The sequence below is a fragment of the Roseovarius sp. B-10 genome (assembly GCF_056859295.1).
Genome location: NZ_JBSXOE010000042.1, coordinates 168,522 through 225,290, shown reverse-complemented (window position 1 = coordinate 225,290; position 56,769 = coordinate 168,522). Strand labels below are relative to the sequence as shown.

Below are 56,769 nucleotides of genomic sequence, written 5' to 3'. Positions count from 1 at the left end.
ATCAGTCCCGGCTCGGCCAGCGGGTTGCGCAGGTAGCCCTGAAGCGCGGCACCCGAGAGCCCGAGACTCGCCCCGATCATCACGCCGAGAAGCGCGCGGGGCAGGCGTATTTCGCGCATCACCAGCGGTTCGGGACCGTCGCCGCCAAGGATCAGCGCCGACAGACCATCAAGCGCGCCGATGTGCGCGGGCCCCACGCTGAGCGAGGCGAGGAAGAGGGCGGTCGCGAGCGCCGAGAGGCCGAGCGCGAGCGGTTTCATTGCAGCCCCTCCCGCGCGGTGACGAGCGTTTCCACCGCGTCCAGCACGTGTGGCGTGCCGCAGATCCAGTCAGGCGAAGTGATGCGCAAGCCGGCGGTGTCGGCGGTGAGGGCGGCTAGGGCCGGGTGGGTCATCACCGCCTCGGATCGCGAGGCGCCGGGCAGTGGAGTGCCGCGAATGAGCAGGTCGGGCGCGGCCATGACCAGCCGCTCCAGCGGCACCGTGCCGCCGCCCCGCAGGCCGAGAGCGCGCGCGACATTGCTGAATCCGGCGGCGCGCAGGATGTCGTCGGCCAGCGTCCCGCTGCCCAGACTGTAGCCGTTGGGGTGGTAGAGCGCGGCGCTATGGGTCGTGGTCTCCGCGCGCAGCGTCTTTAGCCGCGCGTCAAATTCGGCAATGAGCGCCGCGCCGGCCTCTTCGTGGCCCAGCACGCGCGCCATTTTTGCGATCAGTGCGCGGGTGTCGTCGAGAGATTTCACGGTGTCGAACTGCACCACGCGCAACCCCACCTGACGCAGCATTCCCACTGTTGCGGGATCGGTATAGATCCCGGCCAGCACGAGGTCGGGATCGAGCAGGTAGACCTCCTCGGCGCGGCCGTGGTTGGCCTTGTAGGCGCGGGCCTCGCGGGCCATCGCTGAGCTGTGCGGATCGGCGGCCAGCTCGGAGACCGAGACGAGCTGTCCGGGGGCGGCCAGCATCATCGCCAACTGATCGGTGCACAGGTTGATCGACACGACACGGGCAGGAGCCGGGCCGGCGCTGACCGAGGCCCCCGCGAGCGCGAGGGCCAGGCCAAGGGCTATGAGCCTAGAAAGACGCACGCAGCCCCGCATAGGCCGCGCGGCCAGGCGTATTGAACCCGCCCGCCGTCTCGTAATCCTCGTCGAAGAGGTTTTCCACGCGGAGCAGGGCATCGACGCTGTCGGTGACCCGGTATGTGGCGTTGACGTGGAAGAGCGTGTAGTCGCCCACCTTGTTCGCCGCCGGGGCAAAGGGCGACGGCGTTACGCCGCCGATATGCTGAACCGTGAACTGCGCGTCGAGCCGGGGCGAGATCGCGGCGCCGAGGCCGATGGCCACGTCGTGTTCGGGCACGCGCGCGGCGGCGGCGCTGTTCTGCTCTGCATCGGTATAGGTGTAGGCACCGGTCAGGGTCAGGAAGGCGTTGATCGCCACCTGTCCCGAAAGCTCGATTCCCTTGCCCTTGAAATCGCCGGTCTCGAAACAGCCGAATCCGCTGGGACAGCGGGTCGAGGTGCCATCGAAGAATATCTGGTTGTCGATATCGGTGCGAAACAGCGTGGCGCGGACGAAATCGTCGCCCTCGAACCGCTTCTCGATCCCGAGATCGTAGCTTTCGCTGGTCTCGGGCTGGAAATTCGGGTTGCCGAAGAACGGGTCGAGCTGCACCAGAGTGGGCGCGCGGAACCCGTCAGAGGCCGAGGCGCGCAGGATCAAGTCCTCCTGGATCCGCCACGCAAGCGCGGCGCGCGAGGACCATTCGCCGGAAAACTCCGAATGGTCGTCGTGGCGCACGGAGAGGGCGATATCCACCGCGTCGGTGGGGGCGAGCAGCACCTCGCCCTGCACGCCGGTGATGTCGATGGCGAGGTTGAGGTCTTCTTCCTCGGTGTAGTCCGCCCCGAAATTGACCGACCAGATGCCGCCAGAATCATAGCTGCCGCGGTAGTCGATGCGCTGGCGCTCGCCTTCGAATGGCGTGGCGAAACCGTTGGAGAAGGAGGTGCGGTCGCTCTCGAAATAGCTCAGTGCCAATTCGTGGTCGAAGGCCCCGGTGGCGAGCTCGGCAAAGGCACGCGCGCCGTGAGCCTCGCTGGTGTTGAACTCGTCAAACGGTGCGGTTCCGTCGCCTCCGAACTCGTCAAACTCGGCGTCGCTGTCGATGTGGAGCGCGCTAAGCCCGGCGGCGAACGTGTCCGTGAACTGGTGGCGCAGGTAGAGATTGGCCCGGCGCGCCTCGGAGCCGTCCGGCTCGGAGCCCGCAGCGGAGGCGGAAAAGCCGTCGGTCTCTGTTCGGCTGAAGCTGAAGGCAAGATCGGTGCGGTCGGTGCGCGCGGTGAGGCCGAGAACGCCCCGGCGGAAATCGTAGCTTCCGGCCTCGACTTCGGCAAAGCCGTGGACGCCGTCCTCGGTGGGGCGTAGGCTCTGGATATTGATGACGCCGCCCACGGCGTTGAGCCCGAAGCGCGCAGATTGCGAGCCCTTGAGCACCTCGATCCGGCCGAGCCCCGCATTGGTCAGCCCGCCGAAATCGAAGCCGCCGCCGCTCGAGGCGGGGTCGGTCACGTCGATACCGTCGATGAGCACCGGCACGTAGGCCCCGCCGAGGCCGCGAATGCGCACGGTCGAGGTGGTGCCGAGTGGGCCGTTGGCCGAGGCGGAGATGCCCGGCTGGAAGGTCAGGAAATCGCCCAATCTGGCCGTGGGCGCGTCACGCACCTCCTCGGCGGGCAACACCTCGACGGTGGAGCCGCTGCGCTCGAGCGCGGTCTGGGTCTGGTTGGCGATCACGGTGATCGTGTCGAGATCGAAGCCCTCCTGTGCGAGGGCCGGGGCTGTGGCGAGAGCGCAGAGCGCGCAGGTTACGAGATATCTCATGTCATGTCCCCCAATACCGGTTGTCGGCATAGTGTTGTCCATCGGGTCGGTCGTTGGAAAAGGACATGCCTCTCCGCAGACGGTGAAAGTGCCACCACTACGGAAAAGGTCCGTTATCCACGGCGCGCCCCGCGCCCGGATAGGGTGATCACTTCGGCAGGTCTCCTGACTTGCGGGTCATCGCTTGGCCGAACCTTCCCACACCCCGCTCGGGTGCAGTGGCATTTTTCCGGCCTCGCTCACCGCTTACAGTTGCGGGGGCAGTCACGGATTTGATCCGATGATCGGATCGCACCGTATTCCCTATTACCGGGGTATTTTCCCGGACCGAAGCAGCCCCGCGTTACGCCTGAAGTCAGATTCGCGCAAGTGTAAATCGCGCTTGCCGCGCGTCGCACGCGCGCGGTATCCCTGCGCCGCCAAGTGGATTTCGAAAGGGTGCGGGTCATGGGCTGGGCCGAGTATGTGGTGGCGCTGGCGGTGTTTTTCCTCAGCCATACGCTGCCGCTGCGGCCGCGCGTGAAATCGGCCCTGGTGGCGCGATTCGGTCAGCGGGGGTTTGCGTTGGGCTACTCGGCGCTGTCGCTGGGGGTGCTTTACTGGGTGTTGATGGCGGCGGGGCGCGCGCCCCATGTGCCGCTCTGGGGTTGGGCGGCGTGGCAGAAGCATGTGACGTTGCTCGCGATGCTCGCAGCCTGCGTGCTGGCGGCGCTGGCCATCCGGCGGCCCAACCCGTTTTCCTTTGGCGGTCGTGCGGGAGCCGGGTTCGATGCCGCGCGCCCCGGCATCCTGCGCTACGCGCGCCATCCGCTGCTGGTGGCGCTGGCGCTGTGGGCGGGCGGGCATATGGTGCCCAATGGCGATCTGGCACATGTGGCGCTCTTCGGTCTTTTCGCGGGGTTCGCGATGCTGGGGCAGCGCATCGTGGACCGCCGCCGCAAGCAGGCACTCGGGCCCGAGTGGGAGCGGCTAGACGCGGCGCGGCGCGCCGTGCCGGTGTGGCCGCCGCGCCCGGCCTCGGTCCGTGGCGGTGTTGCCCGGCTGGGGCTGGGTCTTGCGGCGTTTGTCGGGCTGCTCGCGCTTCACCCGTTGGTCATCGGCGTTTCGCCCCTGCCGTGAGCCCCTGCGACCATTCGGGGCACTTGACCCCGCGCGCCGCACTCGCCAAGAACCGGTGCGAACGAGAGGGAGTAGTCGGGAATGGTGCGCAAGGCCGAGAACGGCGCCGATCTGCTGGATCGCGAGAAATCAAAGCGCGTACGCGCGCTGGCCGAGCTGTGGCCGTTCCTGCGTCCCTACCGCAAGCTGCTGGCCGCTGCCGTCTCGGCGTTGGTGCTAACCGCCGCAGTGGCGCTGATGCTGCCGATGGCGGTGCGCCGGGTGGTGGACAATTTCGGCGGCGAGGATGGCGCGCTGCTTGATCAATATTTCGGCGCGGCGCTCGTTATTGCGGCGTTGCTGGCGCTGGGCACCGGGCTGCGCTACCTGCTGGTGTCGCGGCTGGGCGAGCGGGTGGTGGCCGATATCCGCAAGGCGGTGTTCAACCGGGTGATCGGAATGAGCCCGGCCTTTTACGAGCGGGTGATGACCGGCGAGGTTCTGAGCCGGATCACCACCGACACCACACTCATCCTGTCTGTCATCGGCTCGTCCGTGTCCATCGCGTTACGCAATCTGCTGCTGTTCTCGGGCGGCATGGTACTGATGCTGCTGACCTCGGCCAAGCTGACGGGTCTCGTGCTGTTGATCGTGCCGCTGGTGGTCGTGCCGATCCTGTTTCTGGGTCGGAAGATGCGCGTACTCAGCCGCGAGAACCAGGACTGGATCGCCAACAGTTCCGGCAACGCCTCCGAGGCTCTTTTGTCGGTGCAGACGGTGCAGGCATTCACCCATGAGCGCGAGAGCCGGGCGCGGTTCGGCGATGTGACCGAACGTAGTTTCGAGGTCGCGCGCCGCCGCGTGAATACCCGCGCGCTGATGACCGTGATCGTGATCTTCCTCGTCTTCACCGGCATTGTCGGCGTGTTGTGGATCGGTGCGCGGGACGTGCGGGCCGGTGAGATGAGCGCCGGTAGCCTCGTGCAGTTCGTGATCTACGCGGTGATGGTGGCGGGCGCGGTGGCGGCGCTGTCGGAAATCTGGGGCGAGTTGCAGCGCGCGGCCGGGGCGACCGAGCGGCTGGTAGATCTGCTGCACGCAGACGACCCGGTCCGGGACCCTGCGGCACCGGTGCCCGTGCCGCAGCCGGTGCGCGGCGCGATCGCGTTCGAGGGCGTGCGCTTTGCCTATCCGGCGCGGCCCGAGACCCCGGCGCTCGACGATTTCAGCCTGTCGATCAAGCCCGGCGAGACGGTGGCGCTGGTCGGCCCGTCGGGAGCGGGCAAAACCAGCGTGATCCAGTTGATCCTGCGGTTCTACGACCCGGAGGAGGGGCGCATCACGCTCGATGGCGTGGCGCTCGCAGAGATGGCGAGGCACGAGTACCGCCAGGCGCTGGCGCTTGTGCCGCAGGAGCCAGCGATCTTTGCCGCCTCGGCGCGCGAGAACATCCGTTTCGGCCGGCCCGAGGCCAGCAATGCCGAGATCGAGGCGGCCGCCCGCGCCGCCCACGCAGATGATTTCATCGCGCGTCTGCCGCAGGGCTACGACACCTATCTGGGCGAGCGTGGCGTGATGCTGTCGGGTGGGCAGAAACAGCGCATCGCCATCGCCCGCGCGATCCTGCGCGACGCGCCCGTTCTGTTGCTGGATGAGGCTACGAGCGCGCTCGACGCCGAGAGCGAGCGCGCGGTGCAGACCGCCGTCGAGGCGATGGCGCAGACGCGCACCACGATCATCGTGGCGCACCGCCTTGCGACGGTGAAGAAGGCGGACCGCATCGTGGTGATGGACCAGGGCCGGATCGTGGCGCAGGGAACGCATGACAGTCTCGTCGCGGAAAACGGGCTTTATGCACGGCTGGCGCGGCTGCAATTCACCGATGGCGCCGCGGCCTGAGCGCGGCGAACGGTCCCTTGCCCAAGGCCCCGCAATCTGGGATAACATCTAAGACATCAGATCGGAGACGCCCATGCGCGCACGCATCTACAAACCCGCCCGGACCGCCACGCAATCGGGCGTGGCCAACACGCAGAAATGGATGCTGGAATTCGTGTCCGAGTCTGCGCGGGAGATTGACCCGCTGATGGGGTGGACCTCGAATGCCGACACGCAGGCGCAGGTGCGGCTGCGTTTTGACACGAAAGAGGCGGCGCTTCAGTACGCCCGGGAACACGGCATCGACGCGGTGGTGCAGGATCCGCACAAGCGCAAGCCCAACATCCGCCCCGGCGGCTATGCAGAGAACTTCTCGACCAAGCGGCGGCAGGTCTGGACGCACTAAGCGTCATCCGCCAGTTCCGGGCGCCTTCCGGATTACGCGGAAAGTACCGTTACTTCACGACCTGGTCACTTAACCCGCCATCAGCGCCTCGGCGGCGGCGCGGGCCTCTTGGGTGACATGCTCGCCCGAGAGCATACGAGCGATTTCGTCCACGCGGTTGGCCCCGTCGAGGGTGCGCACGGTCGAGAGTGTCATCTCGTCCTCCACCCGTTTCTCTACCCGCCAGTGATGCGCCCCGCGTGCCGCAACCTGCGGCGAATGGGTGACAACCAGTACCTGCCCGTCTGTCGCCAACCGTTCCAGACGCCGCCCGACCGCGTCCGCCGTGGCGCCGCCCACGCCGCGGTCGATTTCGTCGAAGATCATGGTCAGCCCCGCATCAGGGGCGGACAGGCAAAGCTTGAGCGCAAGCAGAAAACGGCTCAACTCGCCCCCCGAGGCGATCCGGCTTAGTGGTCCGGAAGGCGCGCCGGGATTGGTCGCCACGGTAAAGCTCACGGCGTCGTGGCCCGAGGGACCGGGATCGGCAGGGGCGATTTCGGTCGTGAAAATGGCGCGTTCCATCCTGAGCGGTGCAAGCTCGGCCATCACGGCGGCGTCAAGTCGAGCGGCCGCCTCGCGGCGGGCGTGGCTCAGTGCCGTTGCCTCGTGGTCATAGCGCTGTGCGGCGGCGTCCCGGTCTGCGCGGCGGGCCGCCAGATCGCTGTCGCCCGCGTCGAGCGCAGCCAGTTGCGTGCGCAGGGTGTCGGCGAAAGCAGCGAGGTCATCGGGCAGAACGTCGTGCTTGCGCGCCAGCCCGCGAATGGCAAAGAGGCGTTCTTCGCTGCGTTCGAGGTCGAGCGGGTCGAAGTCGAGTGCCTCGAGCGCGGCCTGTGTCTCGCGCCCGGCCTCGTCGAGTTCGACCAATGCGCGCGAGAGCGCGGCGAGTGCACCATCGAGCCGCCCCTCGGCCTTGTCGGAGACGCCTTCGAGCCAGCGCAGCGCATCGCCCGCTGCCCCCTCGGCCCCATCGAGGCCAATCACCTGCGCGGCGCGGGCGATATCCTCGCGGATGCGCTCGGCCCCTTGCATCAGGCGGCGGCGTGTATCGAGCGTCGCCTCTTCGCCGGGCTGCGGGTCGAGCGCATCAAGTTCGGCCACCGAATGGCGCAGGAAATCCTCTTCGGCGCGCATGGAGGCGAGAGCCGCCTCGGCCTCGTCAAGCGCCTTTTGCGCAGTGGCGCGGTTGCGCCACGCCGCCCGGACGGAGTTGCGCTGCGCGTCCAGCCCGCCGAAGGCGTCGAGCATGTCGCGATGGCCGCGCGGGTCAAGCAGGCCGCGATCATCGTGCTGGCCATGCAGTTCCACGAGCGTCGCCGAGAGCCGCCGCAGCACCTCGCCCGAGACGCGGCGATCGTTGACCCAGGCGGTCTTGCGCCCGTCCTGTGCGTTGACGCGGCGCAGGATAAGGTCGTCCTCTTCGGGCAGCCCGGCCTCGGCCAAAACAACGCGGGCCGGGTGATCGGCGCCGAGCTCGAACACCGCCACGACCTCGCCGCGTTCGGCCCCTCTCCGCACCAGATCGGCGCGCCCGCGCCAGCCCAGCACGAATCCGAGGCAGTCGAGCAGGATGGACTTGCCGGCCCCGGTCTCGCCGGTGAGCACGTTTAGCCCCGGCCGGAACCCGAGCTCCAGCCGGTCGATGATGAGCATGTCGCGGATTTCGAGCGTCGCCAGCATCCGGTCATTCCATGGGGCAGGGGCGCACCCCGCCGCCCCCTAGAGCCACCGACCGAGCACGGTCTGGCGGTAGATTTCCTGCAACCAGCCGTCACCTGCGGCCTCGAGCGTGTGACCCTGACCGGTCAGGAGCGCGTAACTCTGCTCGTACCACTCGGTGCCGCGGAAATTGTGGCCAAGGATCGCGCCGGCGGTGCGCGCCTCGTCCACGAGCCCGAGCGAGAGGTAGGCCTCGACCAGGCGGTGCAGTGCCTCGGCGGTGTGGGTCGTGGTCTGGAAATCCTCGACCACCACGCGAAAGCGGTTGGCCGCGGCGGCGAAGTTGTCGCGCTTGAGATAGTAGCGCCCGACTTCCATTTCCTTGGAGGCGAGATGATCGTAGGCGAGATCGAACTTGAGCCGCGCAGACGTAGCATACTCGCTTTCGGGGTAGCGCTCGATCACCTCGCGCAATGCCTGAAGGGCCTCGAAGGTGAGCTGCTGGTCGCGGCCAACCTCGTCGATCTGATCATAATAGCTCAGTGCCAGCAGATACTGGGCATAGGCGGCGTCCTCGTCGGCGGGATAGAAATCGAGATAACGCTGCGCGGCCGCGCGGCTTTCCTCGTAATTGCGGTCTCGGTGATGGGAAAAGGCCTGCATGATGACCGCGCGCTTGGCGAACCCGGAATAGGGATAGAGCCGCTCGACCTCGGCGAAGCTCTGGGCGGCGAGCTTGGGCTTGTTTCGTGAAAGATCGTACTCGCCGCGTTCGAATATCTGTTGCGCGGTGTAATTCTCGTAGTTGAGATTGCCGCGCTCCACGCTCTCACCGCCATCGCAGCCTGCGAGAAACAGAACCACGAGAGCCGCCCCCGCGATCTGCGCCGGACCCTTGCCGATTGTCATGCACATTCTTCCCGTCGTGTTTCGCAAAGGCGTTCCCACCGCCACGCTCTCGCTCTAGCACATAAATCTGCGGTGCAAAACGGGTTTGGCGCGGGGAACGTGATCGCGGGTCAGGCGACGCGGGGAATCTCGCCGACATGCACGCCGGCACCGGGCAGGCGCGCTGCCGTGGCCGCGTCACAGGTGACGATCCGATAGTTGGCCTGATCGGAAAACAGCGCGTGCAGCAGGTCGTTGGTGAGCGCATGGCCCGCACGCATCCCCTGGTAGAAGCCGAGGATCGGAAGCCCCGCGAGCCCCAGATCGCCGACCGCGTCAAGCATCTTGTGACGCACCGCTTCGTCGGCGTGGCGCAGCCCGCCGGGGCTGAGTACCTCGTCGCCGTCTACGACGACGGCGTTTTCCATCGTGCCACCGAGCGCGAGGCCGTTGGCGCGCATGGTCTCGACATCGGCCTTGCGACAGAAGGTGCGCGAATTCGAAAGCTCGCGCACGAAGCTGCCATTGGACATGTTGAGGCTCTTGGTCTGTACGCCGATGGCCGCGTCCTCGAACTCGATGGTGAACTCGATGCGCAGCGTATCGTCGGGCGAGAGCCGCGCGCGTGCTGCGCCATTTGTAACCTCGACGGGGCGCAGGACGCGGATGGCGCGCACCGGAGCGGCCTGCGGTGTGAGGCCCGCGGCGAGTATCTTGGTGACGAACGGCACGGCGCTTCCATCGAGGATCGGAACTTCCGGACCGTCGATCTCCAGCGTGGCGTTGTGGACGCCGCACCCGACCAGCGCTGCCATCACATGCTCGACGGTCGAGACAGACGCATCGCCCGCGCCCACCAGCCGCGTGCAGAGCGGCGATTGCACCACCCGGTCCCACAGTGCGGGAATTGGTGGGGTGGTTTCGTCCAGATCCGTGCGGTGAAAGACGATGCCGGCCCCAGCGGGCGCCGGTCGCAGCACGAGACGCGCGGGCTTGCCCGAATGCAGGCCAACACCGTCGAAACTAACCGCCTGTCTGATCGTTCTTTGCACGCTCTGTTCCGATCATTCGACCAGATGGCTCGCTGCAGCGTGGCGTGCCGCTGTGGGCCGCCCATGACGCGAGCATATGGTCATGAAATTTTAACTGAGACGTGTCTAAAGGCTGCAAGGAACAGCCTCAACTCAATCTTTGCAACCGATTGAAACATCGTGGCGCGTGGCGTGGGCGGGATTCTGCCTATGCCGCCCAGGTGTTGCTATTGAAACGAAAAAGCCACCCCGAAGGGTGGCCAGATCGGGCGGTGATGCGCCTGTTTTCAGTTAGCCTGACGCCGCAGGAAGGCCGGGATCTCGATCTGATCCTCCTCTTCCTGCTCGCGGGGCGCGGGCTGCGCGGAGCGCGCGGCCTGCATTGGGGGCTGCTGGCGCGCAGGGCGCGGGGCCTCTTGTCCGCCATGCCCGGTCATCCGGTTGATGAGCGAATTGATCCCGAACCGCGGCTTATCGTCCGGTGCGGCCCCGTCCCCGGACGAGGCGGGGGCCTGCTCGGACGCGGCTGGCTGTTGCTGGCGCGCTGCTGCCTGCGAGGGGACCTTGCTCACCGCCACCTGGAGCCGCTGCATCGCCTCAGGGGAGGGGGTGCCGGGCGCGGGCGCGCGTGGCGCGAGGAAGGCGTCGAGCTCTTCCTCGATCTCCATGTCGGTCTGGCCTGATGCCACGGCTTCTTCGGCACGGGGCTGGTAAGCGGGTGGAGGGAGATCGTCATCGGCGCCCTGCGCAACGAAAGTATCGGGTTGGGCAGGCTCGGCCCGTGGTTCCTCGGTGCGGTCGAAAAGCGAGGGTTCTTCAGCCACCGCGGGAGTGGCCCCGCCATGCTCGGCGTGAAGGTCGGCCTCGATGGCCTCGGGCTGCCGGAGAGGCTCGGCCAGAGAGCGGCGCGGTACGGGCACGTCGGCAGAGTTTTCACTGGCGTCGATGCCGGTGGCAACGACGCTCACGCGCATCCGGCCTTCCATCTCGATGTCGAGCGTCGAGCCGACGATGATATTGGCGTCGGGGTCCACCTCCTCGCGGATGCGGTTGGCGGCCTCGTCAAGCTCGAACAGCGTCAGGTCGTGGCCGCCGGTGATGTTGATAAGCACGCCGCGCGCGCCCCTGAGGCTGATTTCGTCGAGAAGCGGGTTGGCGATTGCCTTCTCGGCGGCCTGCACGGCGCGGGTTTCGCCGTCGGCTTCGCCGGTACCCATCATCGCCTTGCCCATCTCGTCCATCACCGCGCGCACATCGGCGAAATCGAGGTTGATGAGACCAGGGCGCACCATCAGGTCGGTGACGCCCTTGACACCCTGGTAGAGGACGTCGTCGGCCATGCTGAAGGCCTCGGTGAAGGTGGTCTTGTCGTTGGCAAGACGAAACAGGTTCTGGTTGGGGATGATGATGAGCGTATCCACCATCTTCTGCAGTGCCTCGACACCGGCCTCGGCCTGCTTCATGCGCTTGCCGCCCTCGAACTGGAACGGTTTCGTGACGACGCCCACGGTCAGCACGCCAAGCTCGCGCGCGGCCTGCGCGATGATCGGCGCGGCGCCGGTGCCCGTTCCGCCGCCCATTCCCGCGGTGATGAAGCACATGTGCGAGCCCGCGAGGTGATCGACGATCTGCTCGATCGATTCCTCTGCGGCGGCGGCGCCGATCGACGCCTTGGCCCCCGCGCCGAGGCCCTCTGTCACCTTCACGCCCAGTTGGATGCGGCTCTCGGCCTGGCTCTGGCTGAGGGCCTGGGCGTCGGTATTGGCGACGACGAAGTCAACGCCGTCGAGGGCCTTTTCGATCATGTTGTTGACCGCGTTACCGCCAGCGCCTCCGACACCGAACACGGTGATCCGCGGCTTGAGGTCGTCCTGACCGGGGAGTGATAGGTTGAGTGTCATTGCTCTGTCCGCCTGTCTCTGGGCCTGTCTGCGCAGGCCGTTTTCCGCCTGATTGTCCCCATTCTTACCGATGGTTGCGTCAATCGTCACCAAAAAAACACCGTGAAACTACCAAATATGCCCTGATTTCTGGGCGTTTTCGCGGGATTTCGCTCATTTCGCCACATATTGCGGTCACCAGTTGTCCCTGAACCATTTGACCGCCCGCCGCAGCGAGCGTGCCGGGTAGCGGTCCACGGGGATGTCGAAATCCCACCATTCGTCCTGTGGGTTGGCCGCGAACAGGCACATGCCGACGGCGCTGGCAAAGGCCGGGCCGGTGGCCGCCTGCGGCAGACCGTGCACGCGCAAGGGGCGCCCGAGGCGCACGCGCTGTCCGAGGATGCGGCTCGCGAGCCCGTCGAGGCCGGGGATCTGGCTGCCGCCGCCGGTGAGCACGATTTGCTGGCTAGGCAGGTGGTCGAAGCCGGCCGCATCGAGCCGCGCGCGCACCTCTTCGAGGATTTCCTCCACGCGGGGGCGCATGATGCCGATCAGTTCGGCGCGGCTGACCTTGCGGCGGTCGTGCTCGTAATCGCCGGTCTCGCCGCCGGTCTCGATCATCTCGCGGTCGTCCATGCCGGTGGCTACGACCCCGCCATAGAAGGTCTTGATCCGCTCGGCGGTGGCTTGCGGCACCTGGAGACCCATCGAGATGTCGCTGGTGACGTGGTCGCCGCCGATGCGGACGCAGTCCGCGTATATCATGTGCTTCTTGATGAAGATCGAAAGCCCCGCGCTACCGCCGCCCAGGTCGATGCAGGCGGCACCCAGCTCCTGCTCGTCCTCGACCAGCGCGGCGATCCCCGAGACATAGGCCGAGCTGCCGACGCCCGCGAGCTCCATGTCGCAACGCTTTACGCAATGCGCGAGGTTCTGGACGGCCACCCCGTCCACGGTGAGCATGTGCATGTCGGTAGTCAGCCAGTTTCCGATCTGGCCGCGCGGGTCGATCAGCCCAGAGCGGTGGTCGAGCGCGAAATTTACGGGCTGGGCGTGCAGCACTTCGCGTTCCTCGCCTATATCGGGCACGTCGCACGCGCTGAGCACGCGGCTGATGTCGTTCTCGGTCACGGTCTGCCCGGTGATGTCGACTTCGCCGGCGAGCCCGTAGCTGCGCGGGCGCGCGCCAGAGAAACAGGCGATGACGTGATCCACGCGAATCTGCGCCATCTTCTGAGCTGCCTGCACGGCGGTGCGGATCGCGCGCTCGGTCTCGGCCATCGCCTCGATCTCGCCCAGACGCACCCCGCGTGAGCGCGTCGTCGCCGCACCGATCACGCGGAATCCTGCCTGCCCGGCCATGCGCCCGACCTCCTCGGCCGCGGCAAAGCGCCCGGTGCCGTCGAAGCGCAGCACCAGGCAGGAAATCTTGGATGTGCCGACATCAAGAACCGCTACCACGCCGCGCTGGATCGCGGCCTTGCGCATCGCGCGCATCGCGCGCTGGGATTCGTAAAGTTCGATCATCTGGTTTCCGTCCCTGACGAAATGGCTGGCACGCCGGACGCGCGCGTGATGCGCCACCACTCCTCGGTGGCATGTTCGCTCATGCGTACCGTGGGTCGCGTGCTGAGGCGCATGTCGATGCTCACAAGGTCGCGTTCCAGCAGGTCGCTGGCCCGGTCGAGCACGATTACCCGCTCGACCGCGCGCACCGGTTCGCGCTCGGGCAGGCGCACCCGCCTGCCGTCGCCAAGCACGAGGTCCCAGCGCCGCTCGCCCATACGCACGAGGCCGCGCAGCGGGCGTTTCAACGCAGTCGCCGAGGCGAGAATGTCGAGTGCCTGCGGCACCGCGAGGTCGGCACCGCTTCCCGCCAGCACCGGCAGGTCGGCATGCGTTGTGCGCGCCTCGACCGTGGCGATGGCCGCGCCACTGATGTCGAGCACCTCGAATCCGTGGCGCGTGCGCCACAGGGCTACCGGTACGCGTTCGGTCACCGCGACGCGAAGCACGCCGCCCTGCCGGATACGCAGCTCGGCACGCGCGACGGCCGGAAGCCCCTCGATCATCTCGCGGAGCGCGGCCATGTCGAAATCGAAGGAACTGGCAGGCAAGTCATACGGGAAGATCTCATGAATATCCTCCTGTACACCGGCGCTGGCACCCTCAAGTTCGATCAGGTGGACCATGAATTCCGGTCGCGTTTCGATCTGGCGGCGGATCTCGGCGATGCGGTCGGCGATATTCGCGCGCCGGTCGGCATCGTAGAGATATCCGCCCGCAACTCCCGCGACGATCAGCAGTGGCAGGCCTAGCCGCGTCAGCCGTCTGTAGCCCGGTGTGAGACGCATCCGCTCCAGCCGGTAGCGCAGCCGCGAGGGGGAGGGATCGGCGCGGGGGATCACCGGCCGCATGATGCGTCCTCCACCATCCAGCGAACGAGGTCTGGAAAGGATATGCCGACCGCCTGCGCCTGTTCGGGGCTGAGTGAGGTGGGCGTCATCCCTGGCTGGGTGTTGGTCTCCAGCAGCACCAGCCCGTCTGCCCCGCGCCCCTCGTCCCAGCGGAAATCGGTGCGGCTCAGCCCGCGGCAGCCCAGCACTTCGTGGGCGCGCAGGGCGTGGGCGAGGCAGGCGTCGAAGATGTCCTGCGGCACCTCGGCGGGGACCACGTGGCGCGATCCGCCGGGTGTGTACTTCGCATCGTAGTCATACCAGCCGTCGGTGAGGATGTCGGTAACCGTGAGCGCGCGGTCGCCCATCACGGTGGTGGTGAGTTCGCGACCCGGGGCATAGGCCTCTACCATGACCGTCTCTGGCATCTCGTCCGACAGTTGCGGTGGCCCGTTCGCGGCCTCCTGAACGAGGTAGACGCCGACCGAGGAGCCCTCGTTGTTGGGCTTGACCACGTAGGGCGGGGCCATCACATGGCGCTTGCGCACCGCCTCGCGCGGGGCAAGCAGGCTTGCCACCACTGGCAGTCCGGCGGCGCGGTAGGCGGATTTCGTGCGTTCCTTGTCCATTGCGAGTGCCGAGGACAGTACGCCGGAATGGGTGTAGGGGATACGCAGCCATTCCAACAGGCCTTGAACGCAACCATCCTCGCCCCAGCGACCGTGCAGTGCGTTGAAGACCACGTCGGGAGAGATGTCCTGAAGTTGTGCGCAGAGATCAAGGCCGGCGTCGATCTCAACGACCCGGTAGCCTGCGTCCCGAAGCGCTGCGGCGCATTCACGCCCGGAGGAGAGTGACACCTCGCGCTCTGCCGAGGGGCCGCCCATCATCACCGCAACCATCGGGGTTGTTCTGCCCGAACCAACCACCTAGTGCCTCAATTTTCCGGGCCGCTTTGCGCGACCGCGTTATCGTTCTGACTGCTCTTTGTCGGGGCTGTCGCCCGGGGCCGGTTCGCCGACCCTCATGATTTCCCACTCTAGCTGTATTCCGCTGTTTTGGAAAACCCTTTTTCGTACCTCCTCGCCGAGACCCTCCAGGTCGGCCGCGGAGGCCCCGCCGGTATTTATGAGAAAATTGGGGTGCTTCCCGCTCATCTGTGCGCCCCCGCGCCGCGCGCCGCGCAGCCCCGCGCGGTCAATCACCGACCAGGCCTTGAGGTCGTGCACGTCGTCGGCGCGCCCCGTGCTGCTAAAACCGGCCGGGTTGCGAAAGGTGCTGCCGGCGCTGCGGTCCCTGGTGGGTTGCGTGGCGTCGCGGCGGGCCACCTGATCGTCCATCTTGGCGATTAACGTTTCGGGCGCGCCGGGCGGACCCCGGAACGTGGCCCGGGTGATGATGCAGCCCTCGGGCAGGTCACTGTGGCGATAGCGGAAATTCAGTGCCTCTGGTGTCAGCGTCAATACCTTGCCCGCGCGCGTCACCGCCTGCGCCTCTACGAGGTGATCGGCCACGTAAGAGCCGTAGCAGCCCGCATTCATCCGCACCGCGCCGCCGATGCTGCCAGGGATGGTGCGCAGAAAGGTGAGGTCGATCCCGGCATCGGCTGCGCGCCGCGCCACATGCGCGTCGAGCACCGCCGCTCCGGCGGTGACGCGGTCGCCGTTCGCCTGGATCGTGTTGAAGCCGCGCCCCAGCCGGATCACCACCCCGCGGATACCGCCGTCGCGCACGATGAGATTGGAGCCCACGCCCATCGGGAATACCGGGATGTCCGAGTCGAGCGCGCGCAGGAACTCTGCGAGGTCATCGGTGTCGGCGGGCTGAAACAGCCAGTCCGCCGGGCCACCCACGCGCAGCCAGGTCAAATCGGACAGGGGGCGGTCGCGGCTCAGCCGCCCGCGCGGTACCGGCATGGTCTGCGGCATCTCGGTCATGGCGGTCCTTGTGCCCCGGCGGGGCCGGGAGGTAAAGCCGCCTGTCAGTTGCGTGGTGGTACCAGCTTGCCGGGATTCAGGATATTGTCGGGGTCGAGCGCGGCCTTGATCGCCCCCATCATTGCCCAGCCACCCCCGTGTTCGCGCGCCATATAACCCAGCTTACCCACGCCGATGCCGTGCTCGCCGGTGGCGGTGCCGCCCATGCTCAGCGCACGCTCCACCATCCGATCCGAGGCGGCTTTGGCGCGCGCGATCTCGGCTTCGTCGGCCATGTCCACCATCAGCACGGCGTGGAAATTGCCGTCGCCGACGTGGCCGAGGATCGGTCCTGCCACGCCCGCCTGCGCGAGATCGGTGCGTGTCTCCTCAATCGCCTCGGCCAGGCGCGAGATCGGCACGCAGATATCGGTGACGATGGCGCGCGCGCCGGGGCGGCTGGCGAGGATCGCGTAGTAGGCATTGTGGCGCATGGTCCAGAGTGCGGTCCGCGCCTCGGGGCGTGTGGCCCAGTCGAATCCCTTGCCGCCGTGATCGCTGGCGATCGCGCCGAAGGTTTCGGCCTGTTCGCGCGCGCCCGTTTCGCTGCCGTGGAATTCGAGCAGAAGGTGCGGCGTCTCGGCGAGGTCGATGCCGGAATAGGCGTTGACCGCGCGCACGCTGTCCTCGTCCATCAGCTCGATCCGCGCCATCGGTACGCCGCACTGGATCGTGTCGATGACCGTCTCGACCGCGTCCCCCACGCTGTCGAACGCGCAGACCGCCGCCGAGATCGCCTCGGGTTGACCATGGAGCCGCAGGGTCAGCTCGGTGATGAGGCCGAGCGTGCCCTCGGAACCCACGAACAGCGCGGTGAGATCGTAGCCAGAGGAGGATTTGCGCGCCGCAGTGCCGGTGCGAATCACCTCTCCGGTCGCTGTCACCACCTCGAGCGCCAGAACGTTGTCGCGCATGGTGCCGTAGCGCACCGCGGTGGTGCCGCTGGCGCGGGTTGCGGCCATGCCGCCGAGGGCCGCGTTGGCACCGGGATCGACCGGAAAGAACAGGCCGGTGGCGCGCAGCTCCTCGTTCAGCGCCTCGCGCGTCACGCCGGGCTGGACGCGCGCCACCATGTCGGCCTGCGCCATCTCGAGGACGCGGTTCATGCGGCTGAAATCCACCACGATCCCGCCGGAAAACGCCTGCGACTGTCCTTCGAGCGAGGTGCCGGTGCCCCATGCCGTGACCGGCACGCGGTGGCGCGCGCAGATGGCGACGATGCGCGCCACCTCGTCGGTGGTTTCGGGATAGGCGACAGCATCGGGCGGGCTGAGCGGGAAATACGACTCGCTGCGACCGTGAAGGTCCAGATCGGACTTGGAGAGGCTGAGCCGTTGGCCTAGACAGGAGTGCAGGTCGTCAAGGGCTTTTTGCGTGTCCATTGGGCAACTTTCGTTCGTGACTGTCACGATACCCTAGGCGATGAAGCCGCGATGCGAAAGCAGCGCAGTCGGATGGAAACGTGACGCAGCCCGGGGACAGATCGTTTTTCGCGCGATTGCGCAGACAGGCGGCGATTCGCCTGCGCGGGGGCTGGCGGATGCTGCGCAGGCGCGGGCCGAGCCAGTTCCAGTTCTGGGTGATCGCGCTCCTGCTGGGAAGTGCCGCGGGATACGCGGCAGTGCTGTTTCGCAAGGGTATCTCGGCGCTGGAGGGAGTGGTCTACCAGACCGGGGACGTGGCTCGGCTACACTCGCAAGCCGAGCATCTGCCGTGGTTCTGGGTGCTGCTGGTGCCGGTGGCCGGGGGGCTGATCGTTGGCCTGGTCCTGCACCGGTTCACCGATGACGGGCGCGTGCGCACGGTCGCGGACGTGATCGAGGGCGCGGCGCTCAGCGAAGGTCGGGTCGAGCGGCGCGCGGGGCTGGCCTCGGCGCTCGCGTCTCTGGTGACGCTGGGCACAGGTGGCTCGTCGGGGCGAGAGGGACCGGTGGTGCATCTTGCTGCGGTCATCTCGGGCTGGGTGAGCGACCGCCTAAATGCCGACGGGATCACTGGGCGCGACCTCCTGGGCTGCGCGGTGGCCGCCGCCGTTTCGGCGTCTTTCAACGCGCCCATCGCCGGCGCGCTCTTCGCGCTCGAGGTGGTGCTGCGGCATTTCGCGATCCACGCTTTCGCGCCCATCGTGATCGCGAGCGTTGCGGGCACAGTCATCAGCCGACTGCATTTCGGCGACGTAACCGAATTCGCGCTGCCGGTGAGCAGCGTGCTGTCCTTTTACGTGGAATTACCCGCCTTCCTCATCCTCGGGCTGGTCTGCGGGCTGGTGGCGACGCTGATGATGCTGGCGATCTTTGTGGCCGAGGATGTGGCCGGACATGTGCAGATGCGCCTGCGCATACCGCGCTGGCTGCGGCCTGCAGCGGCGGGGCTGATGCTCGGGGCGTTGGCGATCTGGTTTCCGCATATCATTGGCGTGGGCTACGAGACCACCTCGGCGGCGCTGACCGGGCGGTTGGTGTGGCACGAGGCAATCGTGTTCGCCGTCCTCAAGGTGCTGGCGGTGGCAATCACCCTGGGCGGGCGCATGGGTGGTGGCGTGTTCTCGCCTTCGCTGATGGTAGGGGCGCTCACGGGCCTGACCTTCGGGTTGCTGGCGACGGCGGTTCTGCCCGACTATTCCGGTGCGGCCACACTCTATGCGCTAGCCGGGATGGGTGCGGTGGCGGCGGCGGTTCTGGGCGCGCCGATCTCGACCACGCTGATCGTGTTCGAGCTGACCGGCGACTGGCAGACGGGTCTTGCGGTCATGGTGTCCGTCTCGACCTCGGTGGCGCTCTCGGCGCGACTGGTCCGGCGCTCGTTCTTCCTGACTCAGCTCATGCGGCGCGGCATCCGTCTGGCTGCGGGGCCGCAGGATTACCTGCTGGGCATGTTCCGGGTGTCACGGCTGATGCGTGACCCCGATCACGCCCGCGCCGCCGACCCCGACCAGTGCTGGTCGCTGATCGAGCAGGGGATCTATGTCGATGCCAGCGCCACGCTCGAGACGGCCATGCCGGTTTTCGAGCGCGCGGGCGTGCCCTTCGTGCCCGTGGTCACGCTCTCGGGAGAGGATGCCCCGCCGGACCTCGCGGGGGCGTTGTTTCACGTCGATGCGCTCAAGGCGTATAACGGCGCGCTGGCCGCCGTGTCGAAGGAAGAGCACGGCTGAGCGGCGCGTCCCCGTGCGTCGCCCGGCAATCAGATACGCTCCACCGCGACCTTGTCGGTCGTGTAGAAGGCGATGTGCCCGGCGATCCGCACGGCCTCGGGCTTTGGCGCCTCGTAGCTCCAGGCGGCGTTCTCGATGGTCTGGCTCTTGGTCTCGATGGAGAAATAGCGCGCATCCCCTTTGAACGGGCAATGGCTGGTCTGTTCGCTCTCATCTAGAAACGCCATCGCAATATCTTCGCGCGGGAAATAGATCACCGCCGGGTACTCGCCCTCAGTAAGTTCGAGCGCGTTGCGGCTTTCGGCGAGGATTGCGCCGCCCGCGCGCACCGTCCAGGTGCCGTCTGCCTTGCGTATCGTTATCTTGTTCATGTGTCGTCCTTCCTGTCGTTCCGGTGTTCTTGTTCGGTCATGTCTGCCGTCCGAGTGTCACGGGAATGTGTCACAGCGGCGCGGTCTGTCGCTGCAACCATACCCGCGCCGGTGCCGAAAGCAGAGGGCCGATCTTGTCGCGGCAGGCGGCGTGATAGCCGTCGAGCCAGGCGCGCTCTGGCGCGGATAGCAGGTCTGAGCGGATCAGGCGGCGGTCAATGGGCGCGAATGTGACGGTTTCGAAATCGATCTGCGTGGCCCCGTCGCCGCCCGTCACGGGGGATGCCTCGCGCACCACGATCAGGTTCTCGATCCGGATGCCGAAGGCCCCTTCGCGGTAATATCCAGGCTCGTTTGACAGGATCATGCCGGGCGCGAGCGGCACCTCCGACAGGCGCGAGAGTCGCTGCGGCCCCTCGTGTACGCAGGAATAGACGCCAACCCCGTGCCCGGTGCCGTGGCCGTAATCGCAATCGTCGAGCCACAGATGATAGCGCGCCAGCGCATCGAGATCGCGGCCCGCGAGCCCCTCGGGGAAGCGCAGGCGCGAGATGGCGATCATGCCTTGCAGCACGCGGGTAAAGGCCGTGCGTTCCGCGTCTCCGGGCGTGCCCACGGGCAGGGTGCGGGTGATGTCGGTGGTGCCGTCGAGATACTGCCCGCCACTGTCGAGAACCAGCAGGTCGCCCGCCCGAAGCGTGCGGTTGCTGGCCTCGGTCACGCGGTAATGCGGCAGCGCTCCGTTGGGGCCCGAACCGGCGATAGTGTCAAAGCTGATATCGAGCAGGCGACCGGTGGCGGCGCGGCATTGCTCCAGCTTTGTCACCACGTCGATCTCGGTCAGCGTCCCGGCGGGTTGCGCGTCGAACCACGCAAGGAATTCGCAGACCGCCGCACCGTCGCGCAGGTGGGCGGTGCGGGTGGCGTCGATCTCGGCGGCGGTCTTTTGCGCCTTGGGCAGGATACAGGGATCCTCGGCCCATGTATGTGCGACACCCGCCGCCGCGAGCCGCTGCACGACCCAAACCGGCACGCTCTTGCGGTCTAGTTGCACTGGGCCGTCGAGTGAGTCGAGCGCGGGGCCAAACGCCTCGGGAGCGGCTGACGTCACCTCGTCGCCCAGATGCGCGCGCGCACGGGTATCGAGCTTGGCCGGTTCGGTGAAGAGCGTGACGCGGCCCGTGTCGTGCAGGATGGCAAAGCCCTGCGGCACCGGGTTGCGGGGGATGTCGGCACCGCGGATGTTCAGTAACCAGGCGAGGGAATCGGTGAGCGTGATGACCGCCGCACGCGCACCGGACGCGCGCAAGCTCTCGGCCAGTTGCGCGCGTTTTTCGGCGTGGGTCATGCCCGCCAGGGTCTCGGGCCAGGGCTGTATCGGGCCGCGCGGCGGGGCGGGGCGGTCGTGCCAGACGGCATCGACCAGGTTGTCGGACGGCACGAGGCGGACGCCTTCGGGCAGTGCCGCCTCGATCTCGTCTATCTGTCCGGGTGTCCACAGCCACGGGTCGAACCCCACCGGGCCGCCCCCGGGCAGGTGCCGGGCGAGCCACGGTCCGGGCCTCGTCTCGGGCCAGTCCACGGGGGTGAAATGCCCGGTATCGATCTGCCCGCTCACCTGCACGCGGTAACGCCCGTCCACGAACACGCCCGCCACATCGTTCAGCACCACGCAGAGCCCTGCCGAGCCGGTAAAGCCCGTGAGCCACGCCAGCCGGTCGTCGCAGGGCGCGACATATTCGCCCTGGTGCGCGTCCGCCCGCGGCACGAGAAAGCCCACCAGACCCGCCTCGGTCATCGCGCGGCGCAGGCGGGCAAGGCGCGGCGGGCCCTGTTCGGGGCGCGCGGTCTCGGTAAAGCTCTGGAACAAAGGCCGTCTCTCTCGTGGTGCGGGGTGGGGTTCAGTGCTAAAGAAGAGCCCGTGAAATGGCAACAACGGGGGCGGGGCAATGGAAAGCCGGGTACGCGCGGGCGAGAGGCTGGTCGAGGTGCCGGAGGCAGGCGACGCCACCCTGCACTTCATCGGGCGCATCCACACGCCCTGGACCGAGCGCAAGGACTGTCCGAGACAGGGGCGCGTGGATGGGCCCGAGTGCCGGGTGGAGGTGTTCGCGCCATGGCGGGAGGCGCTTATGGGGGTCGAAGACTATGCCCATCTCGACCTGCTCTATTGGCTCGACCGGGCGCGGCGCGACCTCGTGGTTCAGAACCCCGGCAATGACGGTGTGCGCTATTTCGGCACCTTCGCCCTGCGCTCGCCACAGCGGCCCAATCCCATCGGGCTCTCAAGGGTGCGGCTGGAGCGGGTCGAGGGGACCACGCTGATCGTGCGGGGGCTCGATTGTCTCGATGGCACGCCGCTCATCGACATCAAGCCCGTGACCTGCGAATTCACCCCCAAGGCCCCGCCCAAGGGCTGAGCAACGCGGAGGTTTCAAGCATCTGGCGAAGGTGCTAAGCCCGCGCGCAATCCATCCCCACGAGGACGCCATGACGACCATCCGCCTCTATAACACCCGCACCCGGCGCAAGGAGGATTTCGCGCCTTTGGACCCTGCAAACGTGCGGATGTATGTCTGTGGGCCGACGGTCTATGACCGGGCGCATCTGGGCAACGCGCGGCCGGTGGTGGTGTTCGATGTGCTGTATCGGCTGCTGCAGCATGTCTACGGGGAGGGGCATGTCACCTATGTGCGCAACTTTACCGACGTGGATGACAAGATCAACGCGCGCGCCAAGGAAAGCGGGCGCGCCATCGGCGAGATCACGGCGGAGACGACGCAGTGGTTTCTCGAAGATATGGGCGAGTTGGGCGCGCTGGAGCCCGACCACATGCCGCGCGCGACGCAGTACATCCCGGAGATGGTGGCGATGATCGAGGATTTGATCGCCAAGGGCCACGCCTACGAGGCCGAGGGCCATGTGCTCTTTGCCGTGGATAGCTGGCGCGAGAATTATGGCGCGCTGTCGGGGCGCACGGTCGATGACATGATCGCAGGCGCGCGGGTCGAGGTCGCGCCCTACAAGCGCAATCCGATGGATTTCATTCTGTGGAAGCCCTCGGATGAGGATCAGCCGGGGTGGGATTCACCCTGGGGCCGGGGGCGGCCCGGCTGGCATATCGAATGCTCGGCGATGGCTTATGAATTGCTTGGCGAGAGTTTCGACATTCACGGCGGTGGCAACGATTTGATGTTCCCCCACCACGAGAACGAGATCGCGCAAAGCTGCTGCGCGCACCCGGAGGGGGAGTTCGCCAAGGTCTGGATGCACAACGAGATGCTGCAGGTCGAGGGCAAGAAGATGTCCAAGAGCCTGGGCAATTTCTTTACGGTGCGGGATTTGCTGGATCAGGGGATACCGGGCGAGGTGATCCGGTTTGTTTTTCTCTCGACGCATTATCGGAAGCCGATGGATTGGACGGCGGAGAAGGCGCGGGAGGCGGAGAAGACGCTTCGTAAATGGTATGCCAAGGCCGCGCAGGGTGTTGGAACGGGGCAACCCTATATCGCTGTCGTTCAAGCTTTGGCAGATGACTTGAACACGCCTTTGGCGATCAGCGAATTGCATCAACTCTATCTCGCGGATGACGTTGCGACCCTGCGTTATACGCTGCAGTTTCTCGGATTGCTTGCCGCAGACCTGCCGGACTGGGTCTCGGGGCCAACCTTTGATCTGTCGATACTTGGCGACATGCTGAGCGAAGAACGAAGTAGGGCCATGAAAAATAAAGACTTCTCGGAAGTGGATCGCCTCAAAGCTCTCCTGATCGACGCAGGCATCGAGGTTCGCATGCGCAGGGAGGGCGTCGAACTGGTGCCCGGCCCTGATTTCGACCCCGCGAAGCTGGAGTCGTTGAAGTGACGCGCCTTTCAGCACACCGCCGACATGCCGCGCGAGGGCCCGACCGCGGGGGGGCGCTACAACGCTTGTGGGGGGTGATTTATGGTTCCGATTACTGCGACGACTGTTCGGGTGGCAACGTTGCAGAAGCGCCCGCCCGGGGGGCGGTCGGGCCCTCGCGCGGCGGCGTGCAAGCACGCCTTGATTCCGCGCGGGGGGAATTGGGGCAAAGGGAGCCGCGTCATGACTAAAGAACGCCTCTATCTCTACGACACCACCCTGCGGGACGGGCAGCAGACGCAAGGGGTGAGCTTTTCCACGCCCGAGAAAATCCAGATCGCGCAGGCGCTCGACCGGCTCGGCGTCGATTACATCGAGGGCGGCTGGCCCGGCGCCAACCCCACCGACAGCGCCTTTTTCGACGCGGTGCCGCAGACCCGCGCCACGATGACCGCCTTTGGCATGACCAAGCGGGCGGGGCGGTCGGCAGAGAATGACGATGTGCTGGCGGCAGTGATGAACGCGGCCACGCAGGCTGTCTGCCTCGTCGGCAAGACCCATGATTTCCATGTGACCGAGGCGTTGGGCATCACGCTGGAGGAGAATGTCGAGAACATCTCCAAGTCCGTGGCGCATCTGGCGGGGCAGGGGCGCGAGGCGCTGTTCGATGCCGAGCATTTCTTTGACGGCTACACCGCCAATCCCGGTTACGCGCTGGAGTGCCTGCGCGCCGCATATGAGGGAGGGGCACGGTGGATCGTGCTGTGCGACACCAATGGCGGCACCTTGCCCACCGAGATCGGGCGCATCGTGGGCGAGGTGATTGCAGCCGGCATCCCCGGCGAGCGGCTGGGTATCCACACCCATGACGACACCGGCAACGCAGTGGCGGGCAGCCTCGCCGCGGTGGACGCGGGCGCGCGGCAGGTGCAGGGCACGCTGAACGGGTTGGGCGAGCGGTGCGGCAATGCCAACCTCACCACGCTCATTCCCACGCTGATGCTGAAGCCGCCCTATGCCGGGCGGTTCGAGACGGGGGTGAGCCATGAGGGGCTGACGCGCCTCACAGCGGTGAGCCGGCAACTGGACGAAATCCTCAACCGCGTGCCGCTGCGGCAGGCGGCCTATGTTGGGGCGTCGGCCTTTGCCCACAAGGCGGGGCTGCACGCCAGCGCGATCCTCAAGGACCCGAGTACCTACGAGCATATCGACCCGGAGACGGTGGGCAATGCGCGCATCATCCCGATGTCCAATCAGGCCGGGCAGTCGAATCTGCGGCGCCGTCTGGCCGAAGCGGGGATCGAGGTGGCGCCGGGCGACCCGAGGCTTGCGTTGCTGCTGGAGCGGATCAAGGAGCGTGAGGACCAAGGCTATACCTATGACAGCGCGCAGGCGAGTTTCGAAATCCTCGCGCGCAAGGAACTGGGGCAGATGCCAGAGTTCTTCGAGGTCAAGCGCTACAAGGTCACGGTGGAGCGGCGCAAGAACAAGTACGACCGGATGGTAAGCCTCTCGGAGGCCGTCGTGGTGGTCAAGGTCGATGGCGACAAGAAGCTGTCGGTGAGCGAGTCGATGGACGAGGCAGGCTGTGACCGGGGGCCGGTCAACGCGTTGGCGCGCGCGCTGGCAAAGGATCTGGGGCCCTATCAGGACCAGATCGCCGACATGCACCTCGTCGATTTCAAGGTGCGCATCACGCAGGGCGGCACCGAGGCGGTGACGCGGGTCATCATCGACAGCCAGGACAGCGCTGGCCGGCGCTGGTCCACCGTGGGGGTGAGCCCGAATATCGTCGACGCGAGCTTCGAGGCGCTGCTTGATGCCATCAACTGGAAGCTGCTCTACGAGGGGGCGGAGTGAGCCTCACCTTCGACGACGATCTCATCGCCTGTGCGGACCTTGTGCGTCGCGCCGACAGGCCACGATTTCAGGCTGCGATGGCGGCGCCGGTGCCCGCTCGGGCGGTGTTGTTCCCGATCTACGCCTTCAATGTCGAGGTGGCGCGCGCGCCGTGGGTGACGCAGGAGCCGATGATCGCCGAGATGCGCCTACAGTGGTGGGCCGACGCACTGGAGGAAATCCGCACGGGCGGCGTGGTGCGGCGGCACGAGGTGGTAACGCCGCTCGCGCATGTGCTGGATGCCGACGGGGCTGGATTGCTTGTCGATCTTGTGGAGGCGCGGCGGTGGGATATCGAGCGCGCGCCGTTCTCGGACGAGGCTGAGTTCACCGGTTATATCGAGGCCACCTCGGCCAATCTGGTTCGGGCGGCAGCGCGGGTGCTTGGCCCCGCCGACAACGATGTGCTGGTTGACGCAGGCTTCGCCCTGGGCCTCGCCAACTGGTTCCGCGCGATCCCGGCGCTGGAGGCGGCGGGGCGCAGGCCGCTGCCCGATGGACGGCCGGAGGCGGTGGCGGCGCTGGCGCGAGAGGGTCTGCGGCGACTGGTACGGGCGCGGGGGCGCCGCGCGGAGGTGTCACCTGCGGCGGCGGCCGCTCTCTTGCCGCTGTGGGAGGCGGGCCCGGTGCTGCGTGCGGCGGCGCGGCGGCCCGCGCGCGTGGCCGGGGGCACGCTCGACCTAGCCCCGGTTCGCAGTCGGCTCACGCTGATGTTGCGCGCGACGTCGGGACGGTGGTAGCCGCCTCAGCCGACGAGGCGGCGCGCCTGCGCGAGGATCGCGGGGATCGACGGGCTGTCGCGGTTCGCGCGCGTCATCACGAGGAGCGCGACCATCAGGCCCTGCAGCACCCGCGCGGTTTCCGTGACATCCGGCGGCGAGGTTTCGCACCGTGACAGGCTGTCAGCGAAGAACGCCTCGACATGCGCCATACAAGCCCCCACCATCGCTGCGATCTCGGGGTCATGCGGCGCGCGTTCCATCGCGGTATTGACCATTAGGCAGCGGCCGGGGAGCTTTGGATCGCCGCGCGCCGCCGCTTCGAAGGCGGCAAGGATCGCTTCGCGGGGCTCGTGCTCGCGCCCCAGATGATCGAGATAGCCGGTGCGATAGGTGGCGTCGTAATGCCTAAGCGCGCGCAGGAAGATGGTGCGCTTGTTGCCGAAGCCGGCGTAGAGACTGCCACGGTTGAGACCGGTCGCGGCAACGAGATCGGCCATCGACGTGCCCTGGAAGCCATTGCTCCAGAATGCACGCATCGCCGCATCGAGCACCTCGGCCTCGTTATATGTCTTTTCCCAGGGCATGGTCGCTCCGCTCGGCGTGGTGCGGGTCGGCGAGGTGCCGGGCCGCGTGTTCGAGCCTATGCCATCTCCGACACCCCGAACAAGGCTGAGTAATGGGCCTTGGACAGGATGCCGGGTAAGTTTCGGACTGCCGTCTTGTTGCCGGAGATAGGAAAGACGGCCCCAAATTTATCGTGAGTGATGGCGCCTCAGCGCATCCCGATAAAGCCGCATTTGGAACGAATGGTCAAATAACAAAGCCGTGCGTGGCGCGTGAGACGCCTATAACGTGTGTTCGGTAAGCGGCAATCCCGGAGTTCCCGAGGCCTCGGGATGCGTCTGCACGTGGCGCGCCTTGATCGCGGTCGATGTCTCGCGGCTGCCGTCATGGCTCCAGCCCGGTGGCATGATGCAGTAATTGAGCCGCTCGCGCCATGTCAGCCCCGGCTGCGTGGCGTCGCGGAAGATGCCCATCCATTCGTGAAAGGCCACGCGGATCGGGTTGAACGTGCCCAAGTTGTGGACGAGGCCGTAATCGACCTTCTCCTCCTCCATCTTGGGGACAAAGGTGCCGAATATCTTGTCCCAGATTATGAAGACACCCGCGAAGTTGCAGTCGAGATAGCGCGGGTTGCGCCCGTGATGCACCCTGTGGTGCGAGGGCGTGTTCATCACCGCCTCGAACCAGCGTGGCATCTTGCCGATCACCTCGGTATGGATCCAGAATTGGTAGATGAGATTGAGCCCGCCCACGAAGAGCACCATGGCGGGGTGAAAGCCCAGCAGGATCAGCGGGGCGCGCACCAACATCATGAAGGTAAATGTACCGGTCCATGTCTGCCGCAGCGCGGTGGTCAGGTTGTAGTGCTGCGAGGAGCGGTGGTTGACATGGCTGGCCCAGACCCAGCGGACACGGTGGCCGAAGCGGTGGACCCAGTAATAGCGCAGGTCGTCGAGCACAAAGCACAGTGCGATCATGCTCACCGAGGTGCCGAGATCGAGCGGCGTGATCTCCCACAACACCATGAAGAACCCGTAGGCGATGAAGCCGAGGAGAATCCCGCTCGCCACATTGCCCGCGCCCAGCAGAAGAGAGGTGAGCGCGTCGCGCGTCTCGTAGCGCCCGCCGCGTCCCCTGATGGCGATCCAGAGAAGTTCGGCGAGGATGGCGGCGATGAAGAAGGGCACCGCCCAGTTCACCACGTCGGGAAAGGTGATCATGTCGCTCATGCAGTCTTCTCCAGCGTGTTCTGCCACTCTGCAGTTTCGCCCGAGTCGAGTGTGAGTTGAATGCGAGGCGCGGTATAGTCGGGCAGGTCGATATGCAGACCGGTCCGGGTGGGCTTGATCTGTGCGCCGTTGAGATAACGTGCCGTGGTGTCCGCGCCCATCGACCAGACCACGCCACGGCCCGTGTCGGTTGCGATCAGGGCGGCGGAGCGGTCGTGGCAAAGCGTCACGCGCGCGGGTGTATCACCGGGAAACTCGCGCAGCCACGCGGCCCGCGCCGCGGCCTCATCGGCAAGCGTTGCCTGGCGCGACAGGCCCTGCAGGTGCAACAGCACCGCGATGCCGGAGATGCCAAGGCCGACCATCGGCAACAGGATGCTCAGCGGCATGATCCCCTCCCTCGGACCGGATTTAGCCAACGGGGAGGCGTATTTGTCAAAGGGGGTGTTGCGGCACCTTTCGCTGCCGTCCCTCGCGCCACGCCAGCAGCCCCGCGCCACACAGCACAGTGGCGGCCCCGGTGATCGAGATGGCATCGGGCCAGACCCCGAAGATCACCCCGTCGTAGAGCGCGGCAAAGACCAGCGTGGTGTAGAAGAACGGGGCCACGTAACTTGCATCGCCCCGCGCCACGGCATTTACGAAACAGGCCTGTGCCAGCGCCATCAAGAGGCCGATGCCGATCAGCGCCGCCCATTGCGCGGGCGTGGGGGTGGCCCAGACCCAAATCACGGCGACGGTCGCGATACCGAGGCCGATGGCGTTGTTGATCAGAAGGATCTGCCACGGCCCTTCGCGGCCCGACAGCTGCTTGATGAATATGAGCTCTGCCCCCAGGCACATCGCCGCTCCGAGTGCCAGAAGGGCGCCCGGTTCGATCACGCCGCTTCCCGGTCGCATCAGGATCGCGGCCCCCGCAAGGCCGATGGCGGCGGCGCACCAGCGTAGCGGGCCGACCCGTTCGCCCAGAAGCGGTATCGCCAGCATCATGCCGAAGACCGGGTTGAGAAAGCTGATTGCCGTGGCGTCCGACAGCGGGATGAAGGCGGCGGCGGCGAACATCAGCGTGACCCCGGCCCAGCCAAAGCCTGAGCGTTTGGCATGGGTCGCGAGATCGGGCCGCGTGAAATGCGGACGGAACAGTGCCGTCATCACCCCGATGGCGAGAAAGGCGAAGAGAAACCGCCCGTGGCTGACCTGCAGCGCGTGCAGCGGGGCCCCGAGCGCATCGGTGCCAAGCGCCTTTGCGAGCAGCGTGGTACCGGCAAGAAGGGCAGCGGCCACAAGCGTGAGCAGGGCGGCAAGGGCCGGGTTGGGAGCGTGCGGCGTGAACATGGCCGATCTGTGCGCCAGGGCCGCTGCCCCTGCAAGCGCGAAGTACCGCAGGGACAAGACGCGCGGCGGACAAATTCCTGTGTAGCGCGATCCGAAAGCGACATGGCGTCGCGCGCTGCCAAGCCGGGGCGCGCAGCGCGTGGCAAAGCCGGGGTGAAGGAGAGCCCATGCACCTGCGTTCCGTTCCCGACTGGCTGCGCCATCCGCCCACCCCTTCGGTGCGCGGCTTCGGCCTTCTCGCGGGCATTGAGGCAATCGCGCGCGGCATTCTGATCTCGGTCATGCCGCTCGAGATCTATCGTGCGCTGGGCGCGGCGGCGCGGGTTTCGGAAGTGTATTTCCTCGTTGGCCTCCTGTCGCTCGGCACCGGGCTAATGGTGCCATACGCGACGCGCTTCGTGCCGCGCCGCTGGGTCTACGCAGGGGGGTGCGCGATGTTCGCGGTCGGCGCGGCCCTCGGGGCAGCGGGTGGGGCGGTTGCGATGATGGCAGCGCTGGCGATGGTGACGGCGGCCACGGTGACGATCTTCGTGTGTTTCAACGCCTACGTCCTCGACCATATCGCCAAGGCCGACCTGGGCCGCTGTGAGACGTCGCGTATGTTCTTTGGCGCACTCGGCTGGACGGCGGGTCCGTGGCTCGGCGTGACGCTGCTCGATCTCTGGCGACCGCTACCTTTTATCATCGCCACATTTGCCGCCCTGACCATGCTGGGCGTGTTCTTCTGGCAGCGCTTGGGCAATGGGCGGCTCATCACCCGTGCGCGCGGCCCGGCACCCAACCCGCTGGCGTGGCTGCCGCGCTTCGCCGCGCAGCCGCGGCTCGTGGCGGGCTGGGTGTTCGCCGTGATCCGCTCCTGCGGCTGGTGGGTCTACGTGGTCTACCTGCCGATCTTCGCGGTCGAGCGGGGCCTGAGCGAGGCTCTGGGCGGTATGCTGCTCTCGGCCTCGAACGGGATGCTCTTTGCCACGCCGCTGATGCTTGCGTGGATGCAGCGCCGCTCGATTCGGCAGGCGGTGCGTACCGGGTTCACCGCCGCTGGGCTGCTCTTTGTCATCGCTGCCGTGCTAGGCGGGTGGCCCTGGGCGGCGGTTGCGGCGCTGGCGCTTGCGTCGGTTTTCCTGGTGCTGCTCGACATCTCGGCGGGGCTGCCATTCCTGCTCGCGGTCAAGCCGTCGGAGCGCACCGAGATGTCGGCGATCTATGCCAGTTTTCGCGATGTCTCGGGCATCGTGACACCGGGGGTGGCGTGGCTGGTGCTGCTCGCTGCGCCGCTTTCAGGGGTTTTTGTCCTGACCGGGGCGGGACTGCTGGGCTGCGCGCATCTGGCCCGACGACTGCATCCGCGCCTCGGCACCGTGCACCGTCGCGAGATTCCACTTTCCCATGCACCGGAAAGTGGGTAAAGCAGCAGCATGACCACGCGCCTGATATATTCCGCAACCCGACGCCGACGCACCCGCGCCTGACGTCCCGCGACGCCCGTGATCCCCGGCACCACTCGTGCCATATGCCCCCTCATCGTTGACTTGCCCCCGCCCATGCGGCACTCAAGGGGCTTCTTGCTGAAGGACCATGCCATGATCCCGTCGATCCTGCCGACCTATAACCGCGCGCCGCTTTCCTTTGTGAAGGGCGAAGGCGCATGGCTGATCGAGGCGGACGGGCGCCGATTTCTCGATCTCGGGGCCGGCATTGCGGTCAATGCGCTGGGCCATGCCCATCCCGACCTCGTGGCGGCGCTGACCGAGCAGGCCGGCAAGCTGTGGCATACCTCGAACCTCTACCAGATCCCTGCGCAGCAGGAACTGGCTGACCGGCTGGTGGAGGCGACATTCGCCGACACGGTGTTCTTCACCAATTCCGGCACCGAGTCTTGCGAGCTCGCCATCAAGATGGCGCGCAAGCATTTCTTCGATGCCGACCAGCCAGAGCGCACGGATATCATCGCCTTCGAAGGATCATTCCACGGACGGTCCTCGGCGGGTATCGCTGCCGCCGGGTCTGAGAAGATGACCAAGGGCTTCGGCCCCCTGTTGCCGGGCTTCAAGCATGTGCCCTGGGGCGACCACGACGCGCTCCATGCCGCTATCGACGACAATACCGCCGCTATCCTCATCGAGCCGGTGCAGGGCGAGGGCGGCATCCGCCCGCTGCCCGATCAATGCCTCAAGGGGCTGCGCGATCTCTGCGACCAGAGGGGCATCCTGCTCATCCTCGACGAGGTGCAGTGCGGCGTGGGGCGCACGGGAAGGCTTTTTGCCCACGAATGGGCCGGGATTACGCCTGATATAATGATGGTCGCCAAGGGCATCGGCGGTGGCTTTCCGCTAGGTGCGGTGCTGGCTACGGAAAATGCCGCTGCGGGCATGGGAGCAGGCACGCATGGCTCGACTTATGGCGGCAACCCGCTGGGTTGTGCCGTGGGTTGCGCGGTGATGGATCATGTCGCGACGCCCGAGTTCCTCGCCGAGGTCAACCGCAAAGCGGGGTTTATGCGCCAGCGCCTCGAAGGGCTGGTAGCCGCGCATCCCGACATCTTTACCGGCGTGCGAGGGCTGGGCCTGATGCTGGGGCTCACCTGCAAGGTGGCAAATACCGACGTGGTCAAGGCGGGTTATGACGCGCTGGTGGCGACCGTCCCGGCGGCCGACAACGTGATCCGCCTGCTTCCGCCGCTCACGATCACTGAAGGTGAGATCGCCGAGGCAGTTTCCCGACTCGACGCGGCTGCCACCGCGTTGGAAACCGCCTGAGTTTCTTTTGGCCAGACATATCCCGGGGGTGTGGGGCTTGCCCCCACGGGTGCCCCGATTGCAAAAGTGAAAACGACATGACCCATTTTCTCGACATTCACAAAACCGATCCGGCCGATTTGCGCGCCATTATTGACCGCGCGCGTGCGATGAAGGATGCGCGTGATGGCTGCCCGCGCGGCACGCCCGACGCCGAGCAGCCGCTCGCCGGGCGCATGGTCGCACTCATATTCGAGAAACCGTCGACACGCACGCGCGTCTCGTTCGACGTGGGTGTCCGGCAGATGGGCGGGCAGACCATGGTGTTGTCGGGTGCCGACATGCAGCTTGGCCATGGCGAGACCATTGCCGATACCGCTCGGGTCATGAGCCGCTATGTCGATCTCATCATGATCCGCACCTTCGATGAATCGGTGCTGCTGGAAATGGCCGAGCATGCGGATGTGCCAGTGGTCAACGGGCTCACCGACCGCACCCATCCCTGCCAGATCATGGCCGATATCCTGACCTTTGAGGAGCATCGCGGGCCGATCACCGGCAAGAAGGTGGTGTGGTCGGGCGATGGCAACAATGTCTGCGCCTCGTTCCTGCATGCTGCGGCGCAATTCGGGTTTGATCTGACCTTTACCGGGCCTATGCAGCTTGATCCCGAGCCGGAATTCATCGGGTTTGCGCGCAAGGCGGGGCGCAACGTGACCATCGAGCGCGACCCGGCCAAGGCGGTGGCAGGTGCCGATCTGGTGGTGACCGATACCTGGGTGTCGATGCATGACAGCCAGTCCACCAAGGAGCGCCGCCACAACATGCTGCGCCCCTACCAGGTCAATGCCGACCTGATGGCGCAGGCGAAGCCGGACGCGCTGTTCATGCATTGCCTGCCCGCACATCGCGGCGAGGAGGTGACATCGGAGGTCATGGACGGGCCCAATTCGGTCATCTTCGACGAGGCCGAGAACCGTCTGCACGCGCAGAAGGCGATCCTTCGCCACTGCCTCGGGGTGTGAGGGGCGTGCTTGCATTTTCTTGTGTCAACGCCTAGGGTTAGACCTATCCGTTAGCGGTATCGGAGAGGGGATGGCCAGCGCGAGGATCGGCATATACGGCCTCGGCACGATGGGCAGCGCGCTGGCGCTGAACATGGCCGAAAAGGGCTTTGACGTGGCCGTGAGCAACCGCGAGGCCGAGTGGATCGCGCCCTTCATCGAAGAGGCGGGGGGGCTGGCGGATCGACTGTATCCCCATGAAAACCTTGCGGATTTCGTTGCCGCGTTGGAGCGTCCCCGCGTCATCCTGTTCATGATTCCCTCGGGTGCTCCGATGGACGCGATGCTGCGCGAGATCGACCCGTTGCTGGCGCCCGGCGACATAGTGATCGACGGCGGCAACGCCGATTTCCACGACACGAGGAGACGGGCGCGGGAATTGTCGGTATCTCGTCGGTATTACGTCGGTCTCGGCGTCTCGGGCGGCGAGGCGGGCGCGCGCACCGGCCCGTCGATGATGGTGGGCGGCCCCCTCGAGGCATGGCAGCGGATCGCCCCCATCCTCACCGCCATTGCTGCCCGGCACGACGGCAGCCCTTGCGTGGCGCATCTGGGCCCCGATGGCGCCGGCCATTTCGTCAAGACCGTGCATAACGGCATCGAGTATGCCGACATGCAGATCATCGCGGAGATATACGGCCTGTTGCGCGGCGGCGCGGGGCTGTCGCCGCCCGAGATCGGGACGCTGTTCGAGACATGGAACGCGGGGCCGCTGCGCTCGTTCCTCGTGGAGATAACCGCCGAGGTGCTGGCTGCGCGCGACCCGCAGACGGGGCATCCGGTGGTCGACGTCATCAAGGACGCGGCGGGGCAGAAGGGCACCGGGCGCTGGACGGTGATCGAAGCCCTGCGGCTGGGACAGTCGGCCAGTGTGATCGAGGCGGCGGTGGGCGCGCGAAGCTGGTCCTCTGAAAAGGAAGTGCGGCAGGCGGCCGAGGCGGTGCTGGGCGGTGCCGCAGGCGCGATCGTTGCCACACCGGAGACACTGGCCGAGGCGTTCCTCGCCGCGCGCCTGCTGGCCTATGCGCAGGGGTTCCGGGTGATCGCGGCGGCGTCGGAAGAGTACGGCTGGGCGTTGGAGCCGGAGGTGATCGCGCGGATCTGGCGGGCGGGCTGCATCATTCGTGCCGATCTGCTCGACGATATCGCCGGTGCCTTTGCCGCGGGTGCGCCGGAGGGCGAGCTGCTTCTCGCGCCCGGCTTCGCGGAGCGCCTGGTCGGGCATCTGCCAGCACTGCGGCAGGTGGTGGCCGAGGCGGTCCATGCGGGCCATCCGGTGCCTGCACTTTCGGCGGCGCTGGCGTGGTATGACACGATGCGCCACGGACATGGAACCGCGGGGCTGATACAGGCGCAGCGCGACTGGTTCGGTCATCATGGGTTCGAGCGGCTGGGGCAGGCGGGGCGCCATCACGGACCGTGGTGGGACTGACGCTGGCGCAGGCGGCCCTGCCCGGAGAATGTGCAGCAGCAAAAAAAAGGCCGAGCACTAAGCTCGGCCATAGTCCAACAGGGAGGTATGAGGGTGATAGGCTTTCGCCCGGCACCGTCATGATTGGCAAATAATGATGGTGCCGGGCGCGTTCAAGGTCAATAATGCCGCATGTGCAACATGGCCGGTATGATGCGAGCGCATATCTAGTACCGGAACTGCCTGCTGGCTGGGCGGGGTGATTACGATCCGGTCACGCGGATTTGGGGCTGGTCCGCGCGGTCAGGCGTGGGGGTCACTCGCGCAGGCTGCGGCGATAGGCGACGATCTCCTGCTGCACGAAATCGCGGAAGGCGGATACACGCTTGGATTGCCGCAATTCTTCCGGGTAGGCGAGAAATACCGGCACGGCCGTCGAGGTAAATTCCGGCAGGACACGAACGAGCTGCGGGAAATCGTGGCTGAGGTAATCTGGCAGCACGCCGATGCCGAGATCGTGGAGCACGCCCTGAAGCACACCAAAATAGTTGTTGACCGTGAGCAGCGAAGAGATGTCGTTGGTCATCAGCTCGCTGACCAGCGTCGCTGCGGCCCCAACCTGCGCGGAGCGCGGGTTCTGGCAGATCAGCCGGTGGCCGGCCAGCGCCTCTTGATTTTCCGGCATGCCGCGTTTTTCCACGTAGCTTTCCGTGGCAAACAGGCACATGTGAACCGTCATCAGCCGCTTGCGGATCAGGTCGGCCTGGCTCGGTTCCTTCATGCGGATGGCGATATCGGCCTCGCGCATCGGCAGGTCGAGCACCCGCTCCTCCAGCATCAGGTCGATCTTGAGATCGGGATACTTCTCGTAGAGCTTGGGCAGCCGCGGCGCGAGCCAGAGCGTGCCGAAGCCGGTGGTGGTGGTCACGCGCAACTCGCCAAACACCTCTTCTTCGCTGTCGCGGATGCGTGCGGTCGCCGCTTCGAGCCGCTTCATCATCGCGCGGGTGGCGTCGAACAGCAGTTCGCCCTGCTCGGTGAGAATCAGGCCGCGCGCGTGACGGTGAAACAGCGTCGCGCTGAGCGAATCCTCGAGCGCGCGGATTTGGCGGGAGACCGCCGATTGGGACAGGTGCAGCAGGTCGCCAGCATGGGTCAGGCTTCCGGCATCCGCCACCGCGTGAAAGATTCTGAGTTTATCCCAGTCCATTGCGCTCTAATCCGAAAAGTATCAGCACTCGTGACGTAATAGCAGAAAATCCCGTTACGGCGATAGCAAGAGCACGGTCTTTTTATGAAAATCCGCTTTATAGGTCACAAATTATGACCTATTATTACCCTATATTGAGACCTAGCTCTCAGGAAGGGAGGCGCGACATGACGATGCAGAAGGTTTCGCTCGACGATCGCTTCGATCTGGAGAAATCGCCGGTTCTTCTCAATGGCACGCAGGCGTTGGTGCGGCTGATGCTGATGCAGAAGGCACGCGACCGGGCGGCGGGGTTGAATACTGCCGGGTATGTCACGGGCTATCGCGGCTCGCCGCTGGGCGCGGTGGACATGCAGATGGTGCGCGCCGAAAAACTGCTGCGCGAATCTGACATCCGCTTTCAGGCGGGGCTCAACGAGGATCTCGCGGCCACCGCGCTGTGGGGCACGCAGCAGGCAGAGTTGCGCGGCGAGGGGAAGTATGACGGGGTGTTTGGCCTGTGGTACGGCAAGGGCCCCGGCGTGGACCGCTCGGGCGACGTGATGCGCCACGCCAACATGGCAGGCACCGCGCCCAAGGGCGGCGTGCTGATGGCGATGGGCGACGACCATACCGGCGAATCCTCGACCGTGCTGCACCAGAGCGAATGGGCGCTCGTGGATGCCTACATGCCGGTGGTCAGCCCCGCGGGCGTGCAGGAGATTATCGATTACGGCATCTACGGCTATGCGCTGAGCCGGTTTGCCGGGGTCTGGGTCGGCCTCAAGACGATGAAGGATACGATCGAGGCGACGGCGGTGGTCGATGGCCGTCCCGACCGGGTGCAGATCGTGACGCCGGAGTTTCCAATGCCCGAGGGCGGGCTGAACATCCGGCTGATCGACACGCCGCATGCGCAGGAAACGCGGATGATCGACTTCAAGCGCTTTGCCGCAGAGGCGTTCAGCCATGCCAACGGTATGGACAAGCGCATGTGGGGCAAGCCGGGTGCCAAGATCGGCTTTGTCGCGGCGGGCAAGAACTGGCTCGATCTGGTGCATGCGCTGGAGTTGCTGGGCATCGACGAGGCCGAGTGCGAGCGGCTGGGGATCACCACCTACAAGGTCGGGCAGGTCTTTCCGCTGGACATGCAGGGGTTTCATGACTGGGCCGAGGGGCTCGACCTGATCGTGGTGGTCGAGGAAAAGCGCAAGCTGATCGAGGTGCAGATCAAGGAGGCGATTTTCGACGATCGTCGCGGGCGGCGCGTCTATGGCTGGTACAAGGGCGGCGCGGGCGGCATGCACCGCGAAGAGCTATTCCCGACGCGCGGCGCGCTTGATCCGATCTGGATCGCCGAGAAACTGGGCGACATCCTGATCGAGGAGGGGCGCGGCACCGACCGGATCAAGGCGGGGCTTGCGTCGCTCTCGGAGGCGCGCGCCGGCGACAATGCCGAGGAGATCGCGACGCGGCTGCCGTATTTCTGCGCCGGGTGCCCGCACAATTCCTCGACCCGGCTGCCCGAGGGGGCCCGCGCCTATGCCGGGATCGGCTGTCACTACATGGTGCAGTGGATGGACCGCGAGACCACCGGGTTCACCCATATGGGTGGCGAGGGGGCCAACTGGATCGGGGAGGCGCCGTTTTCCACGCGGGAGCATGTGTTTCAGAACCTCGGGGACGGCACCTATAACCATTCCGGGGTGCAGGCCATCCGCGCGGCGCTCGCTGCGGGTACGACGATGACCTACAAGATCCTCTACAACGACGCGGTGGCGATGACCGGCGGGCAGGGCAACGATGGCGGGCTGGATGCGCCGCAGATCGCGGCAGAGCTGCGCGCGATGGGGGTGAAGCATCTGGCGGTCGTTTATGACGAGAAGGAGGATGTTGATCCCAAGTCCTTCCCGCAAGGCATCGAATTCGCGGAACGATCCGATCTGATGGCCGTGCAGGAGCGGCTGGCAAAGGTCGAGGGGGTCAGTGTCATCCTCTACATCCAGACCTGCGCCGCCGAGAAGCGGCGCCGCCGCAAGCGCGGCAAGTTCCCCGACCCCGACCGCCGCGTGTTCATCAATACCGACGTGTGCGAGGGGTGCGGCGATTGCGGCGTGCAGTCGAACTGCGTGGCCATCGTGCCCGTCGAGACGGAGCTGGGCCGCAAGCGGGCGATCGACCAATCAAGCTGCAACAAGGATTTTTCCTGCCTCAAGGGGTTCTGCCCGTCCTTCGTCACGCTGGAAGGGGCCAAGCCGCGCAAGGACAGCACCGCCGATCTGAGCCTGCCCGAGATGCCCGCGCCCGCGCTGCCCGAGATCGACGGCACGCATAACGTGGTGATCACCGGGGTGGGTGGCACCGGGGTCGTCACCGTCGGCGCGATCCTCGCGCAGGCGGCGCAGATCGACGGCAAGGGCGCGGGCATGATGGAGATGGCCGGCCTAGCGCAGAAGGGCGGCGCGGTGCATATCCATTGCCGCATCGCCGAGAAACCGGGCGATATCAGCGCTATCCGCGTCGCAACGGGCGAGGCGCATACCCTGATCGGCGGCGATCTGGTGGTGTCCGCGGGGGCCAAGACGCTGGGGCTGACGCGGCCCGGACGCACGGGGGCAGTGGTCAACAGCCACGAGATCATCACCGGCGATTTCACCCGGCAGCCCGAGTTCCGCCTGCCCGCTGACCGGCTGCAACTGGCGCTTGAGGCGCGGCTACGCGAGGATGTGCAGCTCTTCGATGCCACGGAACTGGCCAAGGCCGTGATGGGCGACTCGATCTATTCCAACATGATGGTGTTTGGCGCGGCGTGGCAGCGCGGGCTGATCCCGCTAAGCCACGAGGCCATCGCCGAGGCGATCCGCCTGAACGGCGCGGCGGTCGATGCCAACTTGCGCGCCTTCGAGGTGGGCCGCTGGGCGGCGCACGCACCCGACGAGGCGGCGCGGCTGGTGACACCCTCGGTGGTGTCGAAGCCGAGGACACTAGAGGAGAAGATCGCTTATCGCGCCGACCACCTGACCGCTTATCAGGGCAAGCGGCTGGCGAAACGTTACCGCAAGCTGGTGGACGGCATCGCGGATGAGGGCGTGCGCGATGCGGTGGCCACCGGCTATCACAAGTTGCTGGCCTACAAGGACGAGTACGAGGTCGCGCGGCTGCATCTGGAAACGGCGGAAAAGGCGCGGGCCGAGTTCGGCGGTGATTTCACGATGAAATTCCACCTCGCCCCGCCAATCCTGTCGCAAACCGGCCCCGACGGTCGCCCCAAGAAGCGTGAGTTCGGACCGTGGATGCTGCGCGCCTTCCGCGTGCTGGCACCGTTCAAGGTGCTGCGCGGTACGCCCTTCGATCCGTTCGGGCGCAGTGCTGAGCGGAAAATGGAGCGCGCGCTCATCCGTCAATACGAGGCCGACATGGCGGAGGTGCTGCCCAAGCTCGATGCGGCCACCCGCGACGCGATCATCGCGCTGGCGGAGCTTCCGCTTTCCATCCGCGGTTTCGGCCCGGTGAAGGAGGCCAACGCCGCCAAGGCCGAAAAGCGGCGCGAGGAACTGCTGGCCGCAATCCGCGCGGGGGGCGGCGACCTGGCGCGGGCGGCGGAGTGAGCGTCATGAAACGGTCATGTGATCTGGTCATTAGCGTCGCGTAAACGTAGCCCACGCGCGACTCAGACCAGGACAGCCTATGCGCCCAGACCGCCATATCGCCCGCGACATCAGCTATGCCTACTCGGCCCAGACCAAGGGCGGGCGCGCGATGATCCGCACGATGGAGAACCTGACGGGCCGCATCGGGCTGATAAAGCGGGCGGCAGGCTACGAGCGCGAGGTCTTGCAGGGCCGCGATTTCTGGGAGGTGATCGTCGAGCGCTATGGGCTCAGCCTCGACATCATCGGCGGCAGCCTCGATCTAATCCCGCGCGAGGGGCCGTTGATCCTGATCGCCAATCACCCCTACGGTATTCTCGACGGGCTGATGATGGGGCATATCCTGAGCCGCACGCGGGGCGATTTCCGCATCCTTGCTCACAAGGTGTTTCGCAAGGCCGAGGACCTCGATCGCGTGATTCTGCCAATCAGTTTCGAGGAAACCAAGGAGGCCGTGGCGCTCAACCTTGCAACGCGCAAGAACGCGCTCTCGTATCTCGGGCAGGGCGGGGCCATCGGCATCTTTCCCGGTGGCACGGTGAGCACTTCGGCCAAGCCGTTCTCGCGCCCGCTCGATCCGGGCTGGCGCGGCTTTACCGCGCGGATGATCGCCAAGAGCGCGGCCACGGTGGTGCCGGTTTATTTCGACGGCCATACGAGCCGCCTGTTCCAGTTGGCGAGCCACATGCATTACACGCTGCGGATGGGGCTGTTGATCAAGGAATTCAGGGCGCGCGTGGACAGCCCGGTGCGGGTGGTGGTCGGCAATCCGATCCCGCGCCCCGAGCTCGACCGGTTCGCGGGTGACACCAAATCGCTGATGGCGTTCCTGCGCCAAAGGACGTATGAGTTGTCGCCGGACCCGGTCGAGGCCTCCGAGATCGGGTTCGAGTTCGACTGATCTCTTTCGAGGCGGGTTCATGGCGGTTGGAATTTTCGACAGCGGGCTGGGCGGCCTGACGGTCTGGGACGCGGTGCACAAGCGCCTGCCCGATGTACCACTGGTCTATCTGGGCGACAACGCGCACACGCCCTACGGGGTGCGCGATGCCGACGACATTTATGACCTGACCACGTCCGGCGTGGCGCGGCTGTTCGATGCGGGCTGTGACCTTGTGATACTGGCGTGCAACACCGCGTCCGCGGCCGCCCTTCGGCGGATGCAGGAGGCGTGGGTGCCGCAGGGCAAGCGAGTGCTGGGCGTTTTCGTGCCGCTGATCGAGGCGCTGACCGAACGGCAATGGGGCGACAATTCCCCGCCCCGCGAGGTGGCGGTAAGCAACGTGGCGCTATTCGCCACGCCCGCCACTGTGGCGAGCCGTGCGTTCCAGCGCGAGCTGGCCTTTCGTGCCATCGGCGTGGATGTCGAGGCGCAGGCCTGCGGCGGGGTGGTGGATGCCATCGAGGAAGGCGACATGATCCTTGCGGAGGCGCTGGTGCGGTCCCATGTGGACGCGCTCAAGCGCAAGATGCCGCACCCGCAGGCGGCGGTTCTGGGCTGCACGCATTACCCGCTGGTCGAGGAGGTATTCCGCGATGCACTGGGCCCCGAGGTGTCGGTCTATTCGCAACCGAGCCTCGTGGCGGCGAGCCTCGCCGATTACCTCGGGCGCCACCCCGACAAGCTGGGACAGGGGGAAGAGGGGGTATTTCTTACCACCGGCGATCCCAAGCGAGTCTCGAGCCGCGCGACGCAGTTCCTGCGACGAGAGATCGCGTTCCAGCCCGCCTGATCCCTGACTGACCATCCTCTGCGAGGACACCGACATGACCCATAAGATCGCCATCCTCGGCGCTTCCGGCTATACCGGGGCCGAGCTTGTCCGGCTCATCGCCACCCATCCCGCGCTCGAGATCGCGGCGCTTGCCGCCAATTCCAAGGCGGGGCAGGCGATGGGCGCTGTGTTTCCCCACCTGCGCCATCTCGACCTGCCCGACCTCGTGACCATCGACGCCATTGATTTCTCCGGCATCGACCTGTGCTTTTGCGCGCTGCCGCACAAGACCAGCCAAGAGGTGATCGCGGGGCTGCCACGCGATCTGCGCATCGTGGACCTGTCGGCGGATTTTCGGCTACGGGACCCGGCGGATTACGAGAAATGGTATGGCAACCCCCATGCCGCGCCGGAGTTGCAGAAAGAGGCGGTCTATGGGCTGACCGAGTTCTACCGCGATGAGATTTCCGCCGCGCGGCTGGTGGCCGGGACGGGGTGCAACGCGGCGACGGGGCAATACATGCTGTGCCCGCTGATCGCGGCGGGGGTCATTGATCTCGACGAGATCATCCTCGATCTGAAATGCGGGGTGTCGGGGGCGGGGCGCAGCCTCAAGGAAAACCTGCTCCATGCCGAGCTTTCCGAGGGCTATCACGCCTATGCGGTGGGAGGCACGCACCGGCACCTGGGCGAGTTCGACCAGGAATTTTCCCGGATCGCCGGGCGGCCCGTGCAGGTTCAGTTCACGCCGCATCTCGTGCCGGCCAATCGCGGCATCCTCGCCACGGGCTACGTGCGGGGCGAGGCGGGCGCGATCCACGAGGCGCTCGCCGCCGCCTACCGCTCCGAGCCGTTCATCGAGGTGCTCCCCCTTGGCGAGGCCCCCAGCACGCGCCACGTCCGGGGCAGCAATTTCTGTCATGTCGGGGTGGTGGCCGACCGGCGCCCGGGCCGCGTCATCGTCATCGCGGCGCTCGATAACCTGACAAAAGGTAGCAGCGGGCAGGCATTGCAAAACGCCAACCTGATGTTATCTCTGCCCGAGACCGCAGGGCTGATGCTGGCCCCGGTCTTTCCCTGACGAAGGGTGGAGCCCATGAAAACCCTCAAGAAGAAACGCCGTGTCCAGGTCGTGGCCATCGCCGCGCTGGCGCTGATCGCGGCCACCGCGCTTATCGGCTACGGGATGCGCGACGGCATCAATTTCTTCCGCTCGCCCAGCCAGGTCGTCGCCGAGCCGCCCGCGCCGACGGAGGTGTTTCGCATCGGCGGGCTGGTCGAGGAGGGGAGCATCCGGCGCGGCGAGGGTGAGACCGTGCGCTTTACCGTCACCGATGGCGGCGCGTCGGTGCCGGTCACGTTTACCGGCATCCTGCCCGATCTCTTTGCCGAGAACCAGGGCATGGTCGGCACCGGCTCGTTGCGCGATGGCGTCTTTGAAGCGTCCGAAATCCTCGCAAAGCACGACGAGGATTACATGCCCAAGGAGGTCGTGGACGCGCTCAAGGAGCAGGGTGTCTACCAGGAACCGGGCGGAAGCTAGGGCTGTCGGCGTCGGCTTTCGAGTATTTTAACCAAGAAGAAGCCATGATCGGCTGAGACGTCGGCGCGCGCTGCGTCAGGCGCGCGTTAACCTGTCTGCCACGATCCTCTCGCCCGTGTTTCACAGGGCGGGACGGACAGGCGGATGCGAAGTGTCGAGCGGATAGCTGAAGAGATCGTCGCCCGCGAGGGCGGCTTCGTCAACGACCCGGACGATCCGGGCGGGGCCACCAGTTTCGGTGTGACGATCCACACGCTGCGGCGTCTGGGGCTCGATCTCGACGGCGATGGCGATGTGGACGAGGCCGACGTGCGGCGGGTGACACGCGCGCAGGCGGTCGATCTCTTCATCGAGCACTATTACCACCGCCCCGGTATCGCGCGGCTGCCACAGGCGTTGCGCGCCGGCGTGTTCGACATGCAGGTGAACGCCGGGGCGAATGCCGTGCGTATCCTTCAGCGGCTGTTGCGCGAGATGGGGCAGGCGGTGGCGGTGGACGGGGTGATCGGCCCGCGGACCGTGGCCGCCGCAGAAGCCGCCGCACGCGCCGCCCCCGGCCACATCGCCGACGCCTACGGGATCGCGCGCCGCAATTACTATTTCCGCCTCGCCGATGCCCGCCCGGCCCTGCGCAAGTTCGCGCGCGCGCGGTCCGGTGGCAAGGGCGGCTGGATACGGCGCGCCGAGGAGTTCATCTCGCCGCGCTATCACCTGAGCGACGCCGGGTTTCAGAGGAGGGTGGCGGAATGGTAGGCGATATCCTGCGGGTGCTGTTTGGCGGTGGCGGCAACGTCGTGCGCGAAACGGCCGAGGTGTTTCGTGTCAATGCCGAGGCCGCCGATGCCCGCGCGGCCGCGATGCAGCGCGCGGCGCTCGACCAGATGGCGGCAGAGTTCCGACCGGAGGGCCGGGGCCTGTTCGACCGGGTCATCGACGCGCTCAACCGCCTTCCGCGCCCGGCGATGGCGCTCGGCACGCTGGGCCTGATGGTGGCGGCGATGGTCGATCCGCTGTGGTTTGGCGAGCGGATGGCGGGGCTGGCGCTGGTACCCGAGCCGCTGTGGTGGCTCCTGGGCGCGATCGTGAGCTTCTATTTCGGGGCCCGCCACCAGGCCAAGGGGCAGGAGTTCCAGCGCGGGCTGGCGGCGAGCCTCGCGCGCGCGCCGCAGGTGCTCGCCACGATCGAGGGCCTGCGCCGCCTGCGCCATGATAGCCCCGGTGCCGCCGATCCCGGCCCGGATGCGCGCGCCATGCTGGGCGCCGTCGCGCCGGAGGAAAACGCCGCGCTGACGGACTGGCGCGCCGGGCGCTGAGGGGTGCCGCGACAATGTGATCCGGGATTTACGCCGATTGCGATTGGATGGTGGGCGCGCAGCCCCTATACTCACAATCATGATTATCGAACTTGGCCACTTCTCCCTCATCCTCGCCCTTTTCGTGGCCTGTCTTCAGGCCGCGATCCCGCTCATTGGCGCGCATCGGCGATGGCCCGGATGGATGGCGGTGGCCGAGCCGGCCGCCACTGCGCAGTTCCTGTTGATCGCGGCGTCTTTCGCCGCGCTGACCTATGCCTTTGTCACCTCGGATTTCTCGGTGCGGCTCGTGGTGCTCAACAGCCATACCGACAAGCCGCTGCTCTACAAGATCACCGGCGTCTGGGGCAATCACGAGGGCTCGATGCTGCTGTGGGTGATGATCGTGGCCCTGTTCGGCGCGGCGGTGGCGTGGTTCGGCGACAACCTGCCGCCGACGCTCAAGGCGCGGGTGCTGAGCGTTCAGGCGCTGATCGGGGTGGCGTTCCTCGCCTTCGTGCTGTTTACCTCCAACCCGTTTTTGCGCATGGCCGTGCCGCCCTTCAACGGGCAGGACCTCAACCCGTTGTTGCAGGATCCCGGCCTCGCGTTCCATCCGCCGTTCCTATACCTGGGCTATGTCGGGCTCTCGATGACCTTTTCCTTTGCCGTGGCGGCATTGATCGAGGGGCGCGTGGATGCCGCATGGGGCCGCTGGGTGCGGCCCTGGACGCTGGCGGCATGGGTGTTTCTCACCATCGGTATCGGGCTGGGGTCGTGGTGGGCCTATTACGAGTTGGGCTGGGGCGGGTTCTGGTTCTGGGACCCGGTCGAGAACGCGAGCTTCATGCCGTGGCTCGTTGCTGCCGCGCTCTTGCATTCCGCCATCGTGGTGGAGAAGCGCGAGGCGCTCAAGAGCTGGACGATCCTGCTGGCGATCATCGCCTTCGGGTTCTCGATGGTGGGGGCGTTCATCACCCGCTCGGGGGTTCTGACGAGCGTGCACGCTTTCGCCACCGATCCCGAGCGCGGGGTGTTCCTGCTGGCCATCCTCGCGGTGTTCATGCTGGGGGCGCTTACGCTCTTTGCCGCGCGGGCGGGGGCGATGCAGGCCAAGGGCGTGTTCGGCGTGGTAAGCCGCGAATCCGCGCTTGTGCTGAACAATATCCTGCTCGCGGTCGCGGCGTTCGTGGTGTTCTTCGGCACGCTGTGGCCGCTGGTCGCGGAAATGGCGTTCGACCGCAAGCTGTCGGTGGGGGCGCCGTTCTTCAATGCGGCCTTCACGCCGTTCATGGTGGCGCTCGGGCTCGTGCTGCCGGTGGGGGCGATGCTGTCGTGGAAACGCGCCAAGGTAGGGCGCGTGCTGCGCGCGCTGGCCCCGGCCTTTGTGCTGGCGGTAGCGGTGGGTGCGCTGGCCTGGGCGATGCAGAGCGGGCGCTCGGCGCTGGGGCCGGTGGGGATGTTGCTGGCGGCGTGGCTCGTCTCGGGCGCGGCGGTGGACCTGTGGTCGCGCACCGGGCGCGGGCGCGGGCGGCTCGCCCGCCTGACCCGTCTGCCGCGTGCCGACTGGGGCAAGTCGGTGGCGCATGCCGGGTTCGGTGTGACCATCGCGGGCATTTCCGCGATGATGGCGTGGGAGGCCGAGGATATCCGCGTGATGCAGGAGGGCGACACGCTGGAGCTGTCGGGCTATACGCTGCGCCTCGATGAGGTGCATCGCGAGCAGGGGCCGAACTATATCGCGACCGTCGCCACGCTGACGCTGGGTCGGGATGGCCGCGAGATAGGCACCATGCGGCCCGAGAAGCGGGTTTATCCCGTGGCGCAGATGCCCACCACCGAGGCCGCGCTCGACAATGGCTTCCTTCGTGACATCTACGTGGCCATCGGCGACCCGCAGGATGGCGGCGGCTGGGCGGTGCGCAGCTATTACAAGCCGCTGGCGAACTGGATCTGGGGCGGCGCGATCCTGATGGCGCTGGGCGGTTTCATCTCTCTGAGCGACCGGCGTTTCCGCGTGGCCGCCGGGGCGCGCAAGGTGCCGCAGGGGGTGCCCGCGGAATGAAACGGCTGATCCTTGTCCTGTGCATGATCGCCGCGCCCGTATTCGCGGTGCAGCCCGACGAAATCCTCGACGACCCGGCGCTCGAGGCGCGTGCGCGCGACATTTCTGCTGGGCTGCGCTGTCTCGTGTGCCGCAACGAGAGCATCGACGATTCCAACGCCGAACTGGCGCGCGACCTGCGCCTGCTAGTGCGCGAGCGGCTGGTGGCGGGCGACACCAACGAGGAGGCGGTGGATTACATCGTCGACCGTTATGGCGAGTACGTTCTGCTCAAACCCACGGTTGGCGGCGCGAACCTCCTGCTCTGGCTTGCCGGGCCGCTGATGCTGGGCGCGGGGCTGGTGATGGGGGGGCTCTACTTGCGGCGCCGCTCGGTGGCCACAGAGCCCGGGACGGCCCGGCTCAGCGCGCAGGAAGAAGCGCGGTTGCGTGAAATCCTCGACGATTGACGCGCCGTCCCCCTTGGCCTTGCCGGCTGCCTGCGCTTTGATGGCGTGACAGCACGCAGGAGGCGCGACGCCATGAAGCATTACGAGACCATAACGCTCGACATCTCTGACGACGTGGCCACGCTGTGCCTCGACCGGCCCGAGCGCATGAACGCACTCAACACCCGGATGCGCGCCGAGATCACCGATGCCGTCACCAACGCGGGCCGCGAGGCGCGGGTGGTGGTGCTGACCGGCAATGGCCGCGCGTTCTGTTCGGGGCAGGATCTCAGCGATGGCGGCAATGCCGCCACGCTCGATCTCGAACGGGTGCTGCGCGAGGAATACGTACCGATGCTGCGCGCGATCACCGATTGCCCGGTGCCGACGATCAGTGCGGTGGGCGGTCCCGCGGCGGGGGCCGGGGCCAACCTCGCGCTGGCGGCGGACGTGGTCATCGCTGCCGAGAGCGCCTATTTCCTGCAGGCATTCACCCGCATCGGACTGATGCCCGATGCCGGCGGAACATGGGCATTGCCGCGCCAGATGGGGCTCGCCAAGGCGATGGGGGCCGCACTATTTGCCGAACCGATCAGCGCAAGGCAGGCGAGCGACTGGGGCATGATCTGGGAATGCGTGAGCGACGAGGGGTTCGAGGCGCATTGGCAGGCCCGTGCGGCAAAGCTTGCCGCCGGGCCGACGCAGGCCTACCGCGCGGTGAAAGAGGCGATCCGGGGGTCGTGGGACAATACGCTCGAGGCTCAACTGGACCTTGAGGCGAGGCTGCAAGGCGCTTGCGGCCAGAGCCGCGATTTCCAGGAGGGCGTGCTGGCCTTTCTTGAAAAGCGCAGCGCGCGGTTCGAAGGGCGCTGAGGTGACGGGGCGTTCCTAGTCTGGGGCGGACGGCGGGACTAGCATCGCGCGGCTTCTCAACCGTCAGGCCAAAGGCTGAAACAGGCCAATCCTGACACCATCCCCGAACAAGAAAGGCCCGCCATTGGCGGGCCTTTTCCATCAAATCGCATGGCGCGAACTGCAATCCTTAACGCTTTTCGATATCCACATAGTCGCGCAGCGTCGCACCCTGATAGAGCTGGCGCGGGCGGCCAATCTTCATCTGCGGGTCGCTGATCATCTCTTTCCACTGGGAAATCCAGCCGATGGTGCGTGACACCGCGAAAATGGGCGTGAACATCGAGGTTGGGAAGCCCATCGCCTCGAGGATGATGCCCGAATAGAAATCCACGTTCGGGAACAGCTTCTTCTCGGTGAAATACGGGTCCGCAAGCGCCTGTTTCTCCAGCTCCTTGGCGACCTGCAGCGTCGGGTTGTTATCTATGCCCAAAAGCTCCAGCACCTCGTCGGCGGATTGCTTCATCACCTTGGCGCGCGGATCGAAATTCTTGTAGACGCGGTGGCCGAACCCCATCAGGCGGAACGGGTCGTCCTTGTCCTTGGCGCGGGCGATGAATTCGGGGATGCGGTCGGGCGTGCCGATCTCCTGCAGCATTTCCAGGCACGCCTGGTTGGCGCCGCCATGCGCGGGCCCCCACAGGCAGGCGATGCCGGCGGCGATGCAGGCGAACGGGTTGGCCCCCGACGACGAGGCCAGCCGCACCGTCGAGGTGGATGCGTTTTGCTCGTGATCGGCGTGCAGGGTGAAGATGCGATCCATCGCGCGGCTGAGGATCGGGTTGACCTCGTAATCCTCGGCCGGGACCGAAAAGCACATGCGCAGGAAGTTCGACGCATAGTCGAGATCGTTGCGCGGATATTCGAAGGGCTGCCCGATGGAGTACTTGTAGGCCCAGGCCGCGATGGTCGGCATCTTGGCGATCATGCGGATCGAGGCCACTTCGCGCTGCCACGGGTCGCGGATATCCGTGCTGTCATGGTAGAAGGCCGACATCGCGCCCACGACGCCCACCATGATCGCCATCGGGTGCGCGTCGCGGCGGAAGCCGCGGAAGAAATACACCATCTGCTCGTGCAGCATGGTGTGCCCGGTCACGCGGCTCTCGAAATCCTCGAGTTCCGCGGGCGAGGGCAACTCGCCGTAGAGCAGCAGGTAGCAGACCTCCAAAAAATGCGACTTCTCGGCCAGTTGGTCGATCGGGTAGCCGCGGTGCAGCAATTCGCCCTTGTCGCCGTCGATGAAGGTGATGGTGCTGTCGCAGCTTGCCGTCGAGGTGAACCCGGGATCATAGGTGAAGACGCCTGCCGTGCCATAGAGCTTGCGGATATCCACCACGTCAGGCCCGGCCGTTGGCGAAAAGATCGGCAACTCGTAGGTTTTGCCTTCGATCTCCAGCTTTGCGGTTCTTTTCTCGTCTGACATTCTGGGGTCCTCCCTCTCGGAGTCCGGCGCGCCCTGCGCGTCGGACTGGGTATACTTATTCTCCTTGCCAGAGGATTACCCCTCGTCGCAAGCGGCGTCGGTCAGCCGGGCGATCGTTTCCGTTCGCCCGAGGACCAGCATCATGTCGAACACGCTCGGCGTCGCCGTGCGCCCGGCCAGCGCGGCCCGGAGCGGCCCCGCCAGCTTGCCGAATTTCATCCCGTGAGCCTCGGCTATGCCATTCGCCACGGTCTCGAGACTGTCGCGGGACCACGTAGCATTTTGCAACTGCGGCGTCAATTCTATCAGTATACGACGGGATACATCATCGAGTTGCGCTGCCGCCTTCTCTTCCGGGACGATGGGGCGGTTGGTTGTGATAAATGCAGCCTTTTCAAGAAGTTCGGGAAATGTTTTGGCACGATCCTTGAGGCAGTACATACCCTGTTCCATGAGCGCCAACTTTGCATCAGACAGCGGGGGCGCACCGGTCACGGCAAGGAATTCCTGCAATTCATGCAGCAGTGCAGCATCCGCCGTCGCCGCGATGTGCTGACCACAGAGATTCTCCAGCTTCTTGAAGTCGAGCCGCGCGGGGGCCTTGCCGATCCCGGTGATGTCGAACCACTCCCGCGCCTGCGCGTCTGTAAAGAATTCGTCATCGCCGTGGCTCCAGCCGAGACGGGCGAGGTAATTGCGCATCCCCGCCGCCGGATAGCCCATGTCCCGGTATTCCGCGACCCCGAGCGCGCCGTGGCGCTTCGAGAGCTTCTTGCCGTCGGGGCCGTGGATCAGCGGGATATGGGCGTAGGTGGGTAGCGGCCAGCCCATCGCCTGGTAGATCAGCATCTGGCGCGCGGCGTTGTTGAGGTGGTCGTCGCCCCGGATCACGTGGGTCACGCCCATGTCGTGATCGTCCACCGCGACGGCGAGCATGTAGACCGGCGAGCCGTCGCTGCGCAACAGAACCATGTCGTCGAGCTGATCGTTGCGGATCGTCACGTCGCCCTGCACCACGTCGGCGATCACCGTGGTGCCCTCGCGCGGGGCCTTGATGCGGATGACATGGGGTGCGCCTTTGGGGTGGGTGGCCGGATCGGCGTCGCGCCACGGGCTTTGATAGAGGGTCGATCGGCCCTCGGCGCGGGCAGCCTCGCGGAACGCCTCGATCTCTTCCTGCGTGGCGTAGCAGCGATAGGCGCGGCCTGCGGCCAGAAGCTGATGCGCGACCTCGGCGTGGCGCTCGGCACGGGCCGCCTGGCTCACGGCCTCGCCGTCATGGTCGAGCCCCAGCCACGAGAGCCCGTCGAGGATCGCCTGTGTCGCCTCGGGGGTGGAGCGGGCTCGGTCGGTATCCTCTATGCGCAAGAGAAAGCGGCCGCCGCGACCGCGCGCATAGAGCCAGTTGAACAGCGCCGTGCGCGCCCCGCCGATATGCAGGAAGCCGGTGGGCGAGGGGGCGAAACGGGTCACGACCTGTTGCGTCATGGGCGGGCTTAACCTTTTCTTAACGATGCCGGGGCGAGGATGCGGCCTGTCTATCGGCCCACCGGGAGGGAGACAAGTGGCGCGCATCCCAGAGGTGATCGAGCGCGGCTGGCTCCTCCAGCGCGGGGCGCTGTTTCCGTGGGTTCCGGTTCTTCTGGCCTGCGGCATCGGCGGGTATTTCGCCCTGCCGGATGAGCCGCCCGGCGCGGTGCTCGCCGTCTGCGGCGCGCTCGCGGCAGCGGTCCTCGCACTGGCGCTGTGGCGGGGGCGGGAATGGTCCGGGCCGTTGGGCTGTGCGCTGGCGGTATTGCTGGCCGGGGTGGCGATCGCGGGCATGCGCACGCACCTTGTGGCGGGTCCGGTGCTGGGCTTTCGCTACTATGGCCCGGTCGAGGGACGGATCGTCGCGATTGACCGATCGGCCTCGGATGCGTTGCGCCTGACGCTCGACCGGGTCACGCTCTCTCGGGTCGATCCTGACCGGGTGCCGCTGCGGGTGCGCGTTTCGTTGCACGGGGTTGCCGGCGCCGAGGATGTCGTGCCGGGGCTGCGGGTCATGACCACGGCCCATCTCGCGCCTCCCGCCGGGCCGGTGGAGCCGGGCGGTTTCGATTTTCGGAGGCATGCGTGGTTCCAGAGGATCGGCGCGGTGGGCTATACCCGCGTGCCAGTGGTCGCGCTGGCCGAGGCCGGAGGGGAACAACACCTGTTCCGCATCCGGATGGCGCTTGCCGATCACGTCCGCGCGCGCCTGCCGGGCCAGCCCGGTGCTTTTGCCGCCGCGATCATGACCGGTGACCGCTCTGGCCTGTCGCAGGATACGCTGGAGTCGATGCGCATATCGAGCCTCGCGCACCTGCTGGCGATCTCGGGGCTGCACATGGGGCTGGTCGCGGGTTTTGTCTTTGCCGCCGTGCGGCTGGTGCTCGCGGCGGTGCCCCGGGTGGCGCTCACATGGCCCATAAAGAAGATTGCCGCCGCGCTCGCGCTCCTCGCCGGGGCGGGGTATCTCGCGTTGTCGGGGGGCAACGTGGCGACCGAACGCGCCTTCGTCATGGCCTCGGTGATGCTGATCGCGGTCATCCTCGACCGCCGCGCGCTCAGTTTGCGCGCGGTTGCGGTCGCGGCGATCATCGTGCTTTGCCTGCGGCCCGAGGTGCTGCTCGGTCCCGGCTTCCAGATGTCCTTTGCCGCGACGGTGGCGCTTGTCGCCGTGTTTGGCTGGCTGCGCGATGCGCGGGTTCCGCTGGGGCCGCGCTGGCTGCGCCCGGTGCTGGCGGTGTTCATTTCGTCGGCAGTCGCCGGGGCGGCGACCGCGCCGGTCGCGGCGGCGCATTTCAACCAGTTTGCGCAATACGGCCTGCCCGCGAACCTCGCGAGCGTGCCGCTGATGGGGGTGCTGGTGATGCCCGCGGCGGTGATCGCGGCGCTATTGCTGCCCTTCGGGCTCGACGGGCTGCCGCTGTGGGGGATGGGGTGGGGGCTCGACTGGATCCTCGGCGTTGCCGATTGGGCCGCGGGGCTTGAGGGGGCGCGCGTCCCGGTGGTGGCACCCGATGCGAATGCGCTGCCGCTGATCGCGGTGGGCATGCTATTCGTGGTGCTGTGGCAGGGGCGTGCACGCCTCTTGGGCCTTGCTCCGGTGGCGGTGGCCACGCTCCTCTGGGCGCAGACCGAGCGCCCGGTGCTGCTTGTTGCCGACAGTAGCGGACTGGTGGGTGTGATGACCGAGGCGGGGCGCGCGCTCAACAAGCCGCGCGGGGGCGGCTTCGTGGCCCGGAACTGGCTGGAGAACGATGGCGATGACGCCGCGCAGGAAGAGGCGCATGCGCGGTGGAGCGACGATCTGCTGGCCCCGTTCGCGGTTTCCGTGCGCCTTGGTCGCGCCGCGGCGCGTGGTCCGATTGACTGTGCAGGTGCGCAACTTCTGTTGTTGACGGCCGATCCCGAGGGAGTGCCCGACGGCGGTTGCCGCGTGGCCTCGCCGCGCACGCTGCGCGTGACCGGCTCGCTGGCGCTCTCCGCTGACGGAACGCTGTCGCAGAGCGCGGCGGCGGTGGCGGGGCGGCGCCCGTGGGCGCCGGGGCAGGATCAGTAGGTGCGGATCAGCCCGACGAGACGGCCCTGCACGCGCACCATATCCTCGGGCAGGACACGGGGCTCGTAGGCAGGGTTGGCGGCCTCGAGAACGATGGTGTGCCCGCGGCGCAAGAAGCGTTTGAGCGTTGCCTCCTGGTCCTCGATCAGCGCGACCACGATGTCGCCGTTATCGGCCACCTGCGTTTCGCGGATGATGACCACGTCGCCGTTGTTGATGCCGGCGTCGATCATGGAATCGCCCTTGACCTCGAGCGCGTAGTGATCACCCCGGCCCGAGATCATCTCGGCGGGGACGCTGATGTTGTGGCTGGCATGGGCGATCGCCTCGATCGGCGTGCCGGCGGCGATGCGGCCCATCACCGGCAGCGACAACGCATCGGCGGTTTCGACCGGCATGGCGTTGGCGGGCTGTGGCGGGGCGTAGCGGCGGTCGCCCTCGACCACGCGCGGGACGAAGCCCGTTTGCCCTTGGTCGGCGATCATGTCGGGCAGGCGCACAATCTCGATTGCGCGGGCGCGATGCGGCAGGCGCCGGATGAAGCCGCGTTCCTCAAGCGCCGTGATCAGACGGTGGATGCCGGATTTCGACCGAAGGTCAAGCGCTTCGCGCATCTCGTCAAAGCTGGGCGGGACGCCGTCGCGCTGCACGCGCTTGTGGATGAAATCGAGCAGGTCGCGTTGTTTTCTGGTCAGCATCCCAGCCTCCGTGCAGACACGTTCAGCGTGTTCTACAGGTGTTCCCGTTTTGTGTCAATCCGTTCCAGACACGGATCACATCCGCACGCCGGTGCCCTGCAAGACCCCGTGTTCGAGCGCATAACGCGTGAGTCCGGCGGTCGATGAGATGCCGAGCTTGCGCTTTATGTTCTTGCGGTGGGTTTCGACCGTGCGCACCGAGATGTCGAGCGCACCGGCCACTTCCTTGTTGGATTTGCCCTGCGCGAGCAAGAGCAGGATGGTCTGTTCGCGGTTGGTGAGCTGTTCGCGGTCGGGCGCTACAAACGGGGCGAGCGAGCCCTGCGCGCCGGTGCAGAGATATCGCTGCCCGGCCATCACCGCGTCGATGGCGTGCTTGATCTCGTCTACCGGCACGTCCTTGAGCACGTAGCCCGAGGCCCCGTGGCTGAGCGCCGAAGTGATGTATTCGGGGCTGTCATGCATGCTGAGGATCAGGATGCGCGTGCCGGGGCGGCGTTCGAGCAGGATTTCGGTGGTCGATAGCCCGCCGATCCCCGGCATGTTGAGGTCGAGCAGAACCACGTCCGGGGCGAGGTCTCCGATCTGGTCAATAATCGCATGCCCATCGGCGAGCGCGGCGATCACCTCGATATCCTCGTAGCTTTCGAGGATGGATTGGATGCCCTCTGTGACCATTGGATGATCGTCGACGATGACGACGCGGGTGGGAGCGTGGGTCATGCCGTTGCCCTTTTTGTTTCGGGGGCCGTCTCGGACTGGCCCTGCGGCGTCAGAAGATGGGTGAGCGGCACCGTGGCCTCGACCTCGGTGCCCTCGGGCGAGGAGCGGATCTCGAAACGCCCGTCGATCTGCTCGATGCGCTCCTGCATGTTGCGCAGGCCGAGCCCGCCGCCCGCGCTCGCGCTTGAGGCGTCGATGCCACAGCCGTTGTCGGTGATGCGCAGGGTGCCGCCGCGCGCGTGGCCGCGCAGGTCGATATGGACGCGCGTCGCAGCGGAATGGCGCTCGATATTGGTGAGCGTCTCCTGTGCGACGCGGTAGAGCGCGATCTTGGCTTCCTCGTCCAGCCGGTTGCGAAACACTACGGTCGCGAATTCGGTCTCGATGCCGGTACGGCGGCCGAAATCCTCTGCCAGCGCCTTGAGCGCGGGGCCGAGGCCGAGATCGTCGAGCGCGCCGGGGCGCAGATCCCGGCTGATGCGGCGCACCTCCTGGATGGCGGTGGAGAGGTGCGCGGCACCGCGGTCGAGCGTATCGCCCGCGCGCGCATCGCCAGCGGCCAGCCGTCGCCGCGCGGTTTCCAGCGCGTAGCGCACCCCCACGAGTATCTGGCTGATGCCGTCATGCAATTCGCGCGCGACGCGGCCGCGCTCTTCCTCCTGTGCGTCGAACACACGCTGCGTCAGCATCTTGAGCTTGGCATTTGCGAGGCGGCGCTCGCGGATTGTGATGAAGAGGCCGGTCACAAAGACGAAGATCAACGCGAGCATCGTCGCCCCGCCGACATAGAGAAAGGTGCGCTGCACGCGCGTCTCCACCTGCTGTCGCGAGGCGGCGACCGCGCCGATTACGTCGTCGATGAACACCCCCGTACCGATCGCCCATCGCCAGTCCTGAAGCCCGATGACGTAGGCCACCATCTGCGTGCGTTCGCCGGTCGAGGGCTTGGGCCAGATGAAGCTGTGATAGCCCCCGCCCGAGCGCGCCAGACGGATGAGTTCGTCGGTGACGGGCACGCCCGACGAATCCTCCAGCCCGGTCCAGTTGCGCCCGATCAATTCGGTGCGCCTGGGGCTGACGAGGTTGGTGCCGTCATAGTCGAAGACGAAGAAGTAGCCGTCCTGCCCGTAGAGCATGGCGGCGAGTATCTGGCTGACCTGTTCCATCGCCTCGCGGTCGTCGGGGGCGGCGCGACCGTAGATGTTGATGAAGGCAGTGCGCGCGATGGAGATGTAATTCTTCAACTCCGCGCGCTTGGCCGAGATGAGCTGCGCCTCCAGGGTTTCGATCTCGCGCTCTGCCATCTGCCGTGCTTGCAGCGTAACCACGACCGAGATTGCCACCGCCGTCAGGATCAGCGGCAGGGTGGCGAGCAGAAACAGCTTCTGCCCGTAGTTGAGCCTTGCGGATGCGAGCCAGCCTTTCATACGAAAGCGATAAGGCCAAACCGGTACCATTTCCAGCCTCTTGCCGCGAGGGCGGCACCGATCGAGCTCCGGTCGCGCGGGATCAGCGGTCGGGATCGTGCCACTTGGCCTCGGGCACCTCGCGCCGCCTGAGCCGCATGGCCAGACCAAGCGCCACGCCCACGCCAATGGCCAGAGTGAGATCCGTCAGCACCGTGAGCACCAGCGTGATCAATAATAGCCCCTGATCCGAGCGCCGGGCAGCCAGGTGGCGGTGCCAGTGCTGCGGCTCGGACATGTTCCATGCGGTGATGAGCAACAGCCCCGCCAGCGCGGGCATGGCCAGGAAACCCGCGAGCGGCGCTGCGAGCAGCATCACGAGAAGGATGACGAGGGCATGGATCATTCCGGCCACCGGCGTCCTGCCGCCTGCGTGGACATTGGTGGCGGTGCGCGCAATGGCCCCGGTCACGGGCAGCCCGGCAAAGAGCGCCGCGCCCGTGTTGGCCACGCCATTGGCGATTACCTCTGCATTGGGGCGGGTGTTGCCCCCGATCATCCGGTCGGCAACGGAGGCCGACAGGAGCGATTCCACCCCGGCGAGAAAGGCGATGACAAGCGCCGAGGGAAGCAGTTCGGACATCCGCTGAAGGCTGAACTCCGGTATCTGCGGCCAGGGCAGGGTATTGGGCAGCGCGCCAAAGCGTGACTGCAGCGTCTCCACGGGCAGGTCCAGCAGCACGACCGCCCCGGAACAGAGCGCCATGGCCACGATCAATCCGGGAAAGCGCGGGGCGAGACGGCGCAGCACGAGGATCACCGCCAAGGTGCCGCCCCCGATCGCGAGCGCGCGCGGATCGAAGGTTTCGCGCGCCTCCCAGAGCGCGGCGAGCTTGGGCAGGAAATCGGCGGGCAGGTCGGTTGCGGACAGGCCGAAGAGGTCGCGCAACTGGCTGGTGGCGATGATGATGGCGATGCCGATGGTAAAGCCGCTGATTACTGCCTCGGGGATGTGCCGGATAAGGCTGCCGGCGCGAAAATATCCGGCGATCACAAGTATCAGCCCCGCCATCAGCGTTGCGAGCACCAGACCGTCGTGACCGTGCTCGGCGATCACCCCGTAGACGACGACAATGAACGCCCCGGTCGGTCCGCCGATCTGCACCCGGCTGCCGCCGAGCGCCGAGAGAAGGAAGCCACCGATGATCGCCGTGGTCAGCCCGGTCGCGGGCGACGCACCCGACGCGATGGAAATGGCGATGCTGAGCGGCAGGGCCACCGTGGCAACGGTGATCCCGGCCATGAGGTCGGCCCGGAACAGCGCGGCGGTATAGCCGGGCAGTGTGGTGAGAATTTTCGGCTTCATGGCCGTGTTGAACACCTGCGCCCGCGCGTGCGCAAGGCGGAATCGACACAGGAAGGATGCGACAAAAATCCGTGTGACTACGCAGTAATCGGTATTTGCAGGTCGCGAATCGCGGGCTAAGGTCTGCGCACTTTAACGATCCGCGGAACGTCCGGGAGAGGGGCGACCGCTCAAAAATGGGGAGGGAACCATAATGGATCGCCGTTCGTTTCTGAAAAATACCGCAATTGGTGGCGGGGCCGCCGCTGCCGGAACGCTGGCCGCGCCTGCCATCGCGCAGGGCAACCGCACGCTAACGATGGTCACC

At 66.5% G+C, this 56,769-nt stretch carries 49 protein-coding genes and 1 riboswitch (2 of these 50 running past the window's edge); of the genes, 24 read left to right on the top strand and 25 right to left on the bottom strand.

The features are described 5' to 3' along the window. The 3 genes in view from AC13D8_RS18765 to AC13D8_RS18755 are tightly spaced (each overlapping or abutting the next) and all read right to left on the bottom strand, a layout consistent with a single transcriptional unit that may run on beyond the window. Window positions 1–260 carry the 5' end (the start) of a FecCD family ABC transporter permease gene (locus AC13D8_RS18765; protein ID WP_482970104.1) on the bottom strand. Its footprint begins 724 nt before the window's first position, so 260 of the gene's 984 nt are visible here — the first part of the coding sequence; its start codon is at window positions 258–260; the stop codon falls past the left edge of the window. Then, entirely contained in the window at window positions 257–1,084 is an 828-nt protein-coding gene (locus AC13D8_RS18760) for an ABC transporter substrate-binding protein (protein WP_482970103.1), read from the bottom strand. The genes AC13D8_RS18765 and AC13D8_RS18760 overlap by 4 nt, the downstream gene beginning before the upstream one ends. After that, the gene (locus AC13D8_RS18755) at window positions 1,071–2,882 is read right to left on the bottom strand and encodes a TonB-dependent receptor plug domain-containing protein (RefSeq protein WP_482970102.1); all 1,812 of its coding nucleotides are present in this window, start codon (window positions 2,880–2,882) and stop codon (window positions 1,071–1,073) included. Before AC13D8_RS18755 ends, AC13D8_RS18760 begins: the two co-directional genes overlap by 14 nt. A gap of 138 nt (window positions 2,883–3,020) precedes the next feature. Then, window positions 3,021–3,229, bottom strand: a riboswitch (cobalamin riboswitch). Window positions 3,230–3,329: 100 nt separating this feature from the next. Between AC13D8_RS18755 and AC13D8_RS18750 the strand changes: the two genes are divergently transcribed. The 3 genes from AC13D8_RS18750 to AC13D8_RS18740 all read left to right on the top strand — a co-directional run bounded on the left by AC13D8_RS18750 (window position 3,330) and on the right by AC13D8_RS18740 (window position 6,264). Next, window positions 3,330–4,001 (top strand): NnrU family protein, encoded by a 672-nt coding sequence (locus AC13D8_RS18750; protein ID WP_482970101.1) that lies wholly within the window; start codon window positions 3,330–3,332, stop codon window positions 3,999–4,001. 81 nt (window positions 4,002–4,082) lie between these two features. Continuing rightward, entirely contained in the window at window positions 4,083–5,879 is a 1,797-nt protein-coding gene (locus AC13D8_RS18745) for an ABC transporter transmembrane domain-containing protein (RefSeq protein WP_482970100.1), read from the top strand. 73 nt (window positions 5,880–5,952) lie between these two features. Further along, window positions 5,953–6,264 (top strand): ETC complex I subunit, encoded by a 312-nt coding sequence (locus tag AC13D8_RS18740; RefSeq protein ID WP_482970099.1) that lies wholly within the window; start codon window positions 5,953–5,955, stop codon window positions 6,262–6,264. Window positions 6,265–6,333: 69 nt separating this feature from the next. Here AC13D8_RS18740 and recN read toward each other — a convergent pair whose 3' ends face one another. The 9 genes from recN to AC13D8_RS18695 form a co-directional block, all read right to left on the bottom strand. Then, window positions 6,334–7,983, bottom strand: coding sequence for a DNA repair protein RecN (gene recN, locus AC13D8_RS18735; RefSeq protein WP_482970098.1), 1,650 nt, complete (start codon window positions 7,981–7,983; stop codon window positions 6,334–6,336). A 39-nt stretch (window positions 7,984–8,022) separates the two neighbouring features. Next, on the bottom strand, window positions 8,023–8,871 hold the full coding sequence (locus AC13D8_RS18730) for an outer membrane protein assembly factor BamD (protein ID WP_129431930.1): 849 nt from the start codon (window positions 8,869–8,871) through the stop codon (window positions 8,023–8,025). A gap of 110 nt (window positions 8,872–8,981) precedes the next feature. Continuing rightward, window positions 8,982–9,902 carry a UDP-3-O-acyl-N-acetylglucosamine deacetylase gene (gene lpxC, locus AC13D8_RS18725; RefSeq protein WP_482970097.1) on the bottom strand — a complete coding sequence of 307 codons (921 nt, stop codon included), beginning with the start codon at window positions 9,900–9,902 and terminating at the stop codon, window positions 8,982–8,984. A gap of 266 nt (window positions 9,903–10,168) precedes the next feature. Continuing rightward, window positions 10,169–11,782 carry a cell division protein FtsZ gene (gene ftsZ, locus AC13D8_RS18720; RefSeq protein ID WP_129431932.1) on the bottom strand — a complete coding sequence of 538 codons (1,614 nt, stop codon included), beginning with the start codon at window positions 11,780–11,782 and terminating at the stop codon, window positions 10,169–10,171. 174 nt (window positions 11,783–11,956) lie between these two features. Beyond that, window positions 11,957–13,291 carry a cell division protein FtsA gene (ftsA, locus tag AC13D8_RS18715; protein ID WP_482970096.1) on the bottom strand — a complete coding sequence of 445 codons (1,335 nt, stop codon included), beginning with the start codon at window positions 13,289–13,291 and terminating at the stop codon, window positions 11,957–11,959. Beyond that, entirely contained in the window at window positions 13,288–14,181 is an 894-nt protein-coding gene (locus tag AC13D8_RS18710; RefSeq protein WP_129431934.1) for a cell division protein FtsQ/DivIB, read from the bottom strand. Before AC13D8_RS18710 ends, ftsA begins: the two co-directional genes overlap by 4 nt. Continuing rightward, window positions 14,169–15,062, bottom strand: coding sequence for a D-alanine--D-alanine ligase (locus tag AC13D8_RS18705; RefSeq protein ID WP_482970095.1), 894 nt, complete (start codon window positions 15,060–15,062; stop codon window positions 14,169–14,171). The genes AC13D8_RS18710 and AC13D8_RS18705 overlap by 13 nt, the downstream gene beginning before the upstream one ends. A gap of 66 nt (window positions 15,063–15,128) precedes the next feature. Next, entirely contained in the window at window positions 15,129–16,097 is a 969-nt protein-coding gene (murB, locus tag AC13D8_RS18700; RefSeq protein ID WP_482970094.1) for a UDP-N-acetylmuramate dehydrogenase, read from the bottom strand. A 44-nt stretch (window positions 16,098–16,141) separates the two neighbouring features. Then, window positions 16,142–17,518 (bottom strand): FAD-binding oxidoreductase, encoded by a 1,377-nt coding sequence (locus AC13D8_RS18695; RefSeq protein WP_482970093.1) that lies wholly within the window; start codon window positions 17,516–17,518, stop codon window positions 16,142–16,144. Window positions 17,519–17,676: 158 nt separating this feature from the next. On the opposite strand from AC13D8_RS18695, the gene AC13D8_RS18690 reads away from it, so the two are divergent. Beyond that, a complete protein-coding gene (locus tag AC13D8_RS18690; RefSeq protein ID WP_482970092.1) occupies window positions 17,677–19,290 on the top strand; it encodes a chloride channel protein in 1,614 nt (537 codons plus the stop codon). 29 nt (window positions 19,291–19,319) lie between these two features. Here the strand turns inward: AC13D8_RS18690 and AC13D8_RS18685 are convergent, their stop codons facing one another. Both AC13D8_RS18685 and AC13D8_RS18680 read right to left on the bottom strand, forming a co-directional pair. Beyond that, entirely contained in the window at window positions 19,320–19,661 is a 342-nt protein-coding gene (locus AC13D8_RS18685) for a DUF427 domain-containing protein (RefSeq protein ID WP_129431938.1), read from the bottom strand. A 70-nt stretch (window positions 19,662–19,731) separates the two neighbouring features. Then, the gene (locus AC13D8_RS18680; protein WP_482970091.1) at window positions 19,732–21,531 is read right to left on the bottom strand and encodes an aminopeptidase P family protein; all 1,800 of its coding nucleotides are present in this window, start codon (window positions 21,529–21,531) and stop codon (window positions 19,732–19,734) included. Window positions 21,532–21,610: 79 nt separating this feature from the next. Here AC13D8_RS18680 and tsaA point away from each other — a divergent pair, with 79 nt between their 5' ends. The 4 genes from tsaA to AC13D8_RS18660 all read left to right on the top strand — a co-directional run bounded on the left by tsaA (window position 21,611) and on the right by AC13D8_RS18660 (window position 26,143). Next, the gene (gene tsaA, locus AC13D8_RS18675) at window positions 21,611–22,081 is read left to right on the top strand and encodes a tRNA (N6-threonylcarbamoyladenosine(37)-N6)-methyltransferase TrmO (RefSeq protein ID WP_482970090.1); all 471 of its coding nucleotides are present in this window, start codon (window positions 21,611–21,613) and stop codon (window positions 22,079–22,081) included. A 70-nt stretch (window positions 22,082–22,151) separates the two neighbouring features. Further along, window positions 22,152–23,525 (top strand): cysteine--tRNA ligase, encoded by a 1,374-nt coding sequence (gene cysS, locus AC13D8_RS18670; protein ID WP_482970089.1) that lies wholly within the window; start codon window positions 22,152–22,154, stop codon window positions 23,523–23,525. Window positions 23,526–23,747: 222 nt separating this feature from the next. Next, window positions 23,748–25,364, top strand: coding sequence for a citramalate synthase (cimA, locus tag AC13D8_RS18665; RefSeq protein ID WP_482970088.1), 1,617 nt, complete (start codon window positions 23,748–23,750; stop codon window positions 25,362–25,364). Beyond that, on the top strand, window positions 25,361–26,143 hold the full coding sequence (locus AC13D8_RS18660) for a squalene/phytoene synthase family protein (protein WP_129431943.1): 783 nt from the start codon (window positions 25,361–25,363) through the stop codon (window positions 26,141–26,143). The genes cimA and AC13D8_RS18660 overlap by 4 nt, the downstream gene beginning before the upstream one ends. 5 nt (window positions 26,144–26,148) lie before the next feature. Here AC13D8_RS18660 and AC13D8_RS18655 read toward each other — a convergent pair whose 3' ends face one another. The 4 genes from AC13D8_RS18655 to AC13D8_RS18640 form a co-directional block, all read right to left on the bottom strand. Continuing rightward, a complete protein-coding gene (locus AC13D8_RS18655) occupies window positions 26,149–26,709 on the bottom strand; it encodes a TetR/AcrR family transcriptional regulator (RefSeq protein WP_482970087.1) in 561 nt (186 codons plus the stop codon). 261 nt (window positions 26,710–26,970) lie between these two features. Continuing rightward, complete coding sequence (locus AC13D8_RS18650) at window positions 26,971–27,918, bottom strand: sterol desaturase family protein (RefSeq protein WP_482970086.1); 948 nt, start codon at window positions 27,916–27,918, stop codon at window positions 26,971–26,973. After that, window positions 27,915–28,307: a hypothetical protein gene (locus AC13D8_RS18645; protein WP_482970085.1), complete on the bottom strand. Its 393-nt coding sequence runs from the start codon at window positions 28,305–28,307 to the stop codon at window positions 27,915–27,917. The genes AC13D8_RS18650 and AC13D8_RS18645 overlap by 4 nt, the downstream gene beginning before the upstream one ends. A gap of 46 nt (window positions 28,308–28,353) precedes the next feature. Further along, complete coding sequence (locus tag AC13D8_RS18640; protein ID WP_482970084.1) at window positions 28,354–29,253, bottom strand: DMT family transporter; 900 nt, start codon at window positions 29,251–29,253, stop codon at window positions 28,354–28,356. 167 nt (window positions 29,254–29,420) lie between these two features. On the opposite strand from AC13D8_RS18640, the gene AC13D8_RS18635 reads away from it, so the two are divergent. From AC13D8_RS18635 to gndA, 4 genes are all read left to right on the top strand, one after another. Next, entirely contained in the window at window positions 29,421–30,659 is a 1,239-nt protein-coding gene (locus AC13D8_RS18635; protein WP_482970083.1) for an MFS transporter, read from the top strand. 174 nt (window positions 30,660–30,833) lie between these two features. After that, window positions 30,834–32,009, top strand: coding sequence for an acetylornithine transaminase (locus AC13D8_RS18630; protein WP_482970082.1), 1,176 nt, complete (start codon window positions 30,834–30,836; stop codon window positions 32,007–32,009). A 77-nt stretch (window positions 32,010–32,086) separates the two neighbouring features. Beyond that, the gene (gene argF, locus AC13D8_RS18625; protein ID WP_482970081.1) at window positions 32,087–33,013 is read left to right on the top strand and encodes an ornithine carbamoyltransferase; all 927 of its coding nucleotides are present in this window, start codon (window positions 32,087–32,089) and stop codon (window positions 33,011–33,013) included. Window positions 33,014–33,083: 70 nt separating this feature from the next. Beyond that, window positions 33,084–34,484, top strand: a complete 1,401-nt coding sequence (gene gndA / locus AC13D8_RS18620; protein ID WP_482970080.1) for an NADP-dependent phosphogluconate dehydrogenase — start codon at window positions 33,084–33,086, stop codon at window positions 34,482–34,484. Window positions 34,485–34,779: 295 nt separating this feature from the next. Here the strand turns inward: gndA and AC13D8_RS18615 are convergent, their stop codons facing one another. After that, entirely contained in the window at window positions 34,780–35,673 is an 894-nt protein-coding gene (locus AC13D8_RS18615; protein WP_129431950.1) for a LysR family transcriptional regulator, read from the bottom strand. A 167-nt stretch (window positions 35,674–35,840) separates the two neighbouring features. On the opposite strand from AC13D8_RS18615, the gene AC13D8_RS18610 reads away from it, so the two are divergent. The 10 genes from AC13D8_RS18610 to AC13D8_RS18565 all read left to right on the top strand — a co-directional run bounded on the left by AC13D8_RS18610 (window position 35,841) and on the right by AC13D8_RS18565 (window position 47,218). Further along, window positions 35,841–39,260 (top strand): indolepyruvate ferredoxin oxidoreductase family protein, encoded by a 3,420-nt coding sequence (locus AC13D8_RS18610; protein WP_482970079.1) that lies wholly within the window; start codon window positions 35,841–35,843, stop codon window positions 39,258–39,260. A gap of 79 nt (window positions 39,261–39,339) precedes the next feature. Then, the gene (locus AC13D8_RS18605; protein WP_482970078.1) at window positions 39,340–40,203 is read left to right on the top strand and encodes a lysophospholipid acyltransferase family protein; all 864 of its coding nucleotides are present in this window, start codon (window positions 39,340–39,342) and stop codon (window positions 40,201–40,203) included. Between the two features lie 19 nt (window positions 40,204–40,222). Further along, complete coding sequence (locus tag AC13D8_RS18600; protein ID WP_129431953.1) at window positions 40,223–41,035, top strand: glutamate racemase; 813 nt, start codon at window positions 40,223–40,225, stop codon at window positions 41,033–41,035. Window positions 41,036–41,069: 34 nt separating this feature from the next. Further along, on the top strand, window positions 41,070–42,098 hold the full coding sequence (gene argC, locus AC13D8_RS18595) for an N-acetyl-gamma-glutamyl-phosphate reductase (protein ID WP_482970077.1): 1,029 nt from the start codon (window positions 41,070–41,072) through the stop codon (window positions 42,096–42,098). A 15-nt stretch (window positions 42,099–42,113) separates the two neighbouring features. Then, window positions 42,114–42,560, top strand: coding sequence for a cytochrome c maturation protein CcmE (gene ccmE / locus AC13D8_RS18590; protein WP_129431955.1), 447 nt, complete (start codon window positions 42,114–42,116; stop codon window positions 42,558–42,560). A 144-nt stretch (window positions 42,561–42,704) separates the two neighbouring features. After that, a complete protein-coding gene (locus tag AC13D8_RS18585) occupies window positions 42,705–43,313 on the top strand; it encodes a holin-associated N-acetylmuramidase (protein WP_482970076.1) in 609 nt (202 codons plus the stop codon). Further along, window positions 43,307–43,873 (top strand): holin family protein, encoded by a 567-nt coding sequence (locus tag AC13D8_RS18580; protein ID WP_482970075.1) that lies wholly within the window; start codon window positions 43,307–43,309, stop codon window positions 43,871–43,873. The genes AC13D8_RS18585 and AC13D8_RS18580 overlap by 7 nt, the downstream gene beginning before the upstream one ends. A 79-nt stretch (window positions 43,874–43,952) precedes the next feature. Continuing rightward, window positions 43,953–45,917, top strand: a complete 1,965-nt coding sequence (locus AC13D8_RS18575) for a heme lyase CcmF/NrfE family subunit (RefSeq protein WP_482970074.1) — start codon at window positions 43,953–43,955, stop codon at window positions 45,915–45,917. Then, window positions 45,914–46,366, top strand: coding sequence for a cytochrome c-type biogenesis protein (locus tag AC13D8_RS18570; RefSeq protein WP_129431959.1), 453 nt, complete (start codon window positions 45,914–45,916; stop codon window positions 46,364–46,366). Before AC13D8_RS18575 ends, AC13D8_RS18570 begins: the two co-directional genes overlap by 4 nt. 72 nt (window positions 46,367–46,438) lie before the next feature. Further along, window positions 46,439–47,218: an enoyl-CoA hydratase-related protein gene (locus AC13D8_RS18565; RefSeq protein ID WP_482970073.1), complete on the top strand. Its 780-nt coding sequence runs from the start codon at window positions 46,439–46,441 to the stop codon at window positions 47,216–47,218. Between the two features lie 169 nt (window positions 47,219–47,387). Here the strand turns inward: AC13D8_RS18565 and gltA are convergent, their stop codons facing one another. Together gltA and gltX are read right to left on the bottom strand one after the other, a co-directional pair. After that, entirely contained in the window at window positions 47,388–48,683 is a 1,296-nt protein-coding gene (gltA, locus tag AC13D8_RS18560) for a citrate synthase (RefSeq protein WP_104019402.1), read from the bottom strand. Between the two features lie 75 nt (window positions 48,684–48,758). Beyond that, window positions 48,759–50,171 carry a glutamate--tRNA ligase gene (gene gltX / locus AC13D8_RS18555; protein ID WP_482970072.1) on the bottom strand — a complete coding sequence of 471 codons (1,413 nt, stop codon included), beginning with the start codon at window positions 50,169–50,171 and terminating at the stop codon, window positions 48,759–48,761. A 25-nt stretch (window positions 50,172–50,196) separates the two neighbouring features. Here gltX and AC13D8_RS18550 point away from each other — a divergent pair, with 25 nt between their 5' ends. Then, window positions 50,197–52,269: a ComEC/Rec2 family competence protein gene (locus AC13D8_RS18550; protein WP_482970071.1), complete on the top strand. Its 2,073-nt coding sequence runs from the start codon at window positions 50,197–50,199 to the stop codon at window positions 52,267–52,269. Here AC13D8_RS18550 and lexA read toward each other — a convergent pair. From lexA to AC13D8_RS18530, 4 genes are all read right to left on the bottom strand, one after another. Then, window positions 52,263–52,967 (bottom strand): transcriptional repressor LexA, encoded by a 705-nt coding sequence (lexA, locus tag AC13D8_RS18545; protein WP_104019400.1) that lies wholly within the window; start codon window positions 52,965–52,967, stop codon window positions 52,263–52,265. The genes AC13D8_RS18550 and lexA overlap by 7 nt on opposite strands. Window positions 52,968–53,042: 75 nt before the next feature. After that, entirely contained in the window at window positions 53,043–53,690 is a 648-nt protein-coding gene (locus AC13D8_RS18540) for a response regulator transcription factor (RefSeq protein WP_129431963.1), read from the bottom strand. Then, entirely contained in the window at window positions 53,687–55,117 is a 1,431-nt protein-coding gene (locus tag AC13D8_RS18535; RefSeq protein ID WP_482970070.1) for a cache domain-containing protein, read from the bottom strand. The genes AC13D8_RS18540 and AC13D8_RS18535 overlap by 4 nt, the downstream gene beginning before the upstream one ends. Window positions 55,118–55,199: 82 nt before the next feature. After that, window positions 55,200–56,462 (bottom strand): SulP family inorganic anion transporter, encoded by a 1,263-nt coding sequence (locus tag AC13D8_RS18530; protein ID WP_482970069.1) that lies wholly within the window; start codon window positions 56,460–56,462, stop codon window positions 55,200–55,202. Between the two features lie 193 nt (window positions 56,463–56,655). Here AC13D8_RS18530 and AC13D8_RS18525 point away from each other — a divergent pair, with 193 nt between their 5' ends. Next, window positions 56,656–56,769, top strand: the start of a protein-coding gene (locus AC13D8_RS18525) for a TRAP transporter substrate-binding protein (protein ID WP_129431966.1). 969 nt of this gene lie beyond the right edge of the window; 114 of the gene's 1,083 nt are visible here — the first part of the coding sequence; the start codon lies at window positions 56,656–56,658; its stop codon lies off the right edge, out of view.

Excerpts from the sequence above, each read along its gene's own strand:
- AC13D8_RS18535 (WP_482970070.1), bottom strand. The coding sequence starts at position 55,117 with ATGAAAGGCTGGCTCGCATCCGCAAGGCTCAACTACGGGCAGAAGCTG.
- AC13D8_RS18685 (WP_129431938.1), bottom strand. The coding sequence starts at position 19,661 with ATGAACAAGATAACGATACGCAAGGCAGACGGCACCTGGACGGTGCGC.
- AC13D8_RS18740 (WP_482970099.1), top strand. The coding sequence starts at position 5,953 with ATGCGCGCACGCATCTACAAACCCGCCCGGACCGCCACGCAATCGGGC.
- argC (WP_482970077.1), top strand. The coding sequence starts at position 41,070 with ATGACCCATAAGATCGCCATCCTCGGCGCTTCCGGCTATACCGGGGCC.
- AC13D8_RS18575 (WP_482970074.1), top strand. The coding sequence starts at position 43,953 with ATGATTATCGAACTTGGCCACTTCTCCCTCATCCTCGCCCTTTTCGTG.
- AC13D8_RS18600 (WP_129431953.1), top strand. The coding sequence starts at position 40,223 with ATGGCGGTTGGAATTTTCGACAGCGGGCTGGGCGGCCTGACGGTCTGG.
- AC13D8_RS18580 (WP_482970075.1), top strand. The coding sequence starts at position 43,307 with ATGGTAGGCGATATCCTGCGGGTGCTGTTTGGCGGTGGCGGCAACGTC.
- AC13D8_RS18615 (WP_129431950.1), bottom strand. The coding sequence starts at position 35,673 with ATGGACTGGGATAAACTCAGAATCTTTCACGCGGTGGCGGATGCCGGA.
- AC13D8_RS18755 (WP_482970102.1), bottom strand. The coding sequence starts at position 2,882 with ATGAGATATCTCGTAACCTGCGCGCTCTGCGCTCTCGCCACAGCCCCG.
- ftsA (WP_482970096.1), bottom strand. The coding sequence starts at position 13,291 with ATGATCGAACTTTACGAATCCCAGCGCGCGATGCGCGCGATGCGCAAG.
- murB (WP_482970094.1), bottom strand. The coding sequence starts at position 16,097 with ATGACCGAGATGCCGCAGACCATGCCGGTACCGCGCGGGCGGCTGAGC.
- AC13D8_RS18635 (WP_482970083.1), top strand. The coding sequence starts at position 29,421 with ATGCACCTGCGTTCCGTTCCCGACTGGCTGCGCCATCCGCCCACCCCT.
- AC13D8_RS18565 (WP_482970073.1), top strand. The coding sequence starts at position 46,439 with ATGAAGCATTACGAGACCATAACGCTCGACATCTCTGACGACGTGGCC.
- AC13D8_RS18695 (WP_482970093.1), bottom strand. The coding sequence starts at position 17,518 with ATGGACACGCAAAAAGCCCTTGACGACCTGCACTCCTGTCTAGGCCAA.
- cysS (WP_482970089.1), top strand. The coding sequence starts at position 22,152 with ATGACGACCATCCGCCTCTATAACACCCGCACCCGGCGCAAGGAGGAT.
- AC13D8_RS18585 (WP_482970076.1), top strand. The coding sequence starts at position 42,705 with ATGCGAAGTGTCGAGCGGATAGCTGAAGAGATCGTCGCCCGCGAGGGC.
- AC13D8_RS18605 (WP_482970078.1), top strand. The coding sequence starts at position 39,340 with ATGCGCCCAGACCGCCATATCGCCCGCGACATCAGCTATGCCTACTCG.
- AC13D8_RS18640 (WP_482970084.1), bottom strand. The coding sequence starts at position 29,253 with ATGTTCACGCCGCACGCTCCCAACCCGGCCCTTGCCGCCCTGCTCACG.
- AC13D8_RS18745 (WP_482970100.1), top strand. The coding sequence starts at position 4,083 with ATGGTGCGCAAGGCCGAGAACGGCGCCGATCTGCTGGATCGCGAGAAA.
- AC13D8_RS18705 (WP_482970095.1), bottom strand. The coding sequence starts at position 15,062 with ATGGTTGCGGTGATGATGGGCGGCCCCTCGGCAGAGCGCGAGGTGTCA.
- AC13D8_RS18610 (WP_482970079.1), top strand. The coding sequence starts at position 35,841 with ATGACGATGCAGAAGGTTTCGCTCGACGATCGCTTCGATCTGGAGAAA.
- argF (WP_482970081.1), top strand. The coding sequence starts at position 32,087 with ATGACCCATTTTCTCGACATTCACAAAACCGATCCGGCCGATTTGCGC.
- AC13D8_RS18650 (WP_482970086.1), bottom strand. The coding sequence starts at position 27,918 with ATGAGCGACATGATCACCTTTCCCGACGTGGTGAACTGGGCGGTGCCC.
- recN (WP_482970098.1), bottom strand. The coding sequence starts at position 7,983 with ATGCTGGCGACGCTCGAAATCCGCGACATGCTCATCATCGACCGGCTG.
- AC13D8_RS18655 (WP_482970087.1), bottom strand. The coding sequence starts at position 26,709 with ATGCCCTGGGAAAAGACATATAACGAGGCCGAGGTGCTCGATGCGGCG.
- lexA (WP_104019400.1), bottom strand. The coding sequence starts at position 52,967 with ATGCTGACCAGAAAACAACGCGACCTGCTCGATTTCATCCACAAGCGC.
- AC13D8_RS18750 (WP_482970101.1), top strand. The coding sequence starts at position 3,330 with ATGGGCTGGGCCGAGTATGTGGTGGCGCTGGCGGTGTTTTTCCTCAGC.
- AC13D8_RS18645 (WP_482970085.1), bottom strand. The coding sequence starts at position 28,307 with ATGCCGCTGAGCATCCTGTTGCCGATGGTCGGCCTTGGCATCTCCGGC.
- AC13D8_RS18570 (WP_129431959.1), top strand. The coding sequence starts at position 45,914 with ATGAAACGGCTGATCCTTGTCCTGTGCATGATCGCCGCGCCCGTATTC.
- AC13D8_RS18550 (WP_482970071.1), top strand. The coding sequence starts at position 50,197 with ATGCCGGGGCGAGGATGCGGCCTGTCTATCGGCCCACCGGGAGGGAGA.
- AC13D8_RS18710 (WP_129431934.1), bottom strand. The coding sequence starts at position 14,181 with ATGCGGCCGGTGATCCCCCGCGCCGATCCCTCCCCCTCGCGGCTGCGC.
- tsaA (WP_482970090.1), top strand. The coding sequence starts at position 21,611 with ATGGAAAGCCGGGTACGCGCGGGCGAGAGGCTGGTCGAGGTGCCGGAG.
- gndA (WP_482970080.1), top strand. The coding sequence starts at position 33,084 with ATGGCCAGCGCGAGGATCGGCATATACGGCCTCGGCACGATGGGCAGC.
- cimA (WP_482970088.1), top strand. The coding sequence starts at position 23,748 with ATGACTAAAGAACGCCTCTATCTCTACGACACCACCCTGCGGGACGGG.
- gltA (WP_104019402.1), bottom strand. The coding sequence starts at position 48,683 with ATGTCAGACGAGAAAAGAACCGCAAAGCTGGAGATCGAAGGCAAAACC.
- ccmE (WP_129431955.1), top strand. The coding sequence starts at position 42,114 with ATGAAAACCCTCAAGAAGAAACGCCGTGTCCAGGTCGTGGCCATCGCC.
- ftsZ (WP_129431932.1), bottom strand. The coding sequence starts at position 11,782 with ATGACACTCAACCTATCACTCCCCGGTCAGGACGACCTCAAGCCGCGG.
- AC13D8_RS18630 (WP_482970082.1), top strand. The coding sequence starts at position 30,834 with ATGATCCCGTCGATCCTGCCGACCTATAACCGCGCGCCGCTTTCCTTT.
- AC13D8_RS18690 (WP_482970092.1), top strand. The coding sequence starts at position 17,677 with ATGCTGCGCAGGCGCGGGCCGAGCCAGTTCCAGTTCTGGGTGATCGCG.
- AC13D8_RS18530 (WP_482970069.1), bottom strand. The coding sequence starts at position 56,462 with ATGAAGCCGAAAATTCTCACCACACTGCCCGGCTATACCGCCGCGCTG.
- AC13D8_RS18540 (WP_129431963.1), bottom strand. The coding sequence starts at position 53,690 with ATGACCCACGCTCCCACCCGCGTCGTCATCGTCGACGATCATCCAATG.
- gltX (WP_482970072.1), bottom strand. The coding sequence starts at position 50,171 with ATGACGCAACAGGTCGTGACCCGTTTCGCCCCCTCGCCCACCGGCTTC.
- AC13D8_RS18730 (WP_129431930.1), bottom strand. The coding sequence starts at position 8,871 with ATGACAATCGGCAAGGGTCCGGCGCAGATCGCGGGGGCGGCTCTCGTG.